Below are 57671 nucleotides of genomic sequence, written 5' to 3'. Positions count from 1 at the left end.
GTCGCCGGCGGTGACCTGATCCGCCAGCCAGATTGACTCCTGCATCGGCGACAGTGGCAGCGGCTCATCCCGGGGCACCGGGGCCAGGTTGACGGCGTCGTCACCGGTGGACGTCACGGCGGTGAGTTCCGCGGCGACGGCGGCGACGGTCGGGGCCGCCAGCAGCCGCCGCAGGGAGAGGCCGGCGCCGAACTCGTCGTGGATTCGGGCGAGGAGCCGGAAGGCGAGCAGTGAGTGGCCGCCGAGTTCGAAGAAGTTGTCGCCGACCGCCACCTCCGGCAGGCCGAGCACCTCGGCGAAAGCGGTGCAGAGGAGGCGCTCCCGATCGTCCCGCGGCGGGCGGGCGGCGCTGCGGGTGCCGTAGTCCGGCGCGGGCAGCGCGGCGCGGTCGAGCTTGCCGTTCGGTGTCGTGGGGAGGTCCGGCACCGGCACGACCGCCGCCGGGACCATGTAGTCGGGCAGCGTCCGGGAGAGCTGCGTGCGCAGCGCGTCGGGGTCGAACGGGCCATCCGGGATCACGTACGCCACCAGTCGCAGGTCACCGGGCCGGTCCTCGCGGACGACCGCTGCGGCCCGGCGCACCGGACCAGCCTCGATCAGCGTCGTCTCGATCTCTCCGAGCTCGATCCGGAATCCGCGGAGCTTGATCTGGTGGTCGGTGCGGCCCAGGTACTCCAGGTCGCCGGCGGCGGACCAGCGGACCAGGTCGCCGGTGCGGTACATCCGGGTGCCGGGCGGGCCGAACGGGTCGGGCAGGAACTTCTCGGCCGTCAGACCGGGCCGGTTCCAGTACCCGCGGGCCAGCCCCGCTCCGGCGATGTGGAGTTCACCGAGGACCCCGATCGGGGCGGGGCGCAGGTTCGCGTCGAGGACGTACACCTGGGTGTTGTCGATGGGCCCGCCGACGGATCCGCGGCGGATGTTGCCCTCGCTGGCCGGGCCGGTGGTAGACCAGATGGTGGTCTCCGTCGGTCCGTACATGTTGGTGACCTCGGCACCGGCGTCGCCCAGCCGGCGGGCCAGTTCGGCGGGCAGCGCCTCACCGCCGACCAGGACCCGAACTCCGGCCAGCGCCGGTCCGGAGAGCTCCGGTACGAGGGCCTGCCACAGGGTCGGTGTGGCCTGGGCCAGGCTAACCCGGTGACGGCGGGCGAGGTCGATCAGTGTCGCCGGGTCGCGGGCGGTTTCCGCGTCGGCGAGCACGACACCGGCGCCGGAGTACAGCGGCAGGTACAGCTCCAGGCCGGCGATGTCGAACGAGATGGTGGTGGTGGCCAGGACCCGGTCATCGGCGGTGAGGGGGAACCGTTCGGCCATGGCCGCCAGGAAGTTGTCGAGCGCGGCCCGGGTGATCACCACGCCTTTCGGCCGGCCGGTCGATCCCGATGTGTAGATCACGTACGCGGCGTGTCCGGCGGGGACGGCGGGCAGCTCCGTGGCGGGATAGCCGCTGGTGTCGGCTTCCCCGAGGACCACGAGCCCGGTGCTGTCGTCCGGGCCGAGCCGGTCGGCCGTGGCGGTGTCGGTCACCACCAGCACCGGGCGGGCGTCGGACAGCAGGTAGGCGATCCGCTCGACCGGAAGGTCCGGGTCGATGGGCAGGTACGCGGCCCCGGCCTTGCTGACGGCGAGCAGGGTGACGAGCAGATCGGCGGACCGCGGGAGCAGCACGGCCACGAACGTCTCGGTGCGCGCGCCCCGCTCCATCAGGAGCCGGGCCAGCCGGTTCGCCCGCTCGTCAAGCTCGCGGTAGCTGAGCGTCGTGTCCCCCTCGATCACGGCGACCGCACTGGGTGTGCGGCGGCACCACTGCTGGAAGCGTTCGCGCAACGACGCGGCGGGCAGCGGCCGGGCGGTGTCGTTCCACGTACGCAGGACGGTGTGCAGCCCGTCCGCGTCCAGCAGGTCCACCTCGGATACCAGCCGGTCGGGCGCGCCGGCCAGCCCGGTGAGTAGGCTGAGGAACTGGCCGGCCAGTTGTTCCGCGGCCGCCGGGGTGAACAGGTCCGCGGCGGCCACCAGGGTGACGGCGAGGCGATCGCCGCAGTCCAGGACGCTCAGGTCGAGGTCGCATTTGGCGAGGGCCACGTCGACTGGCTGCTCGGTGCCGGTCGCCTCGCCGAACGCCAGCGCCACGCCGGCCGGTTCGGTCCCGGCCATCGCCTGCACCAGCGGCTGGCTGCTCGCGGTGCGGTCCCGACGCAGCTCGCGGACGAGCCGGTCGAACGGGATCTGCGGGTGGGCGAAGTCGTTGCGCGAGCCGGCGACCGTACGGCTCAGCACCTCGTCGAATCCGGGCCGGCCGGCCAGGTCCAGCCGGACCGTCACCATCCCGGCGAAGAGGCCGACCACCGATTCGAGGTCGGTACGCTCGCGACCGGCGACCGGTACGCCGACCGCGAAGTCGTCCTGGCCGGTGAGCCGGTGCAGGAATGTGCCGTACGCGGCGAGCAGCACGGTGAACGGTGTGGTGTCGTGGGCTGTGGCCAACCGGCGGACGGCCGCCGCGGTGGCGGCGGGCAGCTCCCGCCGGACGCTGTGCGCGCGCCAGTCCCGGTCTGCCGGGCGCTGCCGGTCGCCGGGAATCTCCAGGTCGGGCAGCCCGGCGAGCCGCTGCCGCCAGTACCCGAGTTGGCCGTCCAGTTCACCGGCGGCGAGTCGCCCGTGCTGCCAGGCGGCGACGTCACGGAAAGCCGGTGCCGCGCGGCCCGCCGGCAGCTCGCCTGCGTAGGCCCGGGCCAGGTCGGCGAGCAGCAGGCCGCCCGACCAGCCGTCCAGGACGATGTGGTGGACGGTGACGAGCAGGACGTGCCGCCGGGTGGCGATCCGGTGGAGACAGGCCCGCAGCAGCGGCCCGCGCTCCAGGTCGAAGGGCTGTTCGGCGGCGGTACGCAGCGCCTGCGGCAGCTCGGCCTCGGTGACGTCGGTGACCGGCAGCGCGACCGGCGCCGCGGGAGCGGTCTGCTGGACTGGTTCGCCGTCCGGCCGCAGCCGGAACACGGTGCGCAGCGCCTCGTGCCGGGCGGTCACCGCGTCCAGCGCGGCGCGCAGCGCGTCCACGTCGAGCGGGCCGGTCAGCCGGACGGCGAGCGGCACGTTGTACAGCGGCGTCCCCGGCCGCAGTTGTTCGGAGAACCAGATGCCGACCTGTCCCGGCGCCAGCGGCACGGGTCCAGGCGGCTGGACTGGTAGGCCGCCGCCGCTGTGTGTCGAGCCCTGGCGCAGACGGGTGCCCGCGCGAGCGATCCGGGCCCGGACCGCCTCCAGGCGCGGGTCCATCCCGGCGCGCGGCAGCTCTTCGATGGTCATGCGGTGCCTTCCTGCGTGTCGGAGACGAGGGCGGTCAGCACGGATTCGGCGACGGCGGCCACCGTCCGGGTGGCGTACAGCTCGGTCAGGGAGAACTCGATGTCGAAGCTCTCGCGGAGGCGGGCCACGAGCTGGGTCGCGCGCAGGGAGTGCCCGCCCAGGTGGAAGAAGTCGTCGAACACCCCCGGCGGGTCCGTCTGCAGGACCGCGGCGAACAGGTCCGCGACGAGTTGCTCCAGATCATTGCGGGGTTCCGTGCGGCCGGTACCGCGCAGGCCGTGCTGCCGCGGATCGGGTAGGGCCGGCCGGTCCACCTTCCCCGCCGTGGTCAGCGGCAGCCGGTCGAGTGCGACGAACAGGGCCGGGACCAGGTATGACGGGAGCGTCGCGGAGCAGAAGCGGCTGAGGGCGGCGGCGTCCGGGCGGTGCCCGGCCTCCGGCACCACGTAGCCGACCAGGACGCGTTCCGCGCCGGGCTCGGGTGCGAGGTAGTCGACGACGGCCGCCGTCTCCACACCGGGCGCCACCGCGAGCCGGGCCGCGACCTCACCCGGTTCCACCCGGTGGCCGCGGATCTGCACCTGGTCGTCGGCCCGACCCAGGAAGTCGAGGCGCCCGTCGGGCCGGGCCCGAACCAGATCGCCGCTGCGGTACATGCGTTCGCCGGGGACCACCGGGTCGGGCAGGAACCGCTCGGCGGTCAGCGCGGGCCGCCCGAGGTACCCGCCGCTGAGGCACCCGCCGATGTACAGCTCGCCGGTCGTGCCGGGTGGCACCGGCCGCAGGGCGTCGTCGAGCACGCGCACCCGCGCGCCGTATCGGGGGCCGCCGATGCCGACGATCTCCGCCTGCGCCTCCGCCAGGGTGACGTCGACGGCGGTGGCGGTGATGGTCGCCTCGGTCGGGCCGTACGTGTTGACCAGCCGGCACCGCGGCGCCCACGCGAGCCAGCGTCGGGCGACGTCACCGGATACGGCCTCACCGCCGAGTACGAGCAGCCGGAGCAGGTCCGGCGGCGGCGTGTCGCCGCGGCGGTTGACGACGGCGGACCAGTAGGCGGGCGGCAGTTCCGCGACGGTCACCGCCGTGCGTCGCAGCAACTCCGGGAACTCCTCCGGCTGCCACAGCTCGTCCGGGCGCAGCACCACCGTGGCGCCCACCGTCAGCCCGGGCAGCAGTTGTTCGAGCGAGGCGTCGAACGAGTGGCTGGCGAACTGCAGGACGCGGTCGGCGGCGGTGAGCTCGTACGCCGCGGCCATCGCCCGGCAGTGCCGCGTCAGCATGCCGTGCAGCCCGATGACGGCCTTGGGGCGGCCGGACGTTCCCGAGGTGTAGATGAGGTACGCCGGCTGCTGGACGTCCACCGCGGGCAGCGGGGCCGCGCCGGGGTCCGGGCCGGTGACCGGGACCGGGACGACCCCGTCGGGCAGGGTCAGGCCGCCTGCGGGCAGGGTCAGGCCGCCGTCCACGACGGCGAACCTGGTCCCGGAGTCGAGCAGGAACGCGCGTTTGCGTTCGGCCGGCAGAACCGGGTCGACCGGCAGGAAGGCGCCGCCGGTCCGGAGCACCGCCAGCAGGGCGACCACCGAGTCGACGCCGCGCGGCAGGTGCACGGCCACCGGCTGCTCCGGCCGCACGCCGAGGGCGACCAGCCGTCGGGCCAAGTTTCCGGCCCGCTCGGTCAGTTCCGTGTAGGTGAGCCGGTCCGTGCCGCAGACCACGGCGGTGGCCGAGGGGGTGCGCGCCGCCTGCTCGGTGATCAGGACATGGATCGGGCGGTCCGGTTCGTCCGCGGGTGTCTGCGCGTCCCACGGGAGAACCTCGGGCCCGCCACCATCCAGTTCGCTCACCCGGATGTCCGGATTGGCGGCTGTCTGTTCCAGTACGGCCAGGAAACGGGCGGCCAGTCGCTCGGCCGCAGCGGTGGTGAACAGGTCGGTGGCGTACTCGATCGTCGCGCTCAACCCGCCGTCCGCGTCCATCTCCAGGTCAGCGGTCAGGTCGGCCGAGGCGCTGAGCCGGGGGAGCGCGGCATCGCGGACAGTCAGGCCGGCGACGGCCACCGGCGTTCGGTCCACGTGCCGCACGTCGAACAGCACGGTGAACGGACTCTCGGCCGGTAGGTCGCCGCGGCGGCGCAGCTCGGCCAACAGTCCCTCCACCGAGCAGCCGGGGACCGCCCGGCCCGGCGCCGACCGGACCCGGCCCCGGGAGTACCGGTGGGTGTCCAGGTCGCCGGTGCGGACGGTCTCGATCAGGGACAGCATCGTCGGGTCCGCGGACAGGTCGACCGGGCGCGGGACGGTGTCGACGAAGAAGCCCGCGACGGTCTCGCCGTCCGCGTGCAGGCGGTCGGCGAGCGGCGTGCCGACACAGGTGCGGGGGGTTCCGGCCCAGCGGGACAGCAGCGCGTGGAAGCAGGCCAGCAGAACCACGTTCGGGGTGGTCCGCGAGCTCGCCGCCAGTCGGCGCAGCGCCGCCGTGGTGCCGTCCGGGACGGTGACGGCGAGGGTGGCGCCGCGCCTGGTCTGCGCCGCCGCTGCGGGGACGTCGACCGGCAGCCGCGGTGCGACGGCTCCGGCGAGCCGGCGGCGCCACCAGTCGAGCCGCTCCGCGGCCGGCTCGGCCTCCTCGGCGACCCGGGCCAGCGTGAAGTCGCGGAATGACACCGGTTCGGGCAGGGCCGGGCCGTCTCCGCCGGCGGCCTCCCGGTACAGGTGCAGCAGCTCGTCGCGCAGGACGTCGAGCGACTGGCCGTCGGCGGCGACGTGTGCGACGGACAGCAGCAGCACATGCCGGTCGTCTCCGGCGCGGACCAGCAGGACCCGGGTCAGTGGCCCGGCGGCGAGGTCGAACGGGCGGGCGAGCTCGTCCGCCAGCCGTTCGGTCAGCGCGGCGGCCGGGTCGGCCGCGTTCCGGACGTCGCCGTACCGGGGGATGATCGCGGCCGGGCGGCTCAACGTCCAGTGCGGACGGCCGTCCGCGCCGGCGACGATGCGGGCGCGCAGGGCCTCGTGCCGGGCGACCAGCCCGGTCAGCGCCTCGGTCAGGGCGGCCCGGTCCAGCGGGCCGTCCAGCGAGAGGGCCAGGGGACAGGCGTGCTCGGCGGATTCCGGCCGCAGCTGGTGGGCCGTCCACATCCGCTGCTGGCCGGTGGTCAGGGCGAAGTCCGCCGGCGCCGAGCGCCGGGACGGGACCAGGCCGAGCGGTGCCAGCAGCCGCAGGGCACCGGACGGCCCGACGGCGAAGACGTCCACCCCGGCGTCGGCGTCGGCGGCCACCGCCGTCAGCCCGCGCGTCAGCGCCTCGCTGAGGGCCTCGATCCCGGCCGGGTCGAACAGCCCGGAGTCGTACTCCAGGAACGCGGTCATCCCGCCGGCCTCGTCGGCGACGTCAAGCAGCAGGTCGAACTTGGCGGTCGCCCGGGGCACCGTGACCGTCTCGACCGAGATTCCCGGCAGGTCCAGCGTCTCGCCCACGGCGTTCTGGTAGTTGAAGCCGACCTGGAACAGGGCGGTCCCGGTCGGTGTCCGCTGCGGGCGTACCCGGCGGACCACCTGGTCGAAGGGGATGTCCTGGTGGGCGTAGTTGTGCAGTGCGGTCCGGCGGGTGTCGGCCAACAGGGCGGTGAACGAGCTGCCGGGCACGACGCGGACCCGTTGCACCACCGTGTTCACCAGGTAACCGACGACGTCCTCGCTGCCCGGAACCGACCGGGTGGCGACCGGTGAGGTCACCGCCACGTCCGGGCTGCCGCTCCAGTCGCTCAGGGTGGCCTGCAGCGCCGCGAGCAGCACCATGTACACCGACGAGCGGGACGTTCGGGCCAGCGCGCGGATGCCGTCCGCCGTATTGACCGGGATGACGAAGTGGATGGCGGCGCCCGCGCCGCGGTGATGCCGGTGGCGGGGCCGGTCGGTGGGCACGGCAAGGTGCCGCAGCCCGGTGAGTCCGTCCGCCCAGTACCGCAGGTGCTTCTCGGCGTCGAGCCCGGCCAGGCGCTCGTTCTCCTGCCGGATGAGGTCCGGATAGTCCAGCTCCGGTCCCGTCCAGGCTGCTCCCTTTTGGTACGCCGCCCCGAGGTTGCGCAGCAGGATGCCGGTGGACCAGTCGTCGAAGACGATGTGGTGGACGTTGAACACCAGGACCGCGTCGTCGGGACCGAGGCGCAGCAGCCGGGCCCGCGCCAGGGGCCCGTTCGCCAGGTCTAGCGGTTGCCAGCCGAACCCCGCGGCGGCGGTCCGGGCCGCCTCGACGGTGCCGCCGCTCAGGTCGGCGACATCGAGGTCGAACGGGGCGTCCGGGGCGATCTCGTGCCACGGCTCGCCGTTCTCGTCGACCGTGAACCGGGCGCGCAACGCGGCGTGCCGCCGGGCAAGTGTGTCCAGGGCGGTCCGCAGCCGCTGCTCGTCGAGCGGGCCGCGCAGGCGAACCGCCACCGGGACGTTGTAGGCGGGGGCCGCGTCCTCGAAGACTTCGGCGAACCAGATGCGCTGCTGCCCGGCGGTCAGCGGCAGGCGGACGGCCTGCTCGGTCTGCGGCGGCGTCACGTTCCGCATGGTCATCGACTCACCTGCTCGGCGGGCGCGTACCGGTGCCACCCCTGCCGGTAGCTGATGCTGGTCTTCGCCACCTGCGGGGTGTGCCAGTCCGGGTTGGTGGGCTCGCGGCTGCGGTACACGTACGGCTGATCGGGCCGGGCCGGTGCGGTGGGTGCCGCCTGCCGCAGCGCGGCGGCGTCGAGGGCGGTCTCGGTCACGTCGTCCTCCTCGTGAGGGAAGCGGGCGTGGAAGGTCAGTGGGCAGGGTCCTCGACCGCGGCGGCGAGACCGGCGACCGTGGGCTGTTCGAGCAGGTCGAAGTAGGTGAGCCGGACGCCGTGCGCGCGCTGGATCCCGTGCAGGGCGCGCGCGGCGAGCAACGAGTGGCCGCCCAGTTCGAAGAAGTCGTCGTCGGCGCCGATCGGGTCGACCTTCAGCAGCTCGGACCAGATCTCGGCGATGCTGGTCTCCAGGTCTCCCCGCGGTGCCCGGAAGGCGGCGGTGCAGTTGCGGTCGGCCACGGCGGGTCCGTGCAGCGCGGACCGGTCGACCTTCCCGGTCGGCCCCAGCGGCAGCTCGTCCAGGGCGGTGACCGTGTGCGGGATCTGGTAGGCCGGCAGCGTGTCGCGGAGCCGCTCCTGCACGTGTGCGGCGAGGGCCGGTCCGGTCGGTGCGTCCGGGGCGGTGACCACGAAGGCCTGCAGTCGCTTGGTGCCGTCGTCGTCGGCCTGCGTGACGACCGCCGCCTTGCTGATCTCCGGCAGCCGGGTCAGGGCGGTTTCGACCGCGCCCGGTTCCACCCGGAAACCCTGGATCTTGACCTGCTGGTCGGCGCGGCCGAGGAACGTGATGGTGCCGTCCGGTTCCCAGCGGGCCAGGTCGCCGGTGCGGTACATGCGGACCGGGGTCGCGTCCGGTCCGGGCAGGTTCAGGAACTTCTCGGCGGTCGCGTCCGGGCGGCCCAGGTAGCCGCTCGCCAGGCCGTCGCCGAAGGCGTACAGCTCGCCGTCCTCGCCCACCGGGACGGGCTGGTGCCCGGCGTCCAGAAGCGCCACGCCGGTCCCGCTGACCGGCCGCCCGACAGGGACCGACCCGTCGATGACGGCCGGGCCGTGCACCGTCCAGCAGGTGGTGAAGGTGGTGTTCTCGGTTGGACCGTAGCCGTTGGTGAAGGTGAGGTGCGGGTGCGCCGCGAGCAGGCGACCGACGAAGTCGGGCGACAGGACGTCCCCACCGGCGAGCAGGTGCCGCAGGCCACCGAGGGCGTCGAGACGGGTGCTGACCATGTGGTGGAAGAAGCCGGCCGTCAGCCAGAGCACGCTGACCTGCTCGTTCGCCAGGACCTCGGAGAGAGTGTCGGGGGTGGTGCGGCCGGCTGGGTGGACCGCCAGCCGGCCCCCGAGGGTCAGCGGGGTCCAGATCTCCAGCGTGGACGCGTCGAAGGCGACCGGCGCGAGTTGCAGGAACACGTCGTCCGCGGTGAACGACGCCCAGTCCGGCTGCTGCACCAACCGGGCGACCGCGCGGTGCGGGACGCACACGCCCTTCGGCTCGCCGGTTGACCCTGAGGTGTAGCTGACGTACGCCCGGTTTTCCGGGGTGACCGGGGTGGCCGGCACCGGGTCGATGACCGGTTCGGCGAGGAGTCGGTCCAGGTCGGCTACGGGTGCACCGCATGCGCCGGCGGCGCCAGACAGGGACGGATCGGCCAGCAGTAGCACCGGGTCCGCGTCCGCGACGAGGGCGGCTAGGGCGGCCGGCGGGGCGTCGTGGTCGAGGACGAGGTACGCGCCGCCCGCCTTGAGGATGGCCAGGAGTGCGACGATCAGCCGCGGGGACCGTCTGGCCAGCACCGCGACCACCCGATCCGGTCCGGCTCCGCGCTTGACCAGGTGTGCGGCGAGCGCGGTCGCGACGGTGTCCAACTCGGCGTACGTCAGCCGGTCCGCGCCGCTGGACACCGCCACCGCGTCGGGGGTGCGGCGGGCCGCCTCCGCGACGAGATCGTGGATGCACCGGGCGGGTGCCGGTGGGGCGGGGTGCCCGCTCCACGAGCGGATCGGTTCGGGCCAGGGGCTGGGGTCCGCGCTGCGCGGCCCAGCCGGACGAGCCGGCGACGTGCCGGTCATACTGCTCTCCGATCGTTGTCGGGCGGGCCGGCGTCGAGCCAGCCGGTCAGTTCCTTGGGGGATCGGTGCCAGGGGTCGAACGTCTCGATGCGCCAGGTCGCCCCGGCGGCGGCCAGCAGGCCGGTCCGGTCGGCGGCCTGCCCGGTGCCGGGCCGGCCGCGGTCCAGGGCGACCACCTCGTACGGGCGGTCCGGGGACTGCCCGGGCGCCAGTTCGGCCAGGCGGGTCAGAACGGCCGTCAGCTCCGCCGGTTCTGGGCCGCGCAGGTGCCCGCGGTCATCGCGGACCATGGGGGCGACCCCGTCGAACCGGGCGGCGCGGCGCAGCGCGCCGGTCCGCGAGGCGGGCCAGGTGGCGCCGGCCCAGACGGTGACGGCCGGGTGGCCGTGCCGGTCGGTGCTGCGGGGCGTCGGCAGGAAGGTGGCCCGGTCGACCCGGTAGTGCTCGCCGGTGTGGCTGAACTCGGTTCCGCGCCACAGGCCGGACAGCACCCGCAGCGCCTCGTCGAGCTTCGCGGCCCGGATCCGCAGCCCGGCGGGTTCGCCGAACGCCCCGAAGTCGAGGTCCGGCTCGGCGCCCAGTCCGGCCCCGAGCACCAGCCGCCCGGCGGACAGGTGGTCGAGCGTCGTCGTCTCCCGGGCCACCTTCCACGGCCGGCGCCGGGCCAGGGGGGTTATCAACGGGCCGCTGCGCAGCCGGGTGGTGCGGGCGAGGATAGCGGTGACGACGGTCCACGCGTCGGCCACCGGGAGGCGCAGTTCGCGGGCGAACATCAGGTGGTCCCAGAGGAACAGTCCGTCCCAGCCGGACTCCTCCGCCCGGACCGCGATGTCGATCAGACGCGCCGGATCGGCGTAGTAGCCGGCGTTCGGGAGCAGGAGCCCGTGCCGGACACCCGGAGCGCTCACCGTGGGACCCGTTCGCCGGATCCGGCCGGTCGGGGGATCCGCCGGACGAGAGCGTTCGCCGAGCGGACGGCGCCTTCGAGGTGGCCGAAGAAGTACGGCGAATGCTCTGCACCCACCCGGTGCAGGGGACCTCCCGGGTCGCCGGGGGGTCGGGTGTCGAGCCAGGCCCCGGGATGTGGCACCGCCGCGTAGCAGCCCTGGACCCACGGCTGCCGCTGCCAGTCCTGCGCGGTGACGTGCACGGGCGCCAGGGCCGGGGGTCCGAACCAGTCCGCCAGCCGGGCCGTGAGGTCTGCCCAGGTGATCTGGCCGGCGCGGTAGGCCCGGGCTTCCGCACCGGTCAGGAAGCCGACCAGGACACCGAGGCCGTCGCGCCCGTTGGAGTCGTCGACCAGGAAGCGCAGCGGTGCCCGGTCCGCGGTGACCCAGCCGCTGAGCCCGCTGTCGCGCCAGAACGGCGTCCGGTAGACCAGGTGGATCTTCACCACCGAGCCGCCGGTGGATGCCGGCACCGGCGAGGCGGCCGCGCCCGGGATCGCCACTTCGATGGCGCGTTCCGGTGCCGGGCCGATCGCCAGGATGACCCGGTCGCAGTCGGCGATGAGGCCGTCGGCCTCCACCCGGATCCCGCCGGTGGTGCCGCAGACGCGGTGGACCGGGCGGCCGGTGCGCACCGGGCGGTCCAGCCGGGCGGCGAGCCGCTCGCTGAGTCCGGCGGCTCCACCGGCCACGCGGAACTCCTGGGCGCCGCCGGCGAAGGCGGTGAGGAAGTCGAGACCACCGCCGGATTTCACGTAGAAGAGGAAGTGGAGCAGGGACACCTCGTCCGGCTCCGAGGCCAGCATCTCCCGCACGATCTGCGCGATCAGCAACGTGGTCGCGGAGGGCATCCGCTCGGTGCTCAGCCACTCGTGGACGGTGATCCGGTCCTGCTGCGCCGCGTGCGGTGACGAGCCGGGCGAGTGGAGGTCGACCGCCTCGGCCAGCTCTTCGATGCGGTCCAGGGCGAGGCCGAGGGCCAGAGCGTTGAAGGGCGCGTCGGCGTCGTCGTCCCGGTACCGGCGACCGGACAGGTCGAACAGCGCGGCGCCGGGGGCGACAGTACGCTGGAGCGGCACGTCCAACCGGTCGGCCAGCTGCCGGACCTCGGTGTGCCGGTGCCCGACGTAGGCACCGCCGCAGTCCAGTTCGAGTCCGAGCGGCGCCGCCTCCGTGCGGGTGCGTCCGCCCAGCCGGTCGGATGCCTCCAGAACCTCGACGTCGTGCCCGTCCGCGGCGAGAGCCTCCGCGGCGCACAGGCCGGACAGACCCGCCCCGACGACGACGATGCCGGTCCGGATTCGCTCACCGGTCACTGTGCGGTCCACAGTGGACGCAGTCGGCTGTCGTTGCGGTACGCCTCGGCCAATGCCCGTAGGAAGGTGTGGAGCTCCTCCTCGTGCGAGGCGAGCGGGCCGGCGATGTACCGCGGATCGGAGACGCCCCGCTGGGTGGACGAACAGGCGTCCCAGTCCTGCTGATTGGTGGTTTTCCAGAAGTCGATCGCGTAGTCCGGCGTGAACCCGGTGCTGGTCAGCAGTTCTTCCGGGAAGAACCATTCGCAGATCACCCGGGTGCGATCAGGGGCGACCGGGTCGAGGCGATGGGTGACCACATAATCGTGCATCGCGGTGATGAAAAGACCGGGTAGCACCGCGTGGTAGCAGACCTGTCGTGCCCGATTCTCATCGAGCTCAGGAAAGGTCCACTCCGGGCCCTTTCCGTCGAGGGACATGCTCGCCGCGGAGTTCTTCAGATCAAGAGAACCGCCGAGCCACATCCCAGTGCTGGCGAATCCCTCGCCGTTAACGGTCCGTTGGACCCTGCTGAGTTCGGGATGCGTACTGGGGCAGTGGTAGCACTCCAGGTAGTTTTCGACGAGCAGTTTCCAGTTGGCGTGGACGTCGTAGACCTCGGTGCCGACCTGTTTGAGGGTGTCGAGGTGGTAGGGCGTGAGGATGTCGGTGAGATTGCCGAGGGATTCGCCGAGGTCGTCCGCGTCCCCAGAGTGGTTGACGAAAAGCCATCCGTTCCATTCGGTGGAACGGACCGGGAGTAGACCCATGCCCTGCGGGTACCGCTCGGCGGCGTCCTCGAACCGCGGCGCCCGGCGCAGTTCGCCGTCCAGGCCGTAGACCCAGGCGTGGTAGGCGCACCAGACCTGGGCGCGCCGGACCGTGCAGGCGGGGGCGACCAACTCGTGCCCCCGGTGGCGGCAGGCGTTGACGAAGACGTTCACCCCATCGCCGGTGCCGGCGATCAGGATGTTGCGCCCGGCCGACATGACGGCGGCCTGGGTGCCCTTCTCGGCGAACTCGGCGACCCGGCCGACCGGCAGCCAACCCTGCCCGAAGAATCGCTCCAGCTCCCAGGCGAACAGTTCTTCCGACGTATAGGCGAGACCGGGGAAAGCGCGTTCATCCTGCATATTGGCTATCATACGATCGATCGTGTCGGATCCGACAAAATCGGATAGTGCCCTATTTTTGGGCAGCGTCGAGCGCATATACCTCACCTTATCGGGATGAGTCGACGGTCAAGGAACGGCGCAGCACTAAGCGCGCCGGGTCGGTCGACCGGTCGCGCTCAGCTACACAAAAATATTGATTACCGAATCAGTGAACTCGGGAACACGTATCACTCGGGGTAGGGGGCGGATCTGCCGAGTTCGTGAAGTTTGGCCCGCCGCCAGTGCATTGCGATTCCCTCCCCCGGTGCGTGGCCATGAAGTTGGGATGATTATTTACCATTGTGAGTCTACCTTAAAGGGCATGTAATACTCGTCATAATCCTTTATTAAGTCTTGACTGCGGGGCTTCGGCGAGGTAATGATTTCCCGATTGGGGTGGCCGGCACTGACCCGCTTCCAGTCACTGCTGCGGCTACTTGACCTCACCTCGGCAGTCATCGCCGCCGACGCCCTGCATACCCAGCGCGGGAAGGGTGGCGGCGACGGCGATCGTCGCCCACAGCCCAGTGTTGGTGACCAGCACTCCGCCGGTGCGGTAGGCCAGGGATCCGGCCACCCCGTTTGCGGACGCCAGCCAAGCGAACGCGGTCGGTGGACGAACGCCCGTCAGGTTCTCACTCAGATCGGCCAGCAGCGCCGCTGTCGCCGGGGTGATGAACACGCTGGCGAGAACGCCAGTGGGTACAGGGCCGGAGCGGACCGGGCGGAGTCCATACGTCTACCGTCAGCCCTCGGCTTGCGCGTGCCGGCCTTCGCCGACCGGCGTGGCCGAAGTCGCTGCCGGTTCGGCGTGCCGCGCTGCCTGCTCCGCGAGCATCTGCCCGAATAGCCCGTTGGGTCGTCCACAGTCCCGACACAGGAAGTTGTCGTCGAGCTGCGGGCCACCACAATGGTCGCAGCGACCCCGATCCCGCGGATCGTGGTATCCCCGCAACGCCTCCACCAATGCCCGGGCGACCGGGGCTCGCAGCGCCAGCCGCGACTCCCGCCCGCTCAGGCATATCGTCAAGTCCCCCAGAAGCGGCGCGCTCGGATCCAGCGCGTCGATCCGAGCCACGAAGTCTCGCACAGCGGCCAGGACACCATCGGGTACAGGCAGCGACATGGCCTCGACCCTACGGCAACCCACCTGGCGGTTGTCGTTCATGCTCGAACAGCAAGCAGCCGCCCCGCCACGACGCACAAGCATGCCAGGTACGGGTTCCGCTGCCTGTCCCGGGACGGGCAAACCGTGCACGCCGAGGGCGGGCGGGCGGACATCCGCATCGACCTGAAGACCCTGCGCCCTGCCGTCTGGGCGGATGACACGCGGTCGGTAATGAAGGCCCTGTGTCGTTACGGTGACCGGGTCTTCCAACTCATCGCGCACCACCACGAGGTCGAGGACGAGGTGCTCTGGCCGATGCTGCGGAGCGGGAGCTCACGGACCGGGGACACGGCCGGGCTTCGTCACGGCTCACAACCCTGGTCGATCCGGGTGTTAAGGTCACTGCCTTCGAAGATCAAAGTGAGTCGCGAACCAGACTTCGTGCGGGAGTGTGTGCGATGACCGAGGATTTCTACTGCGACGAGGCGCTCAGCGGCCGAACGAAAGTGGTCGTGGTGGCAGAGACCGATGAGGTTCTCGCCTTCGAACACACCAGACCCTTCTGGCCGGTGCACATCGTCGTGGTGCCGAAGCGGCATGTGCCGTCGCTGGTTGACCTCGGCGACGCCAGCGTGGATCTCTTACAACGCGTCCTCGAGGTGGTCCGTCAGGTCGCCGGCCGGGTTGAGCGGGAGCAGGGCGCCTGCCGGGTGCTGACCAACCTCGGCCGCTATCAGGACTCCAAACACCTGCACTTCCACGTCTGTAGCGGACAGCCGCTTCAGCCTGACCCGGCATAGGTGCGACGAGCGGACCGGTGCTCTCCGGTGCCGAACGCGACCGCCCAGGTATCGATGCACCCGTGCCGGGCCCGCACGCGGCGGCGCAGATTTCGTGTTCCTGGCGGCGGTGGTTCAGGTCGAGCGCCGCAGGTAACCGTTCCGCCCGAACAACACACCGCGGTCCAGGAACAGATTGAAGAATCGGCACGACGGCTCACCCAGGTGCATGCAGGCCGCACACGCGCCACTGCCGATCCCACACCCCGGATCCAGTGGACAACGGTGCTCCGCGGTAGCGAAGGCGGTCAACAGGTCATCAAGGTTCGACTCGAAGACCGCCTGGATGCCACCGAGTACGAAGTCGCTCCGGGCGGCCGGGTACAGGAAGAAGCCGAGATGATGGGGCACGAGATACTCGCTGAGCGCGTCACGTTCGATGCCGGAGAAGACGGCGGTCTGTCGGATGAGTCGGTGGGCGTAGGTGTGAATCAGCCTCAGCACGTCGGCTCCGATCGACTCCACCAGCGGATCGTCGCGTTTGGTGGGAATCGAGGCTGAAGCCAGGATGGCGACTCGGGCCATGACCGGGTCGGTGCAGTTCGGCGTCCATCCCGGTAGCTGGTGACCGCGACCGGCCAGCCACGTTCCCACCCGGATCGGGTCGAGCCGGATCAGTAGCGCCTCGGTCTCGGCGAGGTTGCCGTAGAGCCGGTAGCCGCCCCGCCTGCGCCGGAACGGCATCAGCCGACACTTCGACGGATCGTCCGCACCCCGCGTGTAGCCGTACATGGCGTTGAGGATCGGGAACCGGTCGATCAGGTCGAGCCCGTCGATGCCGGCCCGCCGCAGGGCCGGCGGGTACTTCTCCCGATAGCGCTTCTCGAGTGGGTCGTCGGGGTCCGGCAGACGCAACGCGGTCGTCGGTGTCCGACTCTCGGCCAGGGCCATCGCGATGTCGACGGCCTCCCGTTCGACCACCGCACGTCGGGTCGGGGAAAGTCGGTCGACCGGGTGATCACCTGCCCTGGCCGGCTGGCCAGTCGCCTCGGTGGGCATGCCCACCGGCAAACCCTCGACCACCCAGATCAGTGTCTTACGCGGACCGCCGGCGAGGCTGAGGTTCTCCCCATGCTCGGGCCGAGCTGGGTGGATCAGCACCACGCCTCGTGGCACATAGACCATGCGGGCCTTGTGCACGTTCCAGCGCACGGTGCCGGTACCGCACCCGCACTTCTTCTGGAAACCCAACCCCCGCATCGTCGGCGTGGCACAGACCGGGCACACGAAGCGAATGTCCGCCGCCTTGGCGCTCCTCGGCACGACCACCCGTACGTCGTCGTGCTGCGGGCATCGCCGGATCCAGGGTTCGGTGATCGCTCCGCACTCGTGCACGCCGACGAAATGGAGCTGACCCCAGTTCCGGTTGCCGCACCTGCAGCGTGCCTCCGCGGACCTGCCGATGCGCTTGCAGCACCGGCACAGCCAGGTTCGCGGGTACTTCTCGACCGTCACGCCACGGCGTTCATCCAGCTCGACGACCTCCACCGGTACCTTGCGCAGCAGTTCCCCGGCCATGCCGCCATCTGTGTCGTTGGCGGTCCACGCGCCGATCTCGGTCAACAGACTCCACCGTACGACGTCAGGGTTGATCTCGATCGGGTTCGGGGCCGTCCACTCGTTGACCCGGTAGATGTCGCCGCGCAGGTCAACCGTCTGTGCCGGCAGGAAGGTGCGCAGGATCTGGCTGCCGCTACGGGAACCCAGCTTCGCCATGTCGCCCGCCTTCAGTCGTGAATCGGAGCTTGGGCCTCGACATCGCGAAGGCTCCGCATCGGGGAGGGGTGGCCGATCTCGCTGATGAACCGCGCCGTGGTGGTGGGGTCCGCAAGGCCGGCGAACCACTCCCGGACCCACTCGACGATCTGCTGTCGGTGTAGGGAATCCTCCGGCCCGTCGAGACCGAGGAGCTCCGCCACGGCCGCCGCCTCGACGTCGGGCGTCAGGTCCACGTCCCGGAGGTACTGGTGCAGCTTCGCCGGGTTGCTCAATTGTTGCCTGCTGGCCGGCTCGTGCACCATCAGGGTGCGCGCCGAAACCAGCCCGGGAAGCGTGAGGGCGAGGACGCGCCGACTGCGGCGGGTGATCGGGATAGCGTCGACGAACCGATCGCCCTGGCGAACGTACTTGTCGAAGTGCCGGAACGTCTGGGCGTCGCGTTCCCGGCCGATCTTGTGTAGGACGTACACCAGGCCCGGATGCCGACGACCGACCCGGGCGGTGGTCTGGATGAACTCGGCCGTCGTCAACGGCAGTCCCAACATGACCATCGTGTTGAGCCGGTCGATGTCCACCCCGTGCGACAGCATCGAGCTGGCCGCGAGTACGTGAATGCGGTCCGAGAACTCTTCCTCTGGCTTCTCCAGCCGTTCCAGGATGTCCCGCACCTCGTCGAAGTCGGTCTGCCCGGTGAGCTGCTCGACGTTGATGCCATCGACGGTGCTGTTGCTGCCGAGGCTCCGGCCGGCTGCCTCGACGTCGTGCAGGGTGGAGCCGTACACCACGTTCGTACCGTAGAGGCTGAGCAGTGCGTCGACATGCCTCGGATCGATCCCGGCCTCCGTGCAGACGGCCGACGGCGCGTCCGCCAACCGGCGTACGCTGCGCTGCAAGGCGTCCAGAGTCCGGTCGCTGACGTGCTCCACCGTCACCCCACGCGGTGCGACCGCCACGAAACGCCGCAGCTTGTCCGACTTGCGCACCGTCCAGAATGACTCACCGGAGCGGGGACCCGGCTGCGGGAAGACCCGGCCTTCACGCCGGTAGAGAACCTTGACCTGCCGGTCGTACCCGATGAGTGTCGCGCTGCCGGCCACGATCTTGGCACGGTTACCGGACAGCTCCTGCTGTAGATAGTCGAGCAGACTCTCATAGTGTGAGTCGACGGCACCGAGACTGTCGCGGAGTAGGTGCAACTCGTCCTGCAGTCGCAGCGACGGTGCGAACCGGTCCGCCGGCATCGGCAGCGACTGGAGCGCCCCCTGGCAGCTGGGCACCAGACAGCCGTTGGGTGCCTTCGCCCTGGTCGCATAGGTGAAGCCGTGCCAGTCAACCGAGCAGACTTTCAGCGGCGGCCCGACGAGACCGCGCATCGCCTGCTGCAGGCCGATCGAGGCGGTCTTGTCCAACGTTCCCACCACCACGGTCGGGAGGAAGCGGAATATCTCCTGGTCAACGACGTACACCGGCAGCGCCCCGCGCCGCCAGGGGCAGCGCGGGTTGGTGCAGTGATGTTCCAGCTTCCAGCGTTGCCGGTCGAACTTCATCCGCAGGCTTTCGTCCCGACAGAACGGGCAGTGCAGAAGTACCCGGTACTTGTCTGGAATACCCGGGCTGTCCGGACCGATCTCGTCGCCCGCCGGCCTGGGCACGATCTTGTTGGGCGTACCGGCCTGACCGACCAGGAACCCGAGGCTGAACGGAGCACCTTTGACATCGGCTACCCGACGCGCCACCGCATCCCGGCGTACCAGCTCGGCGCCGGCGAGCACGTCGGCGAAACGTTGCGTCTGTTGCAAACTCAGCAGCCGGAGCGGAAACCGGGACCAGGCCGTCACGCCGGTGCGCTTGCCGGTGAGCCGATCAAAGAAGGCCGTGGTCAACAACAGCCCCAAATAGGTCTCGGTCTTGCCGCCGCCGGTGGCGAACCAGACAGTGTCGACGAACTTCGTGTCCTCGGCGGGTTCGGCGAGGAAGCGGATCGCGGACAGCAGGAAGCCAACCTGGAACGGCCGCCAGGCGTCGTAACCGCGCCCCTGTGCGCTCCACCCGATCGCCTGGTTCATCAGCTGGAACGACTGGCGAATATGTCGATTGGTCGCCAGTAGCTGCAGCCCGGTCTGAAGCCGGTCGAGTTCGGCGAACACCTCGACGGCCGCCTCGTCCGCCGCGGCGCGCATTCCCGGCGTCCAGCCCTCAACCGCCTCCCGGGTAGCCAGCGCCGAACCAGACCAGTGGGCCTGGTCGTACGCTTCGAGCGCGTCAACCAGCGCGGTGAGCTCCGGAACCGGGTCGGCGGCGAGCCGCTCGAACGACAGCGTCGGCTCCGGCCGGCTGCTGTTCCAGTAGTCGGGGCGCACGGTCTGCACCGTGGTGGTGTCCGAACTGCGGAACACCCCGGGTGCGGGCACCTCGACACCCACGTTGAGGCCGTACGCCGGCACGTCGCGGTCGTGGCGGAAGCTGTCCGGCAGGGCCTCCAACTGGAACGGGGTGGTGCGGAGACCAGCGACCTCAAGCTGCGTTTCGTACAGGTGCGAGTCGGTCCGATCGCGCGACTTCTCCGGGCTGGTGTTGACCAGCTGTACGACCAGTTCGGGGTCCTGATGCCAATCCTCCACATCGATCCGGACCTCAGCCCTCCGCCCCGGCGCGCCCACCGCGGCGAAGGCGTCCCGCAACTGCTCGGCACCGAAGGTTCCACCTTCGGCACCGGTCACGACGGAGATCTTCTCTGCGACGGGACCGGTACGCCACCAGCGTCGGTCCGGGTCCGGACCATCCTTGGGGTCCTTGACCCAGGCACGGGCCCGCACCGTCACCGTCATCGACCACGGCGGTGCCTCGGCCGGGCGGAACCGGATGCCGATCGCGCACGGGTCCAGCCGCTCAGCTCGGTCGTCGTTGGTGCCCTTCCGCACCTCGTCCTCGCACCCGAGTCGTCCCAGCCAAAAGGTCTCCGACGGCGCCACGTCCAGTCGATCCAGTCCGTCGCCCCGGCCCGCCGCGACGACCCGTCGATCGAGCCAGGTGACGAAGGCATCGCACGCCTCCTCCAGCGACTGCGCCACCTTGCCGCTCATCGCGGCTTTCTCTCCGTCGACGGGCCGTGCCCCGGTTCGCTGCCCAGGTACGGCCGCAGCGCCATCCTCTCCGTCGACCGCTGCAGCCTGCTCATGGCCAATCCCTGGATCTGGCGGATCCGTTCGCGGCTGACGCCGTGGTCTGCGGCGATGTCGTCCAGGGTCTCCTCCGCCCCGGTGCCGAGGCCGAACCGGCGGCGGATCACGTTGGCGGCTCGGTTGGGGAGCACGGTGCGGAGGAGGCGATCGAGCTCGTCGCGCAGCGTCTCCTGTTCGACGATCGATGCCGGGTCGGTGCGCCCATCCCGCTCCTCGTCGTGGACGAGGACGTCGGAGAGGCGAAGGTCACCATTCACACTGAGTAGCAGGTCGATGCTGAGGACCGGTTGGCCAAGCTCCAGCATCGCCTGCACCCTGCCCGGCTGCATGCCGGTGGCGTCGGCCAGTTCGTCGAGCGTCGGCTCTCGGCCCAGCCGGTCGGCGAGCTTCCGGGTTGCCCGCCGGATCCGCTGGATCCGTTCCCGGACATGCATGGGTACGCGGATCGTCCGGCCGTGGTTGCCGATGCCCCGTTCGATGCTCTGCTTGATCCACCACGTCGCGTAGGTGGAGAACTTGTAGCCCTTGGAACCGTCGAACAGATGGGCGGCGTGGATGAGACCCGTGTTGCCGTCCTGGATGCGGTCGGCGAACGCTACGCCGGTCTGGCGGTATTGCCGGGCCTTGGCGATCGACACCACGAGGCGCAGGTTCGCGCACACCAACGCCGTGTGGGCGCGCTGCCCCTCGATCGCACGGTGTCGCAGCGACCGGCGGTCTGCCGCGGACAGGTCCGGTCCGCTGGCATCGAGTGCGGTCCGCGCCGCTGTCCCCTGCTTCATCAACGACCAGAGCTCCACCTCGCGAGCGGCGTTGAGCAGTGGGTATCGGCCGATCTCCCGGAGATACTGGCGAACCGTGTCGTCGGGTGGTTCGTAGGCCTGTGCGGCGGACCTGACCGGTTCCGTGCCGGCCGGGGCTTGGAGGTCAACGCCGGCGTCGGCCAGGAGGCCGAGCAACTCACCGGTCTGTGCCGCGGTGAGGCTTCGCCGGGTTGCCAGCAGGGCGACGTCCGCTCGGGTGAGCCTTCCCCCCGTCCGGGTCCAGTCGCCGAGAAGGTCCTCGAAGGCCTGGCCGACGGCATCGTCTGCGGGAAGGAAAACGGGAGGCGCCGGATCGTCGTCGAACATCCACCCGACGTCACTGTCTGGTGGGTCGTCATCCAGTTTGGGCTCAGACCCGCGCTGCACCGGCTCGGTCCCGGTCGCGGTCTCGGTGGCGCTGGTGGAGGTGGTGGCGGTAGTGGTGGCCTGAGCTTCGGGTGCCGAGGTGGCGGCTGGGGGACGGGTGTGGTCGCTGCCGGCGTGGGGCTGGGCCAGCGCCACGACGAGCGCATCAATGTCGCTGCGGGTAAGGCGGTGTCGGGCGACGAACTCCGCGATCGCGGATTGTGCCTGGTGTACGTCCTGGCTGTCGATGATCGCTCGTAGTTCGTCCACGAGTGCAGCAGACGCTTTCGCGGATCGCACCATTTAGGTGATGATGGCGGTAGTCATGCTTCCTCCCCTGGTTGGTAGCGCTCAGCGTAGGGAATGAGTGCGACAAAGAACATGAATCGAACAAATGTTCCATTTCGTCGTCAGTGCGGTGCCGCACGCCCAGCGGTCTCCCAGCTTGAGCGCTGCGCCGTACACTCGGTCGGTGCTTGAGGTGGCGGGGGAATTCGAGATTCACATCACGGCTCATGCTCAGCACGCCGAGCGGATGGCGGCGTTTGCCGCTGAGCACGGGGTCAAATTTATCCACATTGTGCTTGATCGTGGTGAGTACGTCTCTCAACCGATGCTTACCTTCACCGGGCACGGCGCCTTGGCTGAGCAGCACGCCACGGTGCAGCGTAGGCAACACGAACTGCGCACGGCCGGCATCCACCCCTGCCGTTCGAAGATCGAGGCGGCGCCGTGGTGCGTCGGCGTGCCGCAGTCAGACGAGCAGGCCGAATCCGAGCCGAGTGGCCGGTACTTCGAGCATCACGTGAAGCTGCTGCTGACCGGTGCGGGGGTGGCGGATCTGCTGGCGCTCACCGATGTGGTCGCGCCGCACGGGGCGCGGCTGTCCCGCAACGCCCGCCGGACGTTCGGGGACGGTACGCAGGAACGGTTCGTCACCCAGCGCTGCCACGGCGTCGGACTCGCCTCGGCCAAGCGGCAACTGGACGAGCTCGTCGAGACCCTTCGGACCGCGGGCCACGAGCCCAGGACGGTGGAGCAGGAGTACGTCGTCTTCGACAGCGACCTTCGCCACGACCGCGGCTGGCTGGACCCGCCCACGTCGGGCACGAACGACTGGGCGCTTAAGCGCGAGCGGGGGATGAGATCCGCGCCAGGTGGCTCCCCGCACTACCCGCCGACCTACCAGCCGCTACCCGCGAGCCTGACAGTGCGGCAGAGTGCCGCCTTCGACCCCGCCCTCAAGCAGTACGCGAACGCCTACCGCGCCGGCGAGCCCGAATTCCTCGTGACCGCCACCGGCCAGCGGTGGAGCGACGCCCGACGTACGGCCATGAAGCACCTCCTGTCCGCGATCGCCGCGACGACCTGGCGTCAGCATCTGGTCCTCCGCGGCAGCGTCACCATGGCGACCTGGGTCGGTGCCGCCGCCCGGGAGCCGGGCGACCTCGACTTCGTCGTTACTCCGCACACCATCACCAGCGACAGCGCCGAGGCCCGGGCACTGCTCGATGACCTCAAGACCGCTATCCGGACCGCACCCGGCGCCGGCCTGCACCCCGACCTGATCACCGAGTCGGCCATCTGGACGTATGAACGCGCCGACGGACGCCGGCTCGTCATCCCGTTCAGCGCACCCGAGGCACCCGACGGCCACGTGCAGCTCGATGTGGTCTTTGGTGAAGAGCTACCCCTTGCACCAGAGGCGCTGATACTGCCCGAGGTTGACGCACCGTTGTTGGCCGCGCCCGCCGAGCTGGCGCTGGCGTGGAAGCTGCTCTGGCTGGCCACCGACACGTACCCGCAGGGCAAAGATCTCTACGATGCGGTCCTGCTCGCCGAACACACCACTGTCGACCGTGCTCTGGTCCGCCAGCTCATGCGCGCGGAACTCGGTGCCGAAGCCGATACCTTCACCGCCGAGACTGTGCTGTCGTGGCAGGTCGACTGGACCAACTTCACCGACGAGTGCCCCGCAATCACGGGCACCGCCGAGCAGTGGATCAGACGGCTGGCACTGGCCCTCGATGGTGAATGGGTCTGACAAGGTTCATCTGGTGCCCGTGCAGATCAGAGATTGTACTTTTCAGTACCGTGCCGACATTCCGGTGATTCATGACCTGACCGTCGAGTTTCAGCCCGGTGCGACGGTGTTACTCGGCCCTGACGGCGCCGGCAAGTCCACGCTGCTGTCGCTGATCGTGGGGCTGCTGCGGCCAGAAACTGGCACCATACGGATTGGCCGGTTGGTCAGTCACGCCCGGCGTACCCGGTCCCGATACCGTCGTTCGGTCGGTTGGCTACCGCAGCGCGTCGCGGCGATGCCGGGCTTGAAGGTGCGGGAGCAGGTCGCCTATGCGGGCTGGCTGAAGGGGCTCAATCGCCGGGATGCCTGGGCCAACGCGGCGCAGGCGTTGGGTCGGGTTGGCCTGCGGGAGCTGGCGGAACGACCCAGTAGGGCGCTTTCCGGTGGCCAACTCCGCCGGGTCGGGATTGCGCAGACCCTGGTCCACGACGCGAAGCTGGTTGTGATGGACGAACCCTCGGCCGGGTTGGACCCGCAGCAGCGGCGGGTGCTGCGGGAGGTGCTAGACGGGATTGCCGGCGACGTCGACCTGCTGGTGTCGACGCATCAGACCGAAGACATCAGTGATATCTACCAGCAGGTGATGGTGTTGGATCACGGCGTGGTGCGGTTCCACGGTGGGGTGCCGGAGTTTATGGCACTGGCTCAGCCGAACGTCGAGCTGTCTCGACGGGCCGAGGACGCCTACGCGCAGTTGATCGGTGCGGAGGTATGAACGAGCGGAGCGCTGGCAGCTGGCGGACGATCTACCCCTGGCGCGCTCGTGCCGAGACCTACGTGACCGGGCCGATGCTCGCCCTGGTGCTTCTCCAGGGGACGGCAGTGGCCGATACGGTCACGTCCGGGTACTGGATGGCTGCGGTGGCCAAGGTCAGCCTGATGTTGAGCATCCTTGTGGCGATCTGCGCGGTCTGCGCCGCCTGGGAGGGGGCGCGGCACCGCGGTGGCGGCGTCAACGAGCTGGACATCGCCCGACCGGTGTGGGTGGTCGCTGCCGTCGCGGTGGCCCCGACGCTGGTGATGGGGGTGGTCGGGCTCGGCGAGGTCGCTGCCACGCTACCGGAGGCGGTGACCAGCGATGTCCGCGCTGCCGACACCAAGCAGAGCAACGCGGCCGAGACGGTCGTCATCGGCCTACCGGCCAGGCCGGACCCGCAGATCGTGGTGATGAGCCTGGGGACCAGGATGGTGCCGGACACACCGCCGTCCTGCGCAGCCCACGAGCCGTGGCCCGGTGCCCACAACCATGCCGCGTTAACGGTGTGGGTGGCGTTGGCAGCCGGCGTGCCGGCATCGACGTTAGACTCGGCCGCCCCGCCGGAGCCGATCGACCTGGTGGTACGGGTACGTCAACAACTCGACAACGAGCAGCAGCTGGCCTGGTACCGCGCCAACCCTGTGTCGATGGGCGACTGCACGACCCCGCCGCGACCTGACCCAGCTTCCTTCGCATCGGAGCAGCCGCGGTGATCTGGTGGTGGCGGACCCGCGCGTTGACCGCGGTGACCGTCGCGTTCGCCGGGAGCCTCGCCGCCGCGATCATGATTGGAGGTGCGGTGCTGCCGCTGCCCAGTCTGGCTGGGGCGTTGCTCGTGCCGATCGTGTTCGCGCTGTTGCTGCCGCTCGTCCCGATCGTCATCCTCTGGCATGGCATCGACCGCAGCGGCGGTGACCTGGAGACCACCGCGGTCCGCCTGGCGGCTGCTCGGGACCTGGGTGTCGCTGCGACGATCGTGCTGGTGACCGCGACTCTGGTCGGCGTCACCTCGGCGACCGGCTGGTGGCAGCTCGGTCCCGGATATCTGCGTAACCTCATCGGCTTCCTCGGGCTAGCCCAGCTGGTCACCCCGATCATCGGCACCCGACTCGCGGCGCTGGCCCCAGTCGGCGCGGTGATCGTCAGCGCGCTCTTCGGCACCGGCCACGGTGGCCTGGTGCGCTGGTGGGCGTGGCCGGTCGCCGAGACCCACTCCACACTTGCCTTCGCCGAAGCGGCACTGCTGCTGGGGGCCGGTGCGGCGGTAACGGTGTGGCGGTTCAACCGAAGCGGGCCTGCTCGGTTGGGCCGTTGGCGAGTAGCCCGACAGCCGACCCAGCCGCGCTGATCCGCACCCACCGCTCCGGGCCGGCAGGGCAGCGCCCAGGACCGCGATCGCCACGCCCACGAGCACCACCAGGGACAGACCGCCGACCGTCCAGACGTGAAAGATACGGGCCGGAAGGTCGCGCTCCGCGGCCTCGACCATCAGCGGCAGGCCCAGGCGGTGCGCACCCACCCCGAGCGGGATGCCCTCCTCGCCCCCGCGATCACCCGTCGCCTGGTGGAGCAGTTCATCAGCGAGTCCACCCCCGGTGCCACCGCACCACGACCCTCTCAGCCCGCCTACCCCGCGTGAGCTCGAGGTGTTGATCCGGCCTGTCCAATGCCGAACTCGTCCAGAAGCTCACGCTCAGCGCGGCGAGCGTCAAGACCCACGTGGCGCGCATCTTCGCCAAGCTTCTACCAGCGGGACCGGGCCCAGGCAGTCGTCCCCTTTGGTTCGGCTGCCGACGGCCGATGACATGACCGGGGTGTACCAAACGCCCGCTGCCGGCGTCGCTGGTCGATCGGCTCCGTGGCTTGTCACTCGTCAGGGCCGTCCGGCGGGCATCAGAGGTCCGGCGGCTGCGCAACAGCGGTACGGGCGTCAGCTTCGGAGCCCAGGTGGCTTCGAATGAAACGATTGTCATAATCATTAGACCTACGAGCCCGGAGGAAGACATGGACGATCCGTACGCGCAGTCAGCCGAGTACATAGACCTCCTCATTGCCGACGCGTGGGGCCTCTTCGCCCCCGGACTTGCCGAGGCCCTGCACGAGCTCGGCGGTGAAACCGGCGTCACGGTGGACCTGGGTGCCGGCACCGGGCGTGGCGTCGCGGTGATCTGTGCCAGCCTGCCCGACGACTCGCCGGTGCTGGCCGTGGAGCCCTCACCCGCGCTCCGTGCGGTGCTCCTCGCCCGAGCACACGAGGACGAACGCCTGAGCTCACGGGTGACGGTCTCGTCGGCCGACGCGTTGGGCGTGCCACTGCCCGACCGGGTGCGGGCACTGGTGGCGATGAACATGATCGGCCACCTGTCCCCGGACGACAGGCATGAACTGTGGGCGCGTGTTGTCCCGCGCCTGGTCCGCGGTGGCCGTGTGGTCGTCAACCTCGCTCCGCCGACGCGTCCGGTCGAAGTCCCGAGAACCCGAATGGCCAGCCGTAGCGTGGGCGGTCTGACCTACGAGGGTTGGGCAAGCGCCAGGGCGATCGGCGAACGACAGATCAGGTGGCGCATGACCTACCTGACCCGGTCGCCGGAGGGGTCACCGGTCTCGGAGGTGGCCGTGGACTACGACTGGTGGGTCATGGACGAGGCGGAACTGCGCGAGGAGCTTGCGGAACACGGGCTGACCATGCGGCAAATCGGGCATCCCGATGCCGGCCTGTACGTCGCGACGCGCGCGCAGGATTGACCCCGACCCCTAGTTTGAAATGGGAATCATTTTCAACTAGGGTCTCCGGTGCGCCGGCCGCCGTCCACCCGGCGGCGCGCTCCACAAAGCCGTCGCAGCTACGGAGACCGGATGAACCTGCCCCTGATGCCCGAAGCGGTCCTCGACGACGTACTCGACTGCATCGCCGAGGTCCTCGGCACAGACCCAGGACTGATCGATGCAGAAGCGTCACTGACAGCCCTGGGTCTGGAGTCGTTCACCGCCGTACGGCTCCGCCGGCGGATCCGGGAGCGCACGGGGCACGACCTCCCACTGACCGCGTTCCTCGACAACGCCACCGCGAGACACCTCGCCCGGCACCTGTCGAAAGCCCCCGACGAGCCAGCCGGCACCGCTGAAACCAGCGGGCAGCGCAGCGGGGGGCAGCCGGGCGACCGATCAGCCTTTCCCTTGACCGCGGTCCAGGAGTCCTACCTTGTCGGGCGGGAATCAGGCCTGGTCCTCGGCGGGGTGGCCACCTTCTACTACTACGAGTACGACCGGATCAGCGACAACGCCGTAACCGACCTCCAGCGACTCGAAGTCGCTTGGAACCAACTGGTCGACCACCACTCGATGCTACGGATGGTGGTCGACCAGCGTGGCCGTGGGGAGATTCTGCCCACCGCCGGTCCATACCGCATCGGCGTCACCGACCTACGCGACGCCACGCCCGCCCGGGTGGACGAAGCGTTGGCCGCGCTCCGGCACGACCGGTCTCACCAGGTACGTCCAACAGGGCAGTGGCCGTTGTTCGACCTGCACGCGGCGTTCCTGCCCGACGGCCGTACCCGCCTCTACGTCGGCTTCGACGTGCTGATCACCGACATGGCCGGCTGGATGCTGCTGATGCGGCAGTGGGGACAACTCGTCGCCGACCCGACGGCATCCCTGCCCGAGCCTCCCGCCGAGTTTGCCGACCTGCTGCGCGCTCGGGAGGCGGATCTGGAGTGGACCCAGCGGCGGGAACGGGACCGCTCCTACTGGGCAGCCCGCGTCGCCGAGCTTCCTCCAGCGCCACGCCTACCGGTGACCCGGGCTGTCGACTCCACCGCGCCGCCCCGCTTCGCTCGGCACGCCGGCCAGCTCGACGCGGAGGCCTGGCGGATACTCCGTACCCGGTGTACCGAACACGGGGTGACAGCGACGGCCGCGTTGCTTGCCGCGTTCGCGGTGATCCTCGGGCGGTGGGGCGCCGGCGACCAGGTCTGCCTGAACACCACGCTCTTCGAGCGTCCGGAGAAGCCCGAGGGAATCGATCTGGTGGTGGGCGACTTCACCACCACCGCGTTGGTGGGTACCCCGAGGATCGTCCCGGCCTCGTGGAGCGGATTTGCTGGCTACGCATCGGATCTCAACCGTCGCTTCTGGGAGGACCTGGACCACCGGTCGGTCTCCGGGGTGGATGTACTGCGGGGACTCGGCGACAGCTCCGGCGCCCCGCCCTACCCGGTCGTCTTCACCAGTGGGGTGGGACTCGCCGGCGACGGTACCGCGGCCCCGGCGAGCTGGCTCGGCGTGGAGGTCTTCGGCGTTTCGCAGACCCCCCAAGTGCTGCTCGACCACATCGTCTGGGACGAGGATGGCGTGCTCCGAATCGCCTGGGACGGTGTCGTTGACGCCTTTCCCGACGGCTACCTACAGGGCATGCTCGACGCGTACGTCCGGCTGCTGCAGCGCCTCACCGCGCCCACCGCGTGGAAGGATCCGAGCCTCGCCTGGGACCCGTTCGTCCTGCCCGTGGAGCCGTTGGACATCGACTCGTTCCCTGATGCCGGCCCGCTGCTGCACGACCCGGTGGCCAGTGCCGCCCGCCGGGTGCCGGATAGCCCGGCCCTGTACACGGGGGGCGCCGTCACCTCGCACGGCCGGTTGGCCGAGGGCGTCGCGGCGACCGCTGCCGCGCTCGCCGCGGCCGGCGTAGGCACCGGCGACCTGGTGGCGGTCGCCGGCGAGAAGGGATTGGCCCAGGTCGTCGCAATCCTGGCGGTCAACGCCGTCGGCGCGGGCTACCTGCCGGTCGAACCGTCCTGGCCCGATGCCCGGGTGGCCACGATCTGTGCCCGCGCCGGAGTGCGGCACGCGCTGGTCGGCCGGGGTGTCCGGACCAGGTGGCCCGAGGGGGTGTCGACGCACCGTCTGACCGCGGCCGGACGGCTCGGCGGCCGATCGGGAAAGACTGTCTCCGAACCAACCCCACCGCCATTGCGACCCGAGCCGGATGACACCGCATACGTCATCTTCACCTCCGGCTCCACCGGGCAGCCGAAGGGTGTCGAGATTCAGCACCGCGCCGCCCGCACCACCATCGACGACATCGTCGACCGCTTCGGCTTCCAGGCCGATGACCGGGTGCTGGCGCTGTCCGCGCTCAGTTTCGATCTCTCCGTCTTCGACATCTACGGTGTTCTCGGCGCGGGCGGGGCGCTGGTGCTGCCCGACCCGGCCCGGCAGCGCGATCCGCAGCACTGGCTGGAACTGGCCGAGCGCCATGGCGTCACGGTATGGAACACCGCCCCCGCGCTGTTGGAGATGCTCGTCGAGTACGCCGAAATCGAGCCGGAGGTCGCGACCCGGGCGCTGCGCGCCCTACGGCTGGTGATGCTCTCCGGCGACTGGATCCCGTTGACCCTGCCCGAACGGTTGCGTCGGATCGCCCCACAGGCCCAGGTGATGAGTCTGGGCGGTGCGACCGAGGCGTCCATCTGGTCGATCACCTACCCGGTGACGGAAGTCGCCCCGGGTTGGCGGAGCATCCCCTACGGCCGGGCGTTGCGGGCCCAGTCCTTCCACATCCTTGACTCGGACGGGGGGCCGTGCCCGGTGGGTGAGCCGGGGGAGCTGTTCATCGGCGGTGATGGGCTCGCCCGGGGATACATCGGCGATCCAAAGCAGACGGCGCATCGCTTCGCCCGGCACCCGGTGCTGGGCGAGCGGCTGTACCGCACCGGAGACCTGGGTCGCTGGCGGACCGACGGGAACATCGAGTTCCTGGGACGCGTCGACCGGCAGGTCAAGATCCGCGGACACCGGATCGAACTCGGCGAGATCGAGGCCGCGCTCGGTCGGCACCCGGCCCTGCGGCAGTGCATCGTGGCTGCGGTGCGCGGTTCCGACGAGCGCCCCCGCCTGGCCGCGTACGTGGTGCCGAAGGCGGGAGACGTTGTCCCGACCGCCGACGAGTTGACCAGGACGCTGCGCGAACGGTTGCCCGAGTACATGGTTCCGAGCAAGTTCCTCGTGCTCGACTCGCTGCCCGTCACCCCGAACGGGAAGATCGACCACGCGGCACTGCCCAATCCGTACCAGGCGGGGGACGACGACGCGCAACCACGTCAAGCAACGCTCCCGCCGCCCGCGTCGCCGGTGGACCCCCCGGTCACGTCCGTCCCACGCTCCGCCAGTTGGGCCGGCACGGCGGTAGCCGAGGCGGAGGCACTCGGCCTCGACGTCGCACTCGTCGTACGCCCGGGACGAATGTCACCAGCACAGGCCCTCGTCGCGGCGACGCGTTGGCTCGACCGGGTCCGCCCGGAAGGTGCCCCCGCGCTGGTCGAGCGGATCCCCGCCGACGGTCTCATCGAACTCGCGCAGCGGAACACGGGTCTACCACGTGTCGACGCCCCTTCGCCAGCCCCCCAGCACACGCCGACCCCGCAGAGCACACCGGTCGTCGAATCGCCAGCGGCCCTGCCGGACCGGACTGGGCCAGAGCGTACCGGTCACCCGGTCTCCGGTGGTCGTACCGCTGATCCGGCCGCGACAAACGCCATCATCGCGGTCCTCGCGGACCTGACGGGGGAGCAGGTTCGGGTGGACAGCGCGTTCGCCGCACTGGGCGTGACCTCACTCACGCTGGTGCTGACATACCGCAGGCTGCGGGAGAGCATCGCGCCCCAACTCGCGCTCGCGGACATGTTCGCCCATGCCACGGTGGCCTCCCTCGCCGCGCACCTCACCGCCCTGACCACCCCGAAAGACCCCCAGGCACTCATGCCGACAGCCGCCGCGGTGCCGTCAGCCCGACGCTCGTCCCGGCTGGCCGCCCGTACCCGGGCCGAGGAGGTGGACCGGTGAGCACGGTCGAGAACCCTGACGAGTCGTTGATCGCCGTCACCGCGCTGGACTGCCGGTTTCCCGGCGCCCCCGACACCGAGGCGTTCTGGGACCTGCTGGTCTCCGAGCGTCACGGACTCACCCGGCACAGCCTCGACGAACTCGGCGAGCGAGGGGTGCCCCCACGGTTGCGCGAGCATCCCGCGTACGTCCCGGTCGGCGGTGTCATCGACGATCAGGACCGGTTCGACCCGGAGCCGTTCGGGCTCACCGACGCCGAAGCCGCGCTCATGGATCCGCAGCAACGGCTGTTCCTGGAAGCGTGCTGGCGTGCCCTCGAAGCCGGCGGGCACGGCAACGGAATCGGGGCCGGAGCCGTCGGGGTGTTCGCGGGGGCGGCGCACAGTGACTATCTGATGCGCAACCTGGCCCGCCGGTACACCGCCGCCGCCAGCGACCCGGTCGGGAGCCTCCAAGCGGCGATGGCGACCGTCGGGGACTACCTCCCGCTTCAGGTGGCACACCGTCTCGGCTTGACCGGGCCGGCGATCGCCGTCAACACCACCTGCTCCACCTCGCTGGTCGCCGTGCACCTGGCGGCTCAGTCGTTGCTGGCGGGCGAGTGTGACACCGCACTGGCCGGGGGTGTGTCGCTGATCGTGCCCCAGGGCCTCGGCTACCTGTATGTCCCGGATGGGATCTTCTCCGTCGATGGCCGGGTGCGCGCGTTCTCCGCCGAGGGCACCGGAATTGTTCACTCCCAGGGTGTCGGCGTCGCGGTCCTGCGTCGGCTCGCCGACGCGCGCGCCGACGGCGACCCGGTGCTGGCGGTGCTGCACGGTTCGGCGGTCAACAACGACGGCGCGGACAAGACCGGCTTCACCGCGCCGTCCCCACGCGGCCAGACGCGGGTGATCGCCGAGGCGTTGGCCGTGGCCGGCGTGGAGGCGCGACAGATCAGCTACGTCGAGGCCCACGGCACCGCCACCCGCCTCGGCGACGTCGTGGAGATCGGCGCCTTGCGCCGCGTGTTTGGTTCTGCGGGCCCAGCCTGGTGTGCCCTGGGCTCGGTGAAGAGCAACATCGGGCATGCCAACTCGGCTGCTGGCATCGCTGGGTTCGCCAAGACCGTGCTCGCGCTGCACCACGGGGTCCTTCCGGCCACCCTCGACGCCGAACCGCTCAACCCGGACCTACACCTGGACGATTCCCCGTTCACCGTCGCCCGACGGACCGCCGACTGGTCCGGGGCGCGGTACGCGGGCGTGAGCTCGTTCGGCATCGGCGGTACGAACTGTCACATCGTGCTGGGCAGCGCACCGGCCGTGCCCGCCCCCGAACCCGACCCGCGTCCCCAATTGGTGTTGCTCTCCGCCACCAGCGACGCCGCCCTGGCCGAGAGCGTCACCGACGTCGCCGAGGCGGTCCACACCACGCCGGTGACGCCGGCCGACCTCGCGTACACCCTGCACGCCGGGCGACCGTACCGACGGCACCGCGTCGCGGCGGTCATCACCGGTGATCGCGTCGGCGACCGCGCTGCCCTGCGCGCTGCCGTCCGCCGGGTGGCGGGCACAGACGTTCCCAAGGTTGTCTTCCTGTTCCCCGGCGGTGGTGCCCAGTACCCCGGCATGGGCCGTGAGCTCATGGCCGAGGAGCCGGAGTTCGCCGACACCGTAAGGGAATGTGGGACGGTGTTCGACGAACCCGGCCGGCCCCGGCTGGCCGAGCTGATCGGGGCCGGCCGTGCCGACCCGGCCGCGCTGCGGCTCGCCCGCGACCCGGCGTACGGCCTGCCGGCGCTGTTCACCGTGTCGTTGGCCACCGCCCGCGTGCTCATCCGGTGGGGTGTACGACCGGACGTCGTGGTGGGGCACAGCCTGGGCGAGTACGTCGCCGCGGTGGTGGCCGGGGCGCTGCCGCTAGCGGACGCGGCGGCCCTGGTGCGGGTCCGGTCCCGAGGGATGTCACGGGCTGCTGGTCAGGGCGCGATGCTCGCTGTTCCTCGGCCCGAGACAGAGGTAGCCACGCTGTTGACCGACTACCCGGACCTGGATCTGGCCGCGGTCAACGCGCCCGCCTCGTGCGTGGTCTCCGGGACCGAGCAGGCGGTGGCCGCGCTGGAGTCACGGCTGGCCGCAGACGGGATCCAGCCCACTCGACTTCGGTTGGACGCCGCCGCCCACTCGCGCCTCGTCGACCCCGTGCTGCCGGAACTCCGGGCGGCGGCCTCAGATGTGGAGGCCCGGACGCCGCTGGTGCCGCTGGCCACCACCCTCACCGGCGGTTTCCTCACCTCCGCGCCTGACGCTGACCACTGGGCACCGCACCTGCGGTCCGTGGTGCGCTTCTCCGACGCGCTGACCACCGCCATCGGCGATGGCCCGGCCCTGGTCGTGCAGACCGGACCTGGTGGCGGCCTGCTGCAGCTTGCCCGCAAACACCCGGCGGTGGATCTGACGGCGACCATCGCCACCTTCCCCGAGCCGGACGAGCCCGGTGACGAACGGGCCACGCTACTCACCGCCGCCGGTGAACTCTGGACGTGGGGTGTGGATGTCAGCGCCGAGGCCCTGCACCGGCCTGGCCGGCAGCGGGTGGCACTGCCTGGCCACCCATTCGATCGACGGCCGCTGTGGATCGACCCGCCCGAACCGGAGGCGGAACCCACCGCGGATGCCCCGAATGAGGATGAACCCTTCCAGGTGCCGGTCTGGCTACCTGTACCGACACTGGACGAACCGGCCAGCATCACCGGCCGATGGCTGCTGGACGGGCCCGTGGGTGACCCACTGGTCGAGGCGGTACGGGTTCATCTGAGCGCCGCTGGCGCCCAGGTCGCCGACCGCGCCGAGGTCACCGCCGACACCACGATTCCGTGTGCCGGTGTGATCGTGTTCGACCTCGCGCCCGACGGCGAGGACCCCGCCGCGCAGGTGACCGGAGCGGTCCTACGCCATGCCGAACTGGCCCGCCTCACTGCCACCTGGGCCCACGACAGTTGTCTGCTGCACGTCACCCGGGCCGTCCAGCAGGTCGAGAGCACCGACCGACCGACCCCGGCCGCCGCAGCCGGTACGGCCGTACCACGGATCCTGGCACAGGAGTTCCCCGGACTGCGATGGCGCGCCGTCGACCTGCCGGTAGCCGGGGCGCCGACCGAGCTGGCCCGCCGGGTCGCTGAGGAGGCGACGGACCTGGCCACCGGCGATCGGACCGGAGTGGAGGTGGCGCTCCGCGGAAGACACCGCTGGCTGCGCACCGTGAACCCGTGGCGGCCCCGTTCGGACAGACCCACGGACCGGACGGATGCGGGTATCGCCCTGCTCATCGGCGGGCTGGGCGACGTCGGTCTCACCATGGCTGAACATCTGGCCGAGCGGGGTTGGCGCATCGTCGTCACGGGCCGTGTCGGTCTCGTCCCGGACGCGGCGCCGGGTAGTCCGGCAGCCGACCGGATTGAGGCAGTCCGGCGACTGACCGACCGTGGTCTCCCGGTGGAGGTGCGGGCGGTCGACGCCGGAGATTCCGTCGCCACCGGTGCACTGCTGCGTGACATCGTCGACCGGTTCGGCCGGCTGGACCTCGTGGTCCACGGCGCGGGTGTGGTCGCCTCGACGGCGGTCACCCCCCTGCGGTCAGTCGACCCCGAGGCGGTGCGTGGCCACGCGCGGGCCAAGGTGTCGGCGGCCGTCGCCCTGCGGCGGGCCCTCGTGGCGTTGCCCGAGGAGGCCCGCCCCGCCACCATACTGCTGATGTCGTCGGCGACGACCCTGGTGGGCGGCCTGGGACTGGCTCCGTACGCTGCGGCGAACCGCTACCTGGACGCGCTGGCGGAGCAACAGGGCGCGGAGGGCGGCACGGTCTGGCTCAGCGTTGCCTGGGACGGCTGGCGGGTCGGCCCGGGCGGCACCGAGCGGGTCGTCGCGTCTCGGCACTCGATCGGGCGGCGGGACGGCATGCGGGCGCTGGACCGGCTGCTCGTCCTGGCCGGCCGGGGGCGGGCCCCCGCGTTGGTTGCGGTCTCTCCCGTCGGGCTACGCCCCCGCCTGTCCGGTGGGGCAGACGGCACCCGGCGACACCTCGCGCCCGCGAGGGAGAACGGCCAGGCCGAGAACAGTGTCCGTGGGGACGCGGAGGCGACCCTCGCCGGCGTCTGGTCGGAACTGCTCGGTTTCGAGGTGCCCGACCGGGACGCCGACTTCTTCGCCCTCGGCGGGCACTCGTTGCTGGCCACCCGGATGCTGGCTCGGCTGCGGGACGAGCACGGTGTCCAACTGCGGTTGCAGGATCTCCTGGCACGACCGACCGTCGCGTCGTTGGCGGCGCTCCTGCCGACGACCGACAAGTCCGACCCGCTCCCGCCGACGGTCGACGAGTCCGACCCGATGGGCGACGCCGGCCCGTCCGCGGGCACCGCACCTCCTGTCGGCCTGGAGTTCGCGGAGGCCGGACCAGACGGGGACGGGCCGCGGGAGTTTCCGCTGACCCGGGTACAGCACGCGTACTGGGTCGGCGGCTCGGGTGGCTACCGGCTCGGTGACGTGCCGTGCTCGTTCCACCTGGAGCACGACTGTCCTGGGCTGGACATGGCCCGATACGAGGACGCATGGAACTCCGTGATCGCCCGCCACCCGATGCTCCGCGCGATCATCACGCCCGAAGGCCGGAACCGGATCCTCGACCGGGTGCCCCGGTACCGCATCCGGGTCCGGGACCTCTCCGCGCTCGCCGAGCCCGTCCGGGCGGAGAAGCTTTCTCGGATCAGAGCGGAGATGGTGGGGCGGGAACCTCGTCCGGGGCGCTGGCCGTTGGTCGACATCCGCGCCGCCCGGTTGCCCGGCGGGATCGTACGCCTCTTCGTCAACGTCGATGTGCTCGTTTGCGACACCGCCAGCTTCCTGCTCTGGGACCGCGAGCTGCGCGCCCGGTACGAGGATCCGCAGGTCGAGCTGCCCCAGGTGGGCACGACCTTCGCCGCGTGCGTCGCCGCACTGGAGCGGCGTGCGCACAGCCCGGAACGCGAACGCGCGGCGCGCTACTGGCGCGACCGGCTCGTCCACCTGCCTGGGCCCCCCGCGCTGCCGGTCCGTTCGGCGCAGCCCGGAACCCGGCCCCGGTTCGCGCGACGCACCGCACGGCTGGAGCCAGCACAGTGGCAGGCGCTCCGGGCGGAGGCAGCCCGGCGTGGCCTCACCCCGACCGCCGTGCTGCTCGCGGCGTACGGGGACGCGCTGGCCGCCTGGTCCGGACAGGGACGGTTCGCCATCACCCTGACCCTGTTCGACCGCCCATCGGTGCATCCGGACGTCAACCTGGTCGTTGGGGACTTCACCTCCCTGCTGCTGCACGAGGTCGATCGGTCCCGCCCGGGGACGTTCGCCGACGACGCGGGCGAAGCGCAGCGGACCCTCTTCCGCGACCTGGACCACCGCGAGTTCTCGGCGCTGGAAATACTGGCCGAGAAATCGGCTCGCAGCGGCGCCACCGAATCCGTACCCGTGGTGTTCACCAGTGCGCTGGGGCTGACCGATCCGCTCGGCGGCGAGCACGATCTGGACTGGATGGGCAACCCTGTCTACGGCATCAGCAGTACGCCGCAGACCTGGCTCGACCACCAGGTGATCGAGCAGCATGGCGCCCTGCTTCTGCAGTGGGACGTGTTGGAGAACGTTCTACCCGCCGATGAGGCGGACCAGGCGTTCTCCGGCTACGTCGACCGGGTGCGCCGACTGGCCGACGAGGCCGAGGAGTGGGAAACGACCAGACCGGCGCGGCCGACCGTGGCCGCGCGACCGGCGGTGTCCGGGCCACCGCGCAGCGATTCGGTGGGCGCGGGCTCGGGCGAGGCCGCGCTGCTGCTGCGCGCCGGTGCCGCCGAGCCCCCACTGTTCTTGGTTCATCCCTCCGGTGGTGACGTGCTCTGCTACGGCGAGCTCGTCGGGCTGCTGAGCGAAGACCGCCCGGTGGTCGGGCTCACCGACCCGGCCCTCACCGGAGGTGTCGAGCCCGCGGACATTCCGGCCCTGGCCGAGTACTACCTGGACGCGGCGCGCCAGTACCAGCCGCACGGCCCGTACCTGCTCGGTGGCTGGTCGATGGGGGGCACGTTGGCCCACGAGATGGCCTGCCTGCTCGAACGGCGTGGCGAGCGTACCGATCTGCTTCTCATGATCGATTCGAACACGCCGGACCGGATCCGGACTCTGCACGGACAGGGTGCTCCGCAGGCCATCGCCGCGGTGCGCTACCTGCACTCGCTGGCGGCGTTCCTCGACCTGGACCTCGGGTTCGGCCCAGCCGAGGAAGCCGAGCTTCTTGGCCGCCCCGACGACGAGATCCGTCGTGCCGTCACGCGACGGCTGCGCGACGCCGGCCTGTTGAGCCGGCGGGACACCGCCGACACCCGGCTGCGGGTGTTCGAGCGGCACCTGCGGATTCTCGGGGAACACCGGGCGGGCCACCTGAAAGATCCGACGACTCGGCTGCTCCTCGTCCGGGCCGCGCTGCCGTCGCCCCACAACAGCGGCGTGGGCATGGGCGTGGACGACGCGCCTGATCTGTCCCGCCTCGGTTGGGACGGCCACGTGCGTGGACCGATACACGAGGTGGTCGTTGAGGGGCACCACTACTCACTGCTCACGGGGGGCGCCGCCAAGACGATCGCCGAACACCTCAACAGGACACTCGCGGCGCTGCCGCATCCGCTCCGACAACCATCCGATTACACCTAGTCAACGAAAGAAACTGATGCTTACCCCTGTTAGATCCCGTCTGGCCCGGCGAGGGGTGCTGCCCCTCGCCGTCGCCGCCCTGCTGCTGCCCGGCTGTGGCACCGACACCACGACCGGCGGTTCCACCGACGAGCCCGGCACGCCAGTCGATGGCGGCACCCTGCGCTACGTCGTACCGGGGTCGCCGGCGACCGCGAGCAACGACCCGCATGGTGGACTCGGCAACGAGTCCGACCTGATGCGCTTCGCGCTGACCTACGACGTGCTCACCGTGCCCGGCGCCGACGGCACCCCGCAACCGCGGTTGGCCCAAACGTGGGAGGCGAACCAGAGCCTGGACCGCTGGACGTTCCACCTGCGTGAGGACGCCACCTTCACCGACGGCGAACCGGTACTCGCCAAGGACGTGCTCTATTCGCTGACTCGGATAGCGGACAAGGCCGCCGAGAACTACGGCCGACTGGCCGACTTCGACATGGCCGCCGCCAGCGCACCGGATGACCACACGGTGGTGTTGGCTACCCGCGCGCCGATGGCCGAAGCGCCGAAGGCGCTGGAGTCGATCAGCTTCGTCGTTCCCGAGGGCAGCACGGACTTCGCCGAGCCGGTCGGCGGTTCGGGGCCGTTCCGGGTGACCGAGACCGACGCCCAGACCGCCGTGCTCCTGCGGAACGACGACTGGTGGGGCGAGCGACCGCACCTGGAGCGGGTCGAGATCCGGGCGGTCGCCGACCCGCAGGCCCGCGCGGCCGCCGTGACATCCGGCCAGGCGGACGTCGCCGGCAGCGTCAGCCCGGCGGCGGTCAAGGCCGCCGAAGCGGGCGGTGACGTGCAGGTCGTACGCCGCAAGGGCGTCACCGAGTATCCGATCATCATGCGCCTGGACTCGGCACCGTTCGACGATCCGCGAGTGCGGGAGGCGTTCCGACTCGCGACCGACCGGCAGGCACTCGTCGACACGGTGTTCCTCGGATACGGCCAGATCGCCAACGATCTGCCCACCCCGTACGACCCGTCGTACCCACAGGATCTGACGCAGCGCACCCGGGACCTGGACCGGGCCAGGGAACTACTCGAGCAGGCCGGACACGCGGACGGGCTGACGCTGACCCTACACACCACCACGTCGTACCCCGGCATGGACACCGCGGCAACCCTGTGGGCCCGGCAACTCGCCGACGTCGGCGTTGAGGTCGACGTGAAGGTGGAGCCGGCCGACACCTACTGGACCGCCATCTACGCCAAGAAGGACTTCTACGTTGGCTACTACGGCGGAATCTCCTTCCCCGACCTGGTGCGCGTCGGCCTGCTGGCCGCCTCGCCGACCAACGAGACCGCTTGGCGCAACGCGTCGTTCGACGCCGAATTCAACGCCGCCATGGGCATCCTGGACCCGGCCGAGCGCAACACCCGACTGGCCCGCATCCAGCAGGACCTGTGGCGCGACGGCGGGTACGTGGTGTGGGGCGTCGGAGACGGGCTGGACCTGACCAGCCCCGATGTGCGCGGGCTGCCCGACGGTCCCGGTTTCCAGCGGATGTTCGTCGAACGCGCCTGGAAGACGAGATGATCGTACGCCGCCTCACCCGGACGGCGCTTCTGGTGCTGGCGGCCACCGTGGTGGTGTTCGCCGCTACCGAGGCGTTGCCGGGTGACGCGGCGTCCCTCCGGGAGGCTGGTCGAGCCTCGCCGGAGCAGGTCGCGCAGGCGCGCGAACTACTCGGCCTGGACCAACCGGTGGTGGTGCGGTACCTGCGGTGGCTGGGCGGGCTGCTCCAGGGAGACCTGGGTTCGTCGCTGAGCAGCGGCCGGCCGGTGAGTGACCTGCTCGGCCAACGCCTGCCCGCGACCGCCAGCCTGGTGGCTGTCGCACTCGGCACAACGGTGCTGCTCACCGCAGCCGGCCTCATCGTCACGCAGCTGCGTCGGGGTCGAGGCGGAATGCTCGCCGCCGGTCTCGCCGCGGTGCCTCAGGCCGTGTACGCGGCGGCGTTGGGGGCGCTGCTGTCCGCCACGTTGGGCTGGCTTCCGGCCGTCTCCCTGCTGCCACCGGGTGGCAATCCGTGGCAGGAGCCAAGGACGCTCGTCCTGCCGGCGTTGACGCTGGCGCTGCCGTCGGCCGCCTACGCCAGCACGCTGCTGCGTGGCGTCCTGACCGACACCCTGCGCCGGCCGCACGTCATCGACGCGTACCGGCGTGGCCTGCCACCGGTACTGGTGCTGTTGCGGCACGTCCTGCCCCTGCTGGTCGTACCGGCGTTGCAGGTTCTCGCGTTGACCGCCGGCTGGCTCGCTGCCGGCACCGCCCTGGTGGAGACGGTCTACGGCTTTCCCGGCCTCGGCGGGCTGCTCGTTTCGGCGGTGGCGGTGCGGGACATACCGGTGGTGCAGGCCGCCGCCCTGGTGCCCGTCGCGACCGTGCTGCTCGGGATGCTGCTCGCCGATCTCGCCGCCGTGGCGGTGCATCGAACCGGCCGTCCCGCCACGGTGCGGCCGGCTCGGACGGCGGAGAGTAGCTCGTGACGCGCATCCGCGGGAGCGCTGTCGCGCCGGGCGTGGCGCTGGCGGTGTTCACCTTGGCTCTGCTGGGTCGGTACCTCGCTCCGAACGACCCGGAACAGCCGGTGGCCGTGCCCTGGTCCACCCCGTCGGTACGGCTGCCGTTCGGCGCCGACGCGTTGGGCCGCGACGTGCTGTCCCGGGTGCTGGCCGGCGGCGCGAATCTGCTCGGGATCGCCCTCACCGCGGCGGCGGCAGCCCTCCTGATCGGAGTGGCACTGGGGCTGGCCGCGGGCTGGTGGCCGATCCGGGTGGGCCGCGCGGTGCGCTGGCTCGGCGATCTGTTGCTGGCGATGCCCGCCCTGGTCCTCGCCCTGGTACTGGCGGTGGCGTTACCGGGGGCATCGGCGGTGGTGGTCGCCTCTGTGCTCAGCGGCGCGCCGCTGACTGCCCGGGTGGTGGCCGCCCAGTGTGCCACCGTCCGGGACAGCGGCTATCTGCACGCCGCCGTCGAACGTGGCGAACACGGAGCGGTTGTGCTGGTACGGGAACTCCTGCCGGCGATGCGCGGCCTCGTGGCGGCCGACGCTGGTCTGCGGCTGATCACGGCACTGCAACTGGCCACCACGCTCGCGGTCCTCGGGTTCGGCCCGCAGCCCCCGGATCCCGACTGGGCTCTGATGCTGAGCGAGAACCTGCCCGGTGCGGCGCTCAATCCCACCGCGCTGCTGGCGCCCGCCGCGCCGTTGGCGCTGTGCGCGTTGCTCTGCGCCGCTACCGCGCGTACCGCCACACGTGAGCGGGAGGGAGTGTCGTGAGACAGCGCGTCGAGCATCCGATCAAATCCGCTACGTCCGACTCGGAGCCCCTGGTCGTGACGGGACTGTCGGTGCGCCGGGTCGGTGACGGCCAACTCGTGTTGCCGGCCACGGACCTTCGGCTCGGTGCCGGTGAGGTGGTGGCAGTCGTCGGGACTTCCGGGGCGGGTAAGAGCAGTTTGCTGCACGCTCTTGTGGACAGCCTGCCGACGGGTCTGCGCCGAGGCGGGGGAGTGGTGCGCTGGCGCGGCCGGCCGATCCCGGAGGGCCGGGCGGCGCGCCGCTGGCGGCGGGCGCACTGCGGGTATGTGGGGCAGGATCCGATCCTCGCGCTGAACCCGCTCTGGTCGGTCGCGCGTCTGGTGGGCGAGCAGTTGAGCGGGTCGCGACATAACCGGGCGCTCCGTGTCCGTGAGGTCTGTGATCTGCTCGGCCTGCCCGCCGAACTCGCCAGCCGGCGGGGCGGTGAACTCTCCGGCGGCCAAGCCCAACGGGTCGCCCTGGCCCGCGCCCTGGCCACCGAGCCGGACGTCCTGCTGCTCGACGAGCCGACCTCGGCCCTGGACGCGGCGACCCGGCGGGTGATCGTCGAGGCGGTACGGGCGCGTCCAGACGGCTGCACCCTGCTGGTGACCCACGACCCGTTTCTCATCTCCGCCGCCGATCGGGTGGTGGATCTGGCGCGACCCGCTACCGTGACGCGACCTTCCCCGGCGGGGCGGCGTTCCACCCTGACGCGACCTTCCACCGTGATGTCGCCACCAGTACGAAGCTCGGCCGCCGCACCCCTGGCACCCGGCCACCGCACCGCACCGCTCTTGGCCGTACAAGGGCTGCAAGTGGCCCGGCCGGACGGCGCACCGCTGCTGGAGGACGTGCACCTGGACCTGGCCCAGGGCTCGTGGACGGCAGTTCTCGGTCCTTCCGGCAGTGGCAAGACGAGTCTGCTGTACGCAATCGTCGGTCGCCGGGCACGCCAACGCGGGCGACTGTTGCTGCGCGGGCACCCGCTGCCGCCCGACGTACGCCAGCGCGACCGCGAGCAGCGACGCGCCGTCCAACTCGTCGGTCAGCATCCGGCTGGGGAACTCAATCCGGCGTACCGTGTCGGCGTCGCCGTCGCCCGTCCGCTGGCGGTGCTGCACGGTGTGGGTCGCCGTGACCGGGCCAGGGAGGCCCTGCGTCTGCTGGGCTCGGTCGGGCTCGCGGCCGAGATCGCACACCGACGTCCACACGCTCTCTCCGGCGGTCAACGCCAACGGGTCGCGCTGGCCCGGGCCCTGGCCGCGCGGCCAGGGGTGCTGCTGCTCGACGAGCCGACCTCGGCGCTTGACCGCGCCTCCGCCGCCATGGTGCTCGACCTGCTCGACCGGCTGCGAAACGACGGCCTGGCCATCCTGTCGGTCACCCACGACCCCACCGTCGCGGCCCGCGCCGACCGGGTACTGCACGTCCACCACCGACGGCTCTTCGAGGGCCGCACCGACGGTCCACTGCCCCACACCGACAACCGAACGGAGGAATCCGATGCCCGTTGAAGTGACCGTCGATTCGATGGTGTCCCTCGTCTCGGCGCATCCGTGGGTCGCCGAGGCGCGCGTCACACCGGGCGATGCCATCGCGGTGTGGCCCGAGTCCGCCGCCACCCTCGCCGGTCCCGAACCAGGGCCCCTACTGCGGGAGCACCTCGATCACTGGGCAGAGGTGTACGACTGGGTGTACCAGGAGGCCGTCGGGCGACACTCGGACGACCTGGATTTGTCTGGCTGGCGTGCCTCGGACACCGGCCAGCCCCTGTCCGTCGAACACATGCGGGAATGGCTGGACTGCACCGTCGGCCTGGTTCTCGCCCAACGGCCGCGACGCGTCCTGGAGATCGGCTGCGGCACCGGCCTGCTGGCACACCGCCTGCACCCGCACCTGCGTGGCTACGTGGGCACCGACGTGGCGCCGGCGGCGGTACAGCGACTCGGGGAAGCAGACCTGCCCGGTACCGCGTTCGTCCGGGCCGCTGCACATGAGACCGCGACCGACAGGGTGCGGGAGACCATGGACCACGCCTTCGGCCGGGGCGTTGCGCCAGACTGCGTGCTGCTGAACTCCGTCACCCAGTGCTTTCCCGGGCTCGGCTATCTGGCCGAGGTGCTGCGGCAGGCACTGGCCGTGGTGGCGGACGGAGGCACGGTGATCATCGGTGACATTCGGCACAGCGATCTCCTGACCGCGCACTTCACGTGGCTGGAGCAGTCTCGCGCCCCCGGCATCGGCGGGGACGACCTCCAAACCCGGATACGAGCGGCAATCACCGCGGACGAGGAACTGTCGTTTTCGCCCCGGGCCGTCGCGGGGTTGCTCACGGCACAGGGGCGGCCGGTACGGATGAGCCTGCACGCGCGCACCATGAAACAGGACACGGAGCTGACCCGATACCGTTACGACATTGTCCTGCACGTCGGCGCCGGCATGTCGGAGATGCCCACACGGGTCCGGACGATCCCCTGGTCGGAGCAGCTCGGTCTGGACCTGGCCACGACGCTTCGGGCGGCGTTGGCCGACGATCCGATCGTCGTTTCCGGCATCCCCAACGCGCTGTTGAACGATGCGCCGACGGCGGTCACGCCCCACGCTCTCCGCCACGCCGTACGCGAACTGGACGCCGCGGTACTGCTCGACCCGCACGACCCCCGGCTGCTGGCCGTCGCCGCGCCCGCCACCGGTGGGCTGCTGGCCCTCGAGGACCTCGTCGGTAGCAGGCCGGAGACCGGACCCGAGGCACACGAGCCACTCGCCGGCTTCGTACGCCGCCGGCTGCCGGAGGTGCTGCGTGACCACCTGCGGCGGCAGGTGCCGGGAACTCGGCTACCCAGGATCGTGGTGGCTGACGACTCCGACGGCAGGGGAGCACGGTGAGCGGTCCGCCGGTCGATGCCTTGGCGGACCTTCCCGGGGTGGGCGCCTGGCAGTGGGTTCCCGGCCCCCAACGGCCGACCCTGCTGGTTGCTCCCACCCCGCCCGGCACCGACGGACGGACGAAAGCGGGTGCGGAACAGGCGGTCGTCGACGAGGTGACGGCGGCGTCGGCGGCCGGGGACGCTGCCGTCGCCGACGCCGACCTGTCCTCGCTTCCTCAGCTGAGCCGGCTGATGGACGAGGTCGCCCTGCTCGCGATGGCCCGGGTGCTGCACCGGGCGCGGCTCTTTCGCGACGGCGCGAGGCATGACACCGGACAGGTGCTGGACCTGTTGCGGGTCGCGCCGCGACACGCCTGGATCGTACGCCGATGGTTGTCCACGCTGGTGACCGAGGAAAGGCTCCGGTATGACCGGAGTAGCGGCCACTACCACGAGCTTGTCGTGCCGGACCGCGTCGGGTACGCCCGTGCCCGGCGGGAGCTGGACGAGGCGCGTCGCGGCCTCGGCTATCCACCGTCGATGACGCGGTTCTTCGTGGCCACGGCCGAACGGCTGCCGGCCCTGCTGCGGGACGAGGCCGGGGTGCAGGAACTGTTGTTCCCGGATGGTTCCACCGACACCGCCGAGGGTAACTATCGGGACAACCTACCCAGCCGTTGGGTCAACCACGCGGCGGCGGCGCTGGTCGGCGGCCGCACCCACGGTTCAGCTGGTCCACTGCGGATTTTGGAGGTGGGCGCCGGGATTGGGGCGACCACCCGACCGGTCCTCGACGCGTTGGCCGGCACCGAGCTGGACTACCTGTTCACCGACGTGTCGCGCTTCTTCCTCACGTCGGCCCGCACACTCCTCGGAGACCGTCCGGGGTTGCGGTTCGGCCTGTTCGACATCAACGTGTTGCCGGTCGGCCCGGAGAACACGCCCGGATCCCGAGACGTCATCCTCGCCGCGAACGTCCTCCACAACGCTCGCCACATCGGCCGGGCGCTGGCCGCGCTGCGGGAACTGCTGGCCCCGGACGGGCTGCTGGTGCTCGTCGAGTCCTGCCGCGAGCACTACCAGGCGCTCACCTCCATGTACCTACTCATGTCTCCGTCCGCCGAGGAACAGCGCTGGTTCACCGACGTGCGATCCGGACAGGACCGGGTGTTCCTCAGCCCGGCCGAGTGGGTCGACCAGTTGGACGCGGCCGGCTTCGATCCGCTGCCGGTCCTGCCCGGCAACAACCATCCGCTGGCTGACGCGGGACAGCGGGTGATCGTCGGTCGGGTCCGACCTGGTGTCGGACGCCCGGATCCGGTGCTGGTCGAAGCGGCCCTCACAGCCCGGTTGCCGCCAAGCGCCCGCCCCGAACGGATCCACGCCGTGGACCGTGTCATGTCCGCCCCGAACACTGTCTCGATGGGAGTACCTCGTTGACCGACCCCGCCGATACCACCCGTCCCACCGCACTCGTCCATGCCGTACGCGGTGTCTGGGCCGATGTCCTGGATGTCGATGTGACCGCCGTCCCGGCCGATGCCAGCTTCCTCAGCCTCGGCGGCGATTCCGTCCTGACGGTCCGGATGGCGGCGCTGGTCCGACAACGGCTCGGGGTGGCCCTGGCCCTCGCCGACGTTCGCGTCGAACACAGTCCGGCCCAGTTGGCCGCCCTGATCCAGGAGCGCGGCACCGCCACGGGCGGCGTACGCGCGTTGCCGCTGGATCTCAAGCGCCGAGACGACCCCGAAGCCCCGTTCCCGCTCCTTCCGCTGCAGCAGGGCTACTTCGTCGGTCAGCAGGACGGATGGGAGCTCTCCTACCGGTCGGCCCACCACTACGTGGACATCGGCCTGGAAGATATCGAAACAGACGAGATCGCCGAGGCGTTACAGGACGCGCTGGAGCGGCTCGCCGAGCACCAGTCGGTGCTGCGCGCGCGGATCCTGCCCGACGGACGGCAGCGAATCCTGCCCCTGGATGATCCGGAAGCGATGCCGGTGCTGCGGGTGACCGACCTCAGCACGGCCGGGGCGGACGAGATCGCCGAAAGGCTGGCCGATATTCGCCGCGAGATGAGCACCGACGGTCCGGACCCGACCCGGGGATGCGGTCTGGACATGCGGCTGACCCTGCTTCCGGGGGCCAAGGCGCGGCTGCACTCCTCGACCAGCCTGATGATCGTCGACGGCTGGTCGTCGGGAGTTTTCTACCGCGACCTGTTTGCCCTGGTCACCGATCAGAACGCGATGCTCACACCGCTGGATGTCGACTTCGGTGACTACGCCGTGACCCTGGATGGGCTGTCCGAGACCGAGTCGTGGCGAGCCGACCGTGACTGGTGGTGGAATCGGCTCGACGGCCTTCCGCTTCCTCCCGCCCTGCCGCTGATCGCCGACCCGGCCGACGTCCGACCGGCCCTGATGGGCGCGCGGCAGGCGGTCCTGGACGCGGACCGGTGGGCCACCCTGCGGGAACACTGCAACAGACACGGGGTCACCCCGTCCGCGGCGATGTTCGCCGTTTTCTCCACCGCCCTGGCCCGCGCCTGCGGACACCGCCGATTCCTGCTCAACACCCTGCAGCTGAATCGCCTTCCGCTACACCCGGACGTGCCACGGCTGGTTGGGGCCTTTTCCTCCACCATGCTCGTGCCGGTGGAGCTGCCCGAGTCGGCGACCTTCTCCGATCTCGCGGTCCGCGCCCAGCGCGACATCGGGGACGCCATGGCGCACAACCTGGTGACCGGTGTGGAGGTCTCCCGCGAACTCGGACGGCGCCGTGACACCAGACGGCCGGTGGCTCCGGTGGTCTTCCAGAGCACATTGGGGGTCGACGCCGCGCTCGGTAGCGAGGTGCCCCGGGCGGCCGGGCCGTTGGGCTCCATCGATCTGTCCAGCCACTACCAGCAGCTACGGACCCCGCAGGTGGCGCTCGAGGTACGGCTGTTTGAGCTACGTGATGAGCTGGTGGTCGTGTTCTCCCTGGTGGAGGAGCTTTTCGAGGCCTCGGACGTGGACCGGATGTTCGAGGAGGTCATGGCCATGGTGGAGTCGCTCGTCGACGCGGACCGCTGGTCCACTCCGGTCGATCTACCAGGTTCAGTGGATGCGCCCGAGCAGGGCCCCTCGCTCGCCCGGTTGTCCGTGCCGTCCGCACCGACCGGGCCGGTCGACGAGCCCGGTCCACCAGGGGACGATCTTGAGCGGATGATCGCGGAGAAGTGGACAGTGCTGCTCGGCTGCGGGGTGCCGGACCGGGCCGCGAACTTCTTTGGGCTCGGCGGGGACTCGCTGCTCGCGGTACGAATGCTCGGAGCCCTCGCCCGGGAAGAGGTCGGGCGGGTGACGCCGCGTCGGTTCCTCGACCATCCCACCGTGGCGGGGCTCGCCAGCGCCGTCCGTGCACCGACCGAGGCCGTCAGCCACAACGTCGACATCGGATCGTGAGCGGAGCCGTGGCGGGGTGGGGCGGAACGCCCCCCCCCGCCACGGCCGTTCGGATAGCACGCCGTTCCAGGGCTATGGCTGTTCTGCCGCCGTTGCGCCGATCAGTCCGGCATCCTCCCGGAACAGTTCCTGGTCCAGCCAGACCGCGGCGCGCGCGCCGTCGGCCGCGCCGGTGATGACGAACGTCAGCGCGTCCGGCAAAGCGGCCAGACGGGCGGTGTCCCCGGCGGCGTACACCCCCGGTACGGAGGTCCGTTGGAACTCGTCGACGCGTACGCAACCGTCCGGCAGCAGTTCACACCCGAGTTGTTCCGCCAAAGCGGAGTGCTGGCGGGTGGGTGCCCGATGGTAGACGGCCTGCCGCTCGAGCACCGTGCCGTCGGTGAACACGAGCCGCATGTCACCTTCCTCCCCCTCGATCCGGGCGACGGTCTCCGCACGGACGGGGATGCCGGCGGCGGCCAGCCGGCTCACGGCCGGTTCCGGTACGGGATGCCCGTTCGTGCAGACAATGACATCGTCACTGAACCGGTCGGCGACGTACAGCGCCTGCATGACCTGCGGTAGTTCGTGCCCGAGCACCGCGAGGGTCATGCCACGGGTCTCGTAGCCGTGGCAGAAGGGACAGTGGAAGACGCCGCGCCCGAAGCGGGCGGCAAGTCCGTCGACGGCGTCGGTGAGATCGACCTGCCCCGTCGCCAGGACCAGCTTGCGAGCTCGGTGGGTCTCGCCGCCCGCCAGTCCCACGGTAAACCCGTCTCTGGCAGGCGTGATGCTGTCGACCTGACCCATTCGCAGCTCCACGCTCGGGTATGCCGAGAGTTCGTCCCGGCCCACCTTGCGCAGTTCGGCCGGGGAGAAGCCGTCCCGGCTGAGGAACATGTGCATCTCGGACGCCGGTGCGTTACGCGGGCGATCACTGTCCACAACCAGCACTCGTCGGCGTTGTCGGCCCGACACCAGGGCGGCGTTGAGACCGGCCGGCCCCCCGCCCACCACGATCACGTCGTACACGGAATCCTCCTCGCCGGCAGCGCCGACACTCGCGTTTAAACGAAAATGACAATAGTTATCATCTAGTTCGGTAGCTAGTGCCCAGGGAAAGGTCCCCACGATGAGCCGCATCACGACGATCGGTGTTCTCGGCGGCTACGGAGCCGTTGGTAGCGCGGTCGTGCGCCGCCTGCATCAGAGCGCGGCCGCGCCGCTACTTGTCGCCGGTCGCGACCTCGGCCGGGCTGAGAAGCTCGTTCGCTCGTTGGACGCGAGCGGCGCCCTCGCCGAGCCGGTGGCGGTCGACCTCGCTGATCCGGCCGCGCTCGACCGATTCGCAGCTCGGTGTGGCCTTCTCGTCAACTGCGCCGGTCCGTCGTACCAGGTTCTCGACACGGTCGCCCGAGCGGCGCTGCGCAACGGCGCCGACTACGTCGACGCCGCCGGCGATGATCCGACCTTCCTGCGTCTGATCACCGACGGCGGCGCGCGCGAGTGGCTGGCCGCCGGGAGGGTCGCCCTGTTGTCGGCCGGGGCTCTCCCCGGGCTGTCCGGGCTCCTGCCGCGTCACCTGGCCACCACCGTCGGACGGGTCAGCCGGCTCGACGCCTACCTTGGCGGAGTGGCACCGCTGTCCCCGGCAGCGGCCGGAGACGTCCTGCTCAGTCGCGGACCGGAGCACGGCACACCCGGGGCGGGCTGGCGAGGCGGCGTCGTCCGGGAACGCAGCCTCGAGCCCCGCCGCGGCCTGTCACTCGCCGCGTTCCCCCAACCAGTGGACGCCTTCCCCTTTCTGGCCACCGAGGCCGTTCGACTCGCTCGCGCGCTCCAGGTCGGCGAGGTCAACTGGTACACCGCTTTCGGTGGCGGCCGGCTACCCGAGCAGCTGGCACTGGCCTGGGCCCTTGGTGACACGGCCACATCAGACCTCGTCAACGCGGCGGCCGAGGATGTACGTCGGTACGGCACGTGGTACGGCCAGGAGTTCCACCTCTGGGCCGGCAGCGACGCCGAGGCGACTCCGCACATCCTTTCGCTGGCCTGCGTGGACTCCTATGAACTAAGCGGATTCATGGCTGCCGCGGCGGCTACCGCGGTGCTCGGGGACGAGACGCCCGGGGGAGTGCACTTCGCGGCCGACGTGCTCAGGCCCACCGCGATCTTCCGGGCGCTCACCGTGGACCCCGTGGCAGAGATCAGCCTTGATGGACCAGACGTGCCGGCTCTGTCACACTGACAATCCGCACGACACCCCGCCCACGTGGGATGTGTGACCGACGGCGTTCGAACATGTGGCCTTTAGAGGTGCCATCGGCCCGGGATGACCAGCGGGGTCCACCTATTGGCTGTACCCGTGTAGCCGGCGTTCTTCGGCTTGCCGGACCCGCCGGGCGATCTCTCGCGATCGACGCGGTACTCGATCGCGGCGGTGAAGTCGGATCACGAGGTGGTCTGCAGGAGAGCCGGTGCCCTGGTCGGGGCACCGTGCGCCGCGTAACGGCGTGGTGGTGACGACGCCGTTACGCGGCGCCGAGGTCCTACGCGGCGACGACGTCGGCGACGACGCAGGCGATGTTGTCCGGCGCGCCGGCCGCGTAGGCCAGGTCGATCAGCCGTTGTGCGGTCGGATCGGGTGCACCGGATTCGGCGAGGGCGGTGTGCAGGTCGCTTCGGTTCACGACGGCGGACAGGCCGTCGGAGCAGAGCAGGTAGCGGTCACCGGCCACGGCGGTGCGCAGCGCCAGGTCGGCTTCGACGGGCTGGCTGCCACCACCGAGCGCGCGGGTGAGCAGGGCGCGCTGCGGGTGGGCGGCAGCCTCCTGCGGGCTGAGCCTGCCGTACTCGACCTGGCTCTGCACCCAGGTGTGGTCCTGGGTGAGCTGCGCGAGTTCACCGCCGCGTAGCAGGTAGGCACGGGTGTCGCCGATGTGGACCAAGGCTAGTTGCGTGCCGCGACGCAGCAGCGCGGTCAGGGTGGTGGCCGGCTGGTTGTCGTCGGTGCTGGTGGCGTGCACCGCGCGATCGACGTCGTTGATGGTTGCGGCCAGCATGGCGAGCAGGTCCACGGCGGTCCGGTCGGTCAGTTCGAGCGTCTTGAGCGCGCTGACGGCCGCGCTACTGGCGGTGGCGCCGGCGCCCCGGGTGCCGTCGGCGACGGCCAGCAGCCAGTCACTGGCGTAGGCGACGTCCTCGTTGCTGTCGCGCCCGATGCCCTGGTCGCAGCGGACGGCGTAGCGGATGGTCGGGGTGGGGTTGGTTGCGGACATGGTGACGCCCTCCTGGGACAGGTGTGCGACGAGGCGGGCGACGTGGTGTGCGCGGGTCGCGGTGTCGGCGGCGACCTGCTGCCAGTAGTCGGTGACCGCTCGGGCCGCCGCGTCCGGCTCCAGGTCGCACACGGTACGGATGTCGGCCAGCGGCATGCCGATGCGGCGTAACTGGGCGATCAATCGAGCGTGCGCCAACTGCTCCGGGTCGTAGAACCGGTAACCGGACTCGGGATCGACCGCCGCGGGTGGCAGCAGCCCCACCTCGTCGTAGAGGCGCAACGCCTTCGGGGTCAGCCGCGCCGCCCGGGCGAACGCGCCGATCGTCAGCAGCTCCACGGTGTCATCCTCCTCGCGCCGGCCGGGGTGGCCGGCCCGGACCACGGTGCTGCTTCCCCAAGGGGCAAGGTCAAGGGGGCGAGGGGCCTGCCCGGTGGCGGGTGCCGGGCCGGTGGCGGGGCGGGTGTGGATGCGGTGTGGGATCGCCGCCATCCCCGCATGGAGCCGGTTGACCACCAATGCAATAATGAAAACCGTTGTCGTTACCGTTGTCGACGCGCTTCGTGGCGTGCGAGCCGAAGATCTGCTGGCCCGGCAGACCGACGGTGACATCACCACGTATCACCGCGTGGGCACGCGGTGTGAAAGGGGAGGTATGAATGCGACGGTGCGGGCTCGCGGCTTCGCGGCCCTACTAGCCGGGGCGGTGGTCGTTGGCCTGGTGGCGGCGCCGGTCGCTGCGTCGGCGGCGGAGAAGGTGGTGCTGTCCAAGGGGCACGCTGACGCGATCGACGTGCGCTACAGCGACGGCAGGCTGTCGTTGAAGGTCAACGACGACACGGTCAGCCCAGCCGTGGTCCGGGATCCGGCGGATGTCACGTTCCAGGTCCTGCCGGAGGCGGCGATGGCCGTTCCGGATGATCCCCGGTTCGCCTTCCTCGGCCCGGCGGGTAGTCAGATCTGGCTGCTGCCGATGACCCAGGACCCGGAATTGCTCTGGCCGGGTTGGAACACCACGACGCTTCAGTCCGATGTGTTCGAGAGCGACGCGGTGCGACTGAGCCTGGTCGAGGTGCAGGGGCCGGGTAACGTCACGCTCTTCACCCAGGACTCGTTCGGTGGTCCGATCATCAAGTTCCGCGGGGACGACGGGCTCCCGGACGTAATCGACGTGCCGGTGTCCACCCACGCGCACTCCAACTGGGCGTTCAGCGCGTTGGGCGACTACACGCTGACCTTCCAGGTCGAGGCGAAGCTGACCAACGGCACCACGATCAGCACCGGACCGGTCGACTACTCGTTCCTCGTCGGTACGTCGCCCGGTGACGGTTCGGAGATCAGCCTGTCGGTCAGCGGCATGGCCGATGAGTATCAGCCCAACGACACCGTCACGCTCACCGCGGTGCAGACGCCGCAGACCGAGCTGGACTCCTACCACTGGTTCAGCAGGTGTCCGGGTGCGACGGAATGGACGGCTATCCCGGGCGAGGCGGGCGCCAGCTACTCGTTCACCGCGATCCGGGAGCTGAACGCCTGCGAGTACGTGGCCAAGCTCTACGATGACGATGACGTGGTTTCCGCCGTCAGCGAGGCGGTGATTCTCTGGGTGGCGTTCTCGCCCGTGGAGCCGGGGAACTCGCAGACGATCACCGCGTCGATCGATGAGACCCAGGGCTCCCTGGTCATCAGCGTTGACCCGGACGACCGTGCGGTGGTGCTGCCACCCGCCCAGCTCAACAGCGCCGGTGACCGGTGGGAGAGCAGCGGTGAGCTCCGGCCGGTCACGGTGACCGACACCCGCGCCGGTCAGCCCGGCTGGAGCGCATCCGGGCAGATCCCGGATGACTTCGCCGGGCCCGACGGCTCCACCTTCAGTGCCGGCTACCTCGGCTGGAGCCCCCGGGTTCTGGCTCAGGGCGCCGGGCAGGGGGTCGTCGCCGGCCCCGAGGTGGCACCGTACGTCGTCGGCAGCGGCGGCGGCCTCGGTAGCAGCGCGGTGCTGGGTTCGGCGCCGAATGACGCCGGCCGCGGCACTGCCCAACTGGGTGCCGGGCTGCGGCTCAGCCTGCCCACCGAGACGGCCGCGGGAACCTACACCGCGACCCTGACTCTCACTGCGATCTAACCGGGTCGACGGTCCGCGGCCCGGCACTGAACCTCGCCCCGGACGGCTGCGGGGTGGGTGGGGCGTTGCCGCGCCCCGTCCATCCCGCCGCAATCCCTGTCCCACGAAACGGAACCTGCCGCCCCCATGCGCCTGCTTGCTGCCATCGCCACCGGCCTCGCCCTGCTCGGGGCTGCCCCGGCCCCGCCCACGCCGCCACCCGGTGCATCCCCGGCTCCATCCGCCGTGACCTGGGGGGTGGCGCCTTCGAGTCCGGACGGACCGAACGGCCGTCCGGCGTTCACCTACAAACTCGACCCCGGCGCGACGTTGACCGACTACGTCGCGGTCACCAACCACTCGACGCATCCGCTTACCCTGAGCCTCTACGCGAGCGATGCCTTCACCACCGCGCACGGCGGTTTTGACCTGCTGGCCGACGGTCAGCAACCCACCGATGTGGGCTCCTGGGTCCGTTTCACCGAACGAAGTGTGACGATCCCGTCAACGTCGCGCCTGAACGTTCCGTTTACCCTCACGGTGCCGGACAACGCCACGCCGGGCGACCACGCCGGCGGGGTTGTCGCGGCACTCGCCACCACGGCGGCCGACGCTCAGGGCAACCAGGTCGCCGTTGACCACCGCGTCGGTGCTCGGATCTACCTGCGAGTCACCGGTGAGCTGCGACCTGCGCTGGCTGTCGAGAACTTTCGGGTGCGGCATACCGGATCGCACAACCCCCTGGTCGGTGGCGAGCTCACCGCGACCTTCACGGTCCGCAACACCGGCAACGTCCGGCTCGCTGGCCGACCCACGCTCGAGGTGGCCGGCCCGCTCGGCCTCGGCCGGCGTTCCGTGGAAGCGGTGGATATATCGGAGATTCTGCCGGGCGGTGAAGTGACCACCAGCCTACCTATGACGGGTGTCCTGCCGCTCTTCCGGCTGACCACGAGGCTCACTGTCACCCCCGCCGCCGTCGGCGACCAGATCCTTGACCCACCACCGCGGGGCGATACGACGCGGGCCACCGTCTGGGCGGTGCCCTGGCTACAGCTGGCCCTCCTGATCCCGATCGGGCTCGCGGTGTGGCTGCTCATCGTTGCCCGCCGCCGGCGACTTCGAGCGATCGCGCGGGCGATGGCCGTCGCCCGCGAGCAGGGCCGCATGGAGGTAAGCCGGGCCGCCACACCGGTGCCCTCGACCACGCCGCAGGGCGCTGCCACCAACCGTGCCGTCCCGAGACGGCACGACACCACACCATCACGTCGTCGGGGGAGCGAGCAGTGACGATCAGAAGCAGGTGTGCCGGTGCCGCCGGCCTTGCCCTCGCTGTGGCCCTGGCCACGGGGGCCGCGCCGGCCGGTGCCGAGCCGCCCGCGATTGGGGCGACCGCAGCCGACCTGGTCTCGGTGGGGCTCGACGATGACACGTTGTCGCTGCGGGTCCGAGATGCCGGCCAGGTGGCCCGAGATGCGCCGGGGTACGACCCGGCCGAGGTGGTGCTCGGTCCCGACGGAGGCTTGGCGGGGCAGGTGCCGGCCGGGCCGGCCCTGGCTTTCCTGGGAGCGGAGGGTCAGCCGGTGTGGTCGCTGTCCACCGGTGACACCGGCTTCCCCGCCCTGGACACCACCGGCGTGCCTTTGGGCCTCGTCACCGACGACACCGTGACGCTGAGTCTGCGTTCGGTCGAGGGGCCGGGCACGTTCACCGCCTACCAGCTGTCCGGCATCGAGCAGGCGACCGCGCTGTTCGGCAGTGGACCGAACGCACGGCGGTCGCTGCGACTACCGGCGGCAACCCGTACCGGCGGTGTGGTGTGGGCCTTCGACGCTGCTGGCGACTATCGGCTCACCCTGAGCGCCTCGGCGGACCTGCCTTCCGGCCAGATGGTCAGCGCGGAGGCGGCGTACCGGGTTCGCGTACCCGCGATCATCCCGGCCGGGCAGGTACTGCCGCCGGCTGCGATGCCGATGCCGACGCCGGCCGCCGGCCTGGCGGCTGTACCGCCGACCGCCGCCGAGCCGAGGCCGAACGTGGCGGCGAAGCCACTCGCCGCGCCGGCAAAACCGCTCGCCGCGCCGACGAAACCGCTCGCCGCGCCGGCGACGGCCGCCGCGGCGACGGAGGCCCGGGTGGTTGTTGCCGACGGTCATGTCGACATGGGACCGCAGCTGTCCGGAGACAACTGGACGATCCGGATCAAGGACGATCGCACCAGCCCGGCCGTGTGGCGAGAAACCGCTGACGTGGTTTTGTGGATCAAAGACAATGCGAAGATCAACGTGCCGGCCGGTGCGGACTTCCTCGGCGCCCAGGGCGATCCGGTCTGGCTGCTGCCACAGTCCCAGCAGCCCGGCATCGTCTGGCCGGGCTGGAACACCCAACACCAGTCCGTCGTCTCCGGTGTCAAGGGCAACGTCACCTGGACGTTGCAGGGCGTTGACGGGCCGGGGCGGTTCGCTCTCTTCCTGACCGGCTCGTTCGGCGAGGCCGAGGTGCTGTTCGACTCCGCCAAGTCACTCCCGCAACAGCTGGCGGTTCCACTGAACACGCACGCGCACGGCAACTGGGCGTTCAGCAAGCCCGGCCTGTACCGCCTCGCGGTGCAGATGAGCGGCACCACCACCGCCGGCGAGGCGGTCACCGACACGAAGACGTTGACCATCGCCGTCGGAGACAGCACCGACCCGACCGGCGGCTTCGGATCGGGCAGCGGCTCCGGGGGCGATGGACCGGACCAGGACGGCCCGCTACCGCGTACGGGTGCGGGTTGGGTGCGGTTGGCCAGCGCGGTCGGCGTGCTCCTTGTCGTCGCCGGGGCCTTGCTGGTGCTGCTCGCCCGGCGCCGGGCCAGCCTCGCGAGGGAGAACTCGTGACCCCGGCGGTCCGGTTCTGGCTGCGGCGGGTGACCCTGCCGCTGCTGATCGTGGGGCTCGTCGCCGGTTGCCGGTCCGAGGTGGCGTTGAGCGCGAACGACGAGCGCGTGCAGGTCATCACGACAACCGGAATCCTGCGGGACCTGGTGGGCAACGTCGGGGGCGACCGGGTAGCGGTCAGCTCGCTGGTGCGCGACGGTGCCGATCCGCACAGCTACGAGCCATCGCTGCGCGACATCCGGGACGTGGTCTATGCCGATGTCGCGTTCAGCAACTATCTGCTGCTCGAAGAGCAGGCCATCATCAAGGCGCTGGATGCCAACCTGCGCGCGGGGGTGCCGAACATCTCGCTGGCGGAGGGAGCGGTGAAGTACGCCGCGGAGATAATCCCGCTGGTCGAGGAGGTGTCACTGGACACCATCTGGTTGGGCATGCGGGTCCGCGGCACCGGCGCGGAACATGGCGCGAACCGCGCCTCGGACGTGTTGCTCAGCGCAACCTCGGCCGACGGTCCGGGTGGTCTGGCCGCCTACCTCACCGAGTCGTTCGGCAACCCGTCGGTCTATGTTGACTCGACCGACGGGTTCGATCCGGCCAATGGCTTCCGGGACGACACCGCAACGCTCCCACCCGACGCGCACACGCATATGAGCTGGGCGTTCACCAAGCCCGGCGTCTACCGGCTGAGGATGCGGGCGAGCCTGTCCGTCGACCCGCAGGCACCGACGGTTCCGATGGGCGAACAGGTGTTCACGTTCGCTGTCGGGGTGGATCCGTACTCGGTGCCGGGCATGCCCGGGGCCACCGTCCTCAGCGCTGGTCATGCTGATATCACCGTCGACCTCGATCAGCGGCGGCTCTACCTGTTCGCCGACCCGGAGGGCGGCGGGGAGGCGAACCAGCTGGTCTACGACCCGGCCCGCACGGTCATCGAGGTGCCGAGCAAGGCGCTGCTGGAGGTGCCCGGTGATCGTCGGCTCCGGTTCCTCGGCCGACCCGGAAGCCAGGTGTACCAGCTTCCGCAGGCGGTCCTCGGCAAACACGTGCACGGGGAGATCGACCCACACCTGTGGCAGAACGTGCGCAACGCCATTTCCTACACCGAACTCATCCGCGACACCCTCATCGAGGTAGATCCCCGAGGTACGCCGGTCTACCGGTCGAACGCCTCGGCCTACATCCACCGGTTGGAGCAACTCGACACCTACGTGCGGAACACGATCGCCGGGATCGAGCCGTCGCGACGGCACCTGATCACGACCCATGACGCGTTTGGCTACCTGGGTCAGGCGTACGGGGTGAACATCTCCGGGTTTGTTACCCCGAATCCGGCCACCGAACCGAGTCTGGCCGACCGTCGCCGGCTAACCGAGACGATCCGCAACCTGAAGATCCCCGCGGTGTTCCTGGAGCCGAACCTGGCAGCCCGATCTACCACCCTCAACGAGGTGGCTCGCGAGGAAGGGCTCCGGGTATGTGCGATCTACGGCGACACCTTCGACCGCGACATCACCAACTACGTGCAGATGATGCGGTTCAACGCCGACTCGCTGCGCGACTGTCTGACCACCACCAAGCAGGGGAGACCCCAGTGAGCTCAGGATGGGCGCGACGCCGCACCCACATACTCGGACTGCTCCCAGGCTGGGCGCTCGTGGTGCTGATCGCGCTGACGACGGTGCCGACTGCCGCGGCTGCCGAGGAGCCCTCCCCAGGGCTCGGCCAGTCGATCGCCGCCGACCAGCCGATCACCACCGGCCGGGCGGAACTCGGCGCCGGGCACGTCGACCTCGGCCCCCGTTACGTCGATGACCAGTGGACACTGATGATTCACGACGGTACACAGGCGCAGCCGGTGTGGCGTGACCCCGACGAGACGGTGTTGCGGGTGTCTGACGCGGCGCTGCAGACCGTTCCGGACGATCCGGCGTACGCGTTCCTCGACGTTGACGCCGGCAAACAGGTGTATGTGGTGCCGCAGGTC

General features: G+C 70.6%; 37 protein-coding genes and 1 pseudogene (2 of these 38 running past the window's edge). 23 read left to right on the top strand and 15 right to left on the bottom strand.

Features of this window, described 5'->3' with window-relative positions; all coding sequences use genetic code 11:
• From SALPAC3_RS0104370 to SALPAC3_RS0104330, 9 genes are all read right to left on the bottom strand, one after another.
• Window positions 1–3309: the start of an amino acid adenylation domain-containing protein gene (locus SALPAC3_RS0104370; RefSeq protein ID WP_018220059.1), read on the bottom strand. The gene continues 3984 nt to the left of window position 1, outside the view; 3309 of the gene's 7293 nt are visible here — the first part of the coding sequence; its start codon is at window positions 3307–3309; its stop codon lies off the left edge, out of view.
• On the bottom strand, window positions 3306–7874 hold the full coding sequence (locus tag SALPAC3_RS0104365) for a non-ribosomal peptide synthetase (protein WP_018220058.1): 4569 nt from the start codon (window positions 7872–7874) through the stop codon (window positions 3306–3308). The genes SALPAC3_RS0104370 and SALPAC3_RS0104365 overlap by 4 nt, the downstream gene beginning before the upstream one ends.
• On the bottom strand, window positions 7871–8068 hold the full coding sequence (locus SALPAC3_RS0104360; protein WP_018220057.1) for a hypothetical protein: 198 nt from the start codon (window positions 8066–8068) through the stop codon (window positions 7871–7873). Before SALPAC3_RS0104360 ends, SALPAC3_RS0104365 begins: the two co-directional genes overlap by 4 nt.
• A 35-nt stretch (window positions 8069–8103) precedes the next feature.
• Entirely contained in the window at window positions 8104–9978 is a 1875-nt protein-coding gene (locus SALPAC3_RS0104355; RefSeq protein WP_018220056.1) for a non-ribosomal peptide synthetase, read from the bottom strand.
• Entirely contained in the window at window positions 9975–10886 is a 912-nt protein-coding gene (locus SALPAC3_RS0104350; protein WP_018220055.1) for an LLM class flavin-dependent oxidoreductase, read from the bottom strand. Before SALPAC3_RS0104350 ends, SALPAC3_RS0104355 begins: the two co-directional genes overlap by 4 nt.
• Window positions 10883–12241 carry a flavin monoamine oxidase family protein gene (locus SALPAC3_RS0104345; protein WP_018220054.1) on the bottom strand — a complete coding sequence of 453 codons (1359 nt, stop codon included), beginning with the start codon at window positions 12239–12241 and terminating at the stop codon, window positions 10883–10885. The genes SALPAC3_RS0104350 and SALPAC3_RS0104345 overlap by 4 nt, the downstream gene beginning before the upstream one ends.
• Entirely contained in the window at window positions 12238–13365 is a 1128-nt protein-coding gene (locus tag SALPAC3_RS0104340; RefSeq protein ID WP_026185226.1) for an aromatic ring-hydroxylating oxygenase subunit alpha, read from the bottom strand. Before SALPAC3_RS0104340 ends, SALPAC3_RS0104345 begins: the two co-directional genes overlap by 4 nt.
• A 442-nt stretch (window positions 13366–13807) precedes the next feature.
• Window positions 13808–14056 (bottom strand): hypothetical protein, encoded by a 249-nt coding sequence (locus tag SALPAC3_RS0104335; RefSeq protein ID WP_018220052.1) that lies wholly within the window; start codon window positions 14054–14056, stop codon window positions 13808–13810.
• 63 nt (window positions 14057–14119) lie between these two features.
• Window positions 14120–14500 (bottom strand): hypothetical protein, encoded by a 381-nt coding sequence (locus SALPAC3_RS0104330; protein WP_018220051.1) that lies wholly within the window; start codon window positions 14498–14500, stop codon window positions 14120–14122.
• A gap of 440 nt (window positions 14501–14940) precedes the next feature.
• Here SALPAC3_RS0104330 and SALPAC3_RS0104320 point away from each other — a divergent pair, with 440 nt between their 5' ends.
• Entirely contained in the window at window positions 14941–15282 is a 342-nt protein-coding gene (locus tag SALPAC3_RS0104320) for an HIT family protein (RefSeq protein WP_018220049.1), read from the top strand.
• A gap of 114 nt (window positions 15283–15396) precedes the next feature.
• Here the strand turns inward: SALPAC3_RS0104320 and SALPAC3_RS0104315 are convergent, their stop codons facing one another.
• The 3 genes from SALPAC3_RS0104315 to SALPAC3_RS0104305 are packed head-to-tail and all read right to left on the bottom strand — an operon-like array spanning window position 15397 to window position 21661.
• Window positions 15397–17037, bottom strand: a complete 1641-nt coding sequence (locus SALPAC3_RS0104315; protein ID WP_018220048.1) for a hypothetical protein — start codon at window positions 17035–17037, stop codon at window positions 15397–15399.
• An 11-nt stretch (window positions 17038–17048) separates the two neighbouring features.
• A complete protein-coding gene (locus SALPAC3_RS0104310) occupies window positions 17049–20123 on the bottom strand; it encodes a helicase-related protein (RefSeq protein ID WP_018220047.1) in 3075 nt (1024 codons plus the stop codon).
• A complete protein-coding gene (locus SALPAC3_RS0104305; RefSeq protein ID WP_018220046.1) occupies window positions 20120–21661 on the bottom strand; it encodes a sigma-70 family RNA polymerase sigma factor in 1542 nt (513 codons plus the stop codon). Before SALPAC3_RS0104305 ends, SALPAC3_RS0104310 begins: the two co-directional genes overlap by 4 nt.
• Window positions 21662–21863: 202 nt before the next feature.
• Here SALPAC3_RS0104305 and SALPAC3_RS0104300 point away from each other — a divergent pair, with 202 nt between their 5' ends.
• The 4 genes from SALPAC3_RS0104300 (at window position 21864) to SALPAC3_RS0104285 (ending at window position 25582) form a co-directional block, all read left to right on the top strand.
• Window positions 21864–23435 carry a nucleotidyl transferase AbiEii/AbiGii toxin family protein gene (locus SALPAC3_RS0104300; RefSeq protein WP_026185225.1) on the top strand — a complete coding sequence of 524 codons (1572 nt, stop codon included), beginning with the start codon at window positions 21864–21866 and terminating at the stop codon, window positions 23433–23435.
• 64 nt (window positions 23436–23499) lie between these two features.
• Window positions 23500–24192: an ATP-binding cassette domain-containing protein gene (locus SALPAC3_RS0104295; RefSeq protein WP_018220043.1), complete on the top strand. Its 693-nt coding sequence runs from the start codon at window positions 23500–23502 to the stop codon at window positions 24190–24192.
• Window positions 24189–24947: a DUF7224 domain-containing protein gene (locus SALPAC3_RS0104290; protein ID WP_018220042.1), complete on the top strand. Its 759-nt coding sequence runs from the start codon at window positions 24189–24191 to the stop codon at window positions 24945–24947. The genes SALPAC3_RS0104295 and SALPAC3_RS0104290 overlap by 4 nt, the downstream gene beginning before the upstream one ends.
• Entirely contained in the window at window positions 24944–25582 is a 639-nt protein-coding gene (locus SALPAC3_RS0104285; protein ID WP_018220041.1) for a hypothetical protein, read from the top strand. Before SALPAC3_RS0104290 ends, SALPAC3_RS0104285 begins: the two co-directional genes overlap by 4 nt.
• A gap of 6 nt (window positions 25583–25588) precedes the next feature.
• Here the strand turns inward: SALPAC3_RS0104285 and SALPAC3_RS29355 are convergent.
• Window positions 25589–25768: pseudogene (locus SALPAC3_RS29355) on the bottom strand (hypothetical protein); the annotation flags it as partial.
• On the opposite strand from SALPAC3_RS29355, the gene SALPAC3_RS29350 reads away from it, so the two are divergent.
• From SALPAC3_RS29350 to SALPAC3_RS0104230, 12 genes are all read left to right on the top strand, one after another.
• A complete protein-coding gene (locus SALPAC3_RS29350) occupies window positions 25679–25873 on the top strand; it encodes a hypothetical protein (RefSeq protein WP_018220040.1) in 195 nt (64 codons plus the stop codon). The pseudogene SALPAC3_RS29355 and the gene SALPAC3_RS29350 overlap by 90 nt on opposite strands.
• 20 nt (window positions 25874–25893) lie before the next feature.
• Window positions 25894–26043 (top strand): helix-turn-helix domain-containing protein, encoded by a 150-nt coding sequence (locus SALPAC3_RS29345; RefSeq protein WP_408640409.1) that lies wholly within the window; start codon window positions 25894–25896, stop codon window positions 26041–26043.
• A 195-nt stretch (window positions 26044–26238) separates the two neighbouring features.
• Entirely contained in the window at window positions 26239–26979 is a 741-nt protein-coding gene (locus SALPAC3_RS0104275; protein WP_018220039.1) for a class I SAM-dependent methyltransferase, read from the top strand.
• A 111-nt stretch (window positions 26980–27090) separates the two neighbouring features.
• A complete protein-coding gene (locus SALPAC3_RS0104270) occupies window positions 27091–31077 on the top strand; it encodes a non-ribosomal peptide synthetase (RefSeq protein ID WP_018220038.1) in 3987 nt (1328 codons plus the stop codon).
• Window positions 31074–37790 carry a type I polyketide synthase gene (locus tag SALPAC3_RS0104265; RefSeq protein WP_018220037.1) on the top strand — a complete coding sequence of 2239 codons (6717 nt, stop codon included), beginning with the start codon at window positions 31074–31076 and terminating at the stop codon, window positions 37788–37790. The genes SALPAC3_RS0104270 and SALPAC3_RS0104265 overlap by 4 nt, the downstream gene beginning before the upstream one ends.
• 16 nt (window positions 37791–37806) lie before the next feature.
• Entirely contained in the window at window positions 37807–39360 is a 1554-nt protein-coding gene (locus tag SALPAC3_RS0104260) for an ABC transporter substrate-binding protein (RefSeq protein ID WP_026185224.1), read from the top strand.
• Entirely contained in the window at window positions 39357–40313 is a 957-nt protein-coding gene (locus SALPAC3_RS0104255; RefSeq protein WP_018220035.1) for an ABC transporter permease, read from the top strand. The genes SALPAC3_RS0104260 and SALPAC3_RS0104255 overlap by 4 nt, the downstream gene beginning before the upstream one ends.
• Window positions 40310–41107 carry an ABC transporter permease gene (locus SALPAC3_RS0104250; RefSeq protein ID WP_018220034.1) on the top strand — a complete coding sequence of 266 codons (798 nt, stop codon included), beginning with the start codon at window positions 40310–40312 and terminating at the stop codon, window positions 41105–41107. The genes SALPAC3_RS0104255 and SALPAC3_RS0104250 overlap by 4 nt, the downstream gene beginning before the upstream one ends.
• Window positions 41104–42645 (top strand): ABC transporter ATP-binding protein, encoded by a 1542-nt coding sequence (locus SALPAC3_RS25295; protein WP_018220033.1) that lies wholly within the window; start codon window positions 41104–41106, stop codon window positions 42643–42645. The genes SALPAC3_RS0104250 and SALPAC3_RS25295 overlap by 4 nt, the downstream gene beginning before the upstream one ends.
• Window position 42646: 1 nt before the next feature.
• Window positions 42647–44017: a class I SAM-dependent methyltransferase gene (locus SALPAC3_RS0104240; RefSeq protein WP_026185223.1), complete on the top strand. Its 1371-nt coding sequence runs from the start codon at window positions 42647–42649 to the stop codon at window positions 44015–44017.
• Window positions 44014–45438 carry a class I SAM-dependent methyltransferase gene (locus SALPAC3_RS0104235; RefSeq protein WP_018220031.1) on the top strand — a complete coding sequence of 475 codons (1425 nt, stop codon included), beginning with the start codon at window positions 44014–44016 and terminating at the stop codon, window positions 45436–45438. The genes SALPAC3_RS0104240 and SALPAC3_RS0104235 overlap by 4 nt, the downstream gene beginning before the upstream one ends.
• On the top strand, window positions 45435–47447 hold the full coding sequence (locus tag SALPAC3_RS0104230; RefSeq protein ID WP_018220030.1) for a condensation domain-containing protein: 2013 nt from the start codon (window positions 45435–45437) through the stop codon (window positions 47445–47447). Before SALPAC3_RS0104235 ends, SALPAC3_RS0104230 begins: the two co-directional genes overlap by 4 nt.
• 72 nt (window positions 47448–47519) lie before the next feature.
• On the opposite strand, the gene SALPAC3_RS0104225 is transcribed toward SALPAC3_RS0104230, so the two are convergent.
• A complete protein-coding gene (locus SALPAC3_RS0104225) occupies window positions 47520–48461 on the bottom strand; it encodes an NAD(P)/FAD-dependent oxidoreductase (RefSeq protein WP_018220029.1) in 942 nt (313 codons plus the stop codon).
• Window positions 48462–48561: 100 nt separating this feature from the next.
• On the opposite strand from SALPAC3_RS0104225, the gene SALPAC3_RS0104220 reads away from it, so the two are divergent.
• On the top strand, window positions 48562–49677 hold the full coding sequence (locus tag SALPAC3_RS0104220; protein WP_018220028.1) for a saccharopine dehydrogenase NADP-binding domain-containing protein: 1116 nt from the start codon (window positions 48562–48564) through the stop codon (window positions 49675–49677).
• A gap of 301 nt (window positions 49678–49978) precedes the next feature.
• Here SALPAC3_RS0104220 and SALPAC3_RS0104215 read toward each other — a convergent pair whose 3' ends face one another.
• Window positions 49979–51046, bottom strand: a complete 1068-nt coding sequence (locus tag SALPAC3_RS0104215) for a MerR family transcriptional regulator (protein WP_026185222.1) — start codon at window positions 51044–51046, stop codon at window positions 49979–49981.
• Window positions 51047–51362: 316 nt separating this feature from the next.
• Here SALPAC3_RS0104215 and SALPAC3_RS0104210 point away from each other — a divergent pair, with 316 nt between their 5' ends.
• From SALPAC3_RS0104210 to SALPAC3_RS0104190, 5 genes are all read left to right on the top strand, one after another.
• Window positions 51363–52832 carry a choice-of-anchor M domain-containing protein gene (locus SALPAC3_RS0104210; protein WP_198290360.1) on the top strand — a complete coding sequence of 490 codons (1470 nt, stop codon included), beginning with the start codon at window positions 51363–51365 and terminating at the stop codon, window positions 52830–52832.
• A gap of 126 nt (window positions 52833–52958) precedes the next feature.
• The gene (locus tag SALPAC3_RS0104205; protein ID WP_018220025.1) at window positions 52959–54098 is read left to right on the top strand and encodes a WxL protein peptidoglycan domain-containing protein; all 1140 of its coding nucleotides are present in this window, start codon (window positions 52959–52961) and stop codon (window positions 54096–54098) included.
• The gene (locus tag SALPAC3_RS0104200; protein WP_026185220.1) at window positions 54095–55687 is read left to right on the top strand and encodes a TIGR03773 family transporter-associated surface protein; all 1593 of its coding nucleotides are present in this window, start codon (window positions 54095–54097) and stop codon (window positions 55685–55687) included. Before SALPAC3_RS0104205 ends, SALPAC3_RS0104200 begins: the two co-directional genes overlap by 4 nt.
• On the top strand, window positions 55684–57282 hold the full coding sequence (locus SALPAC3_RS0104195) for an anchored repeat ABC transporter, substrate-binding protein (protein ID WP_018220023.1): 1599 nt from the start codon (window positions 55684–55686) through the stop codon (window positions 57280–57282). The genes SALPAC3_RS0104200 and SALPAC3_RS0104195 overlap by 4 nt, the downstream gene beginning before the upstream one ends.
• On the top strand, window positions 57279–57671 hold the 5' end (the start) of the coding sequence (locus SALPAC3_RS0104190) for a choice-of-anchor M domain-containing protein (protein ID WP_026185219.1). 588 nt of this gene lie beyond the right edge of the window; only the first 393 of its 981 coding nucleotides appear in the window; the start codon lies at window positions 57279–57281; its stop codon lies off the right edge, out of view. The genes SALPAC3_RS0104195 and SALPAC3_RS0104190 overlap by 4 nt, the downstream gene beginning before the upstream one ends.

The sequence above is a fragment of the Salinispora pacifica DSM 45544 genome, from assembly GCF_000378845.1.
In the GTDB taxonomy this organism is placed as follows: domain Bacteria; phylum Actinomycetota; class Actinomycetes; order Mycobacteriales; family Micromonosporaceae; genus Micromonospora; species Micromonospora pacifica.
Note: the sequence above shows the minus strand (reverse complement) of the source record. Positions and strands in the feature narration are given on the sequence as shown.

What these genes read in the sequence shown, in the direction of transcription:
- SALPAC3_RS0104365 (WP_018220058.1), bottom strand. Translation starts at nt 7,874, where the DNA reads ATGACCATGCGGAACGTGACGCCGCCGCAGACCGAGCAGGCCGTCCGC.
- SALPAC3_RS0104355 (WP_018220056.1), bottom strand. Translation starts at nt 9,978, where the DNA reads ATGACCGGCACGTCGCCGGCTCGTCCGGCTGGGCCGCGCAGCGCGGAC.
- SALPAC3_RS0104340 (WP_026185226.1), bottom strand. Translation starts at nt 13,365, where the DNA reads ATGATAGCCAATATGCAGGATGAACGCGCTTTCCCCGGTCTCGCCTAT.
- SALPAC3_RS0104330 (WP_018220051.1), bottom strand. Translation starts at nt 14,500, where the DNA reads ATGTCGCTGCCTGTACCCGATGGTGTCCTGGCCGCTGTGCGAGACTTC.
- SALPAC3_RS0104320 (WP_018220049.1), top strand. Translation starts at nt 14,941, where the DNA reads ATGACCGAGGATTTCTACTGCGACGAGGCGCTCAGCGGCCGAACGAAA.
- SALPAC3_RS0104315 (WP_018220048.1), bottom strand. Translation starts at nt 17,037, where the DNA reads ATGGCGAAGCTGGGTTCCCGTAGCGGCAGCCAGATCCTGCGCACCTTC.
- SALPAC3_RS0104310 (WP_018220047.1), bottom strand. Translation starts at nt 20,123, where the DNA reads ATGAGCGGCAAGGTGGCGCAGTCGCTGGAGGAGGCGTGCGATGCCTTC.
- SALPAC3_RS0104290 (WP_018220042.1), top strand. Translation starts at nt 24,189, where the DNA reads ATGAACGAGCGGAGCGCTGGCAGCTGGCGGACGATCTACCCCTGGCGC.
- SALPAC3_RS0104275 (WP_018220039.1), top strand. Translation starts at nt 26,239, where the DNA reads ATGGACGATCCGTACGCGCAGTCAGCCGAGTACATAGACCTCCTCATT.
- SALPAC3_RS0104270 (WP_018220038.1), top strand. Translation starts at nt 27,091, where the DNA reads ATGAACCTGCCCCTGATGCCCGAAGCGGTCCTCGACGACGTACTCGAC.
- SALPAC3_RS0104260 (WP_026185224.1), top strand. Translation starts at nt 37,807, where the DNA reads ATGCTTACCCCTGTTAGATCCCGTCTGGCCCGGCGAGGGGTGCTGCCC.
- SALPAC3_RS0104255 (WP_018220035.1), top strand. Translation starts at nt 39,357, where the DNA reads ATGATCGTACGCCGCCTCACCCGGACGGCGCTTCTGGTGCTGGCGGCC.
- SALPAC3_RS0104220 (WP_018220028.1), top strand. Translation starts at nt 48,562, where the DNA reads ATGAGCCGCATCACGACGATCGGTGTTCTCGGCGGCTACGGAGCCGTT.
- SALPAC3_RS0104210 (WP_198290360.1), top strand. Translation starts at nt 51,363, where the DNA reads ATGAATGCGACGGTGCGGGCTCGCGGCTTCGCGGCCCTACTAGCCGGG.
- SALPAC3_RS0104205 (WP_018220025.1), top strand. Translation starts at nt 52,959, where the DNA reads ATGCGCCTGCTTGCTGCCATCGCCACCGGCCTCGCCCTGCTCGGGGCT.